The sequence below is a fragment of the Pararhizobium sp. genome (assembly GCF_035497515.1).
In the GTDB taxonomy this organism is placed as follows: Bacteria; Pseudomonadota; Alphaproteobacteria; order Rhizobiales; family Rhizobiaceae; genus Pararhizobium.
Genome location: NZ_DATJDJ010000042.1, coordinates 1 through 40,511 on the forward strand (window position 1 = coordinate 1; position 40,511 = coordinate 40,511).

Consider the following 40,511-nt stretch of genomic DNA (forward strand, 5'->3'; position numbering starts at 1 on the left):
TGACGCTGATGCCCAATGTGTGGACGTCTGCCGCCGCCCTGTTCCTGCTTGGCGGCTTCGTCGGCGCCATGGATGTGGCGATGAACGCCAATGCGGTCGAGGTGGAAAAATCCATGCGGCGGGCGATCATGTCGTCCTGCCACGCCTATTGGAGCCTTGGCGGGCTTTTGGGTTCGGCCGCGGGCGGCCTGCTCATGGCGAATTTCGGCGTGTTGCCGCATGCGATCTTCGCCACCATCGTCTGCTTCTCGCTGGTTGCCATCGCCTGGCCGATGATGCTGCACGATCAGCCACACCCCGATACGGCAAAGCAGAAGCTGCGCCTGCCGCTGACGCCGCTGCCGTGGCTGATCGGTCTCGTCGCCCTGTTCTCGATGGTGCCGGAAGGCTCAGTGCTGGATTGGGGCGCGCTTTACCTGCGCAACGAGCTCGGCGCCTCCGTCGCGCTGTCCGGCTTCGGCTTTGCCGCCTTCTCGGCGACCATGGCGATCATGCGCTTCGCCGGCGATCACGTCCGCGATCGGTTCGGGGCCGTCAAGACGTTGCGCGTCTGCACCGTGACGGCGCTGGTCGGCCTCGTTCTCTCGGGGCTGGCGCCGAATGCGCCCCTGGCGATCCTCGGCTTCGCGCTTGCCGGTATCGGCATTTCCAACATGGTGCCGATCGCTTTTTCGGCGGCCGGCAACATGCCGGGGCTGGCGCCTGGCATCGGCCTCTCGATCGCAACCTTCATGGGCTATTCCGGCATGCTGTTTGCCCCGTCACTGATCGGCTTCATCGGCGAGCATACCGGCTTTGCGATCATCTTCGCCTGCATTCCGATCCTGTTCATCGTCGTGCTGATCCTCTCGCATCATGCCGTCCATGCCGACCATAGGGGCGGCCATTGATCGCAGGCCGGGCCGACCTGACGGTCGCGGGCCATCAATTCGCCGTCAAGAAATGATCTTGCCGTTGACATCTCCGCTTTCGTCATCCACCTGAAAGCGAGTTGCCGCACCATCTCCAAGAGGCGTCCATGTCTTCGTCCTTCGATTACGAACCGCAGCCGCGCCGGGCGTCCGTCGCCGTCGATGTCGGCGGTGTGATCGTCGGCGGCTCGGCGCCGGTCGTCGTTCAGTCGATGACCAATACGGATACGGCCGATATCGACGCGACCGTGGCACAGGTTGCCGCGCTTCATAGGGCCGGTTCCGAACTGGTGCGCATCACCGTCGATCGCGACGAAAGCGCCGCCGCCGTGCCGAAGATCCGCGAGCGCCTCGAGCGGCTCGGTCTCGACGTGCCGTTGATTGGCGATTTCCACTATATCGGCCACAAGCTGCTGGCCGATCATCCGGCCTGCGCCGAGGCACTGGCGAAATACCGCATCAATCCCGGCAATGTCGGCTTCAAGGCCAAGAAGGACAAGCAGTTCGCCGAGATCATCGAGAAGGCGATCGAGTTCGACAAGCCGGTGCGCATCGGCGTCAACTGGGGTTCGCTTGACCAGGAACTGTTGACCAGGCTGATGGACGACAACCAGGCCAAGGGTTTTCCGCTGACGGCCAGCCAGGTGATGCGCGAAACCATCGTCCAGTCGGCGCTGATCTCGGCGGAACTCGCCGAAGAAATCGGCCTGCCGCGCAATCGCATCATCCTGTCGGCCAAGGTGTCGAACGTGCAGGATCTGATCGCCTGTTATTCGATGCTGTCGGCGCGCTCCAACCATGCGCTGCATCTGGGGCTCACAGAAGCCGGCATGGGCTCGAAGGGTATCGTCTCCTCCGCCGCTTCGCTCGGCATCCTGATGCAACAGGGCATCGGCGACACGATCCGCATTTCGCTCACCCCGGAGCCCGGCGGCGACCGCACCCGGGAGGTGCAGGTGGCGCAGGAACTGCTGCAGGTCATGGGTTTCCGCCAGTTCATTCCGGTCGTCGCCGCCTGCCCGGGCTGCGGCCGCACCACCTCGACGGTGTTCCAGGAACTGGCGCAGAAGATCGAGGGCGATATCCGCCGCAACATGCCTGTCTGGCGGCAGAAATATCCGGGCGTCGAGGGCCTGAAGGTCGCCGTCATGGGCTGCATCGTCAATGGCCCCGGCGAAAGCAAGCATGCCGATATCGGTATTTCGCTGCCCGGCACCGGCGAACTGCCGGCCGCACCCGTCTATATCGACGGCAAGAAGGCGCTGACGATCCGCGGCACCAATATTGCCGGCGATTTCGAGGCGTTGGTCGGCGACTATATCGAGAAGCGCTTCGGCCAGGGACAGGCCGCCGCCGAATAATCTACAGCTTTGCCGTCAGAAGCTTGAAGCCGGCAAGCGCGAAGAAGCCGGCCATCGCGGTCTCGATGCCGCGCCGCGCTTTTTTATAGCCGCGATGAACCGGCTCGATCGAGAACAGCAGCGCAAACCCCATGAAGATGATGAAGCCGAGCAGCATGCAGCCGCCAATCAGCACCGGCATGACATGCGGTGCATCCTGCGGCGTGCCAAGCGAAACCAGCGTCAGCCAGGAAAAGATGGCCTTCGGGTTCGTGAGGTGGATGCCGAGGCCTTTGAGATAGAGGCGACGAAGCGACGGCGGCTGCCTATCGAGCGATAAAACGCTTTCCGCCTCCTTGCGCAGCGCCGCCTTCAAAGCCTTGAAGGCGAGCCAGAGCAGATAGAGCCCGCCGGCGATCTTCAGGACGAAGAGCGCATTGCCATAGCTGCGGATCAGCGCCGAAAGCCCGGCGGCGGCCAGCATGGCCCAGGTGTAGGAACCCGTCAGCACACCCGCCGCCAGCGCCAGTCCGCCAGCCCGGCCACGGCTGATCGAAGTGGATATGATCGCGACGATCGCCGGCCCGGGCGAGACCGTGGCGATGATATACGCACCCCAGGCAACCACCAGCTGCGGCAGGTAGGGCAGAAGGTTGGACATTCAGCTTCTCCGAGGCGCGACAGCCGGCATCTTGCCCGAAGCGTCGGCAAAGAGAATGTGCAATCTTGTTGTGGTGACAATTCCGGCGTCCATATTTGCCCAACTTGGATGGTGAAGATCAAGGACGGTCGGCCGTGTCAGGCCCTATTCAATGACTACGATCGGCCACGAAACGCGCCGTTTCGGTGAGCACATCTGCACGCTCCCCAAACGGCTCCAGCAGCGCCGCGGCATCCGCCACCAGTGCTGCCAGACGGGTTTCCGCCCATTCCTGCCCGCGCAGAGAGACCAGCGTGCCCTTGCCGCGGGCGGCGTCCTTGCCGGTCGCCTTGCCCATGGTTTCCGCATCCGCCGTCAGGTCGAGCAGGTCGTCGGCAAGCTGGAAGGCGAGACCGACGGTTTCGCCATACTTTCGCATCAGGCGACGCTCGTCGGCGCTGCCAGCGGCGATGATGGCTCCGGCCTCGCAGGCAAAGCGGATGAGCGCACCGGTCTTCATCGCCTGGAGAGTGGTGATGCCGGCCTCGTCCAGCACGCAGCCTTCCGCCGCCAGATCCAGGGCCTGGCCGCCGGCCATGCCGCCGATACCTGCGGCGCGGGCCAGCGCCAGCACCAGGTCGGTCTTTTGCCGGTCGGGCAGGTTGGTTTCCGGCGCGGCTATGATATCGAAGGCGAGTGTCAGCAGGCTGTCGCCGGCAAGGATCGCATTCGCCTCGCCATGGGCGATGTGCACGGTCGGCTGGCCGCGTCGCAGATCGTCGTCGTCCATGGCCGGCAGGTCGTCATGCACCAGCGAATAGCTGTGAACGCATTCGAGCGCCGCGGCGATCCGCAAGGCCGCTTCCGGGTCACCGCCCAGGAGCGCCGTGCTTTCCATCACCAGGAACGGCCGCAGTCGCTTTCCGCCGTTGAGCAGGCCGTGGCGCATGGCTGCGAGCAGGGGGGCGGGGCGGGCGATCTCGTCTTGCTGCGTGGCCTCGCCGAGAATGCCGGCAAGACAGGCTTCCACGGCGGTAGCACGGGTCTTCAGGCGGGCTTCGAAGGATGCGGAATGGTCGCTCATGCGGCGCTCTTTGGCACGACTGCGCGCGCTCTGGCAATTGGATTTTGCCGATCGGGCGGCGCTCGGCAACCTTCCAGGCCTGGACCGGGCACAATTTGCGAAAAGACGTTCAATTCCGGCCGCTCTTGCTCTAAGAGAAATCTGGGATCATTCAGGCGGGCGCTTCAAAGATTGGACATCGTACCGGAAACGCGTGAGGAGGACGACGTGCCAGTGACAGGCTCGCGTGGTCGCCGTTTGCAAGGGTGGATGCAGACGCTCCAGCGGCGCTGGCACAAGCTGCTCCTGCTGCTGGTCGGCCTGGTCCTCCTGCCCTATCTGTTGATCGTCCTCTACATGCCGAGCGCCATCCACCCGATTTCGACGCTGATGCTGCGCGATCTCGTGCTGTTGCACGGTTATGACAGACAATGGGTGTCCTTCGACCAGATCTCGCCCAATCTGGTGCAGTCGGTGATGATGTCGGAAGACGGCCAGTTCTGCATTCATGACGGGGTCGACTGGGTGCAGATGCGCGGGGTCGTCAACGATGCGCTTGAAGGGGAATCGACGCGCGGTGCCTCGACCATCCCGATGCAGACGGCCAAGAATCTGTTTCTCTGGAACGGCCGCTCCTTCCTGCGCAAGGCGATGGAACTGCCGCTGGCACTTGCCGCGGACTTCGTCTGGAGCAAGCGGCGGATGATGGAACTCTATCTCAACGTCGCCGAATGGGGGCCGGGCATCTATGGCGCGGAAGCGGCCGCCCAGCATCATTTCGGCGTCTCGGCCGCCAAGCTGACGCGAAGGCAGGCTGCCCTTCTGGCGGTCTCCCTGCCCAATCCGTTCGAGCGCAACGCAGGCAAGCCGGGTCGTGGCCTGAAGCGGCTGGCATCGCTGATCGAGCGCCGCGCCGGCCGGTCCGGTGAATATATCAAATGCCTTTATGATTGAGATCAGGTCTTTTCATTGGCGGTGAAAGGCCGGTGCCATCTATACCATGGCCTCGTTTCGTGAAGAATGGGGAAGACCGATGACAAAACTCACGCTCTATGTCGGCAACAAGAACTATTCGTCCTGGTCGCTACGGCCCTGGATGGCTCTGGAAGCCTGCGGCATCCCGTTCGAGGACGTCGTCATTCCCTTCGATTTCGAAAACGGCAATCCGAAATTCAGGGACATCGCGCCGACCGGCCGCGTTCCCGTCCTGCATCATGGCGATGTTCGTGTCTGGGAATCGCTGGCCATCATCGAATATGTCGCCGAACTCTTCCCTGAGGCAGGTCTGTGGCCGCGGGATTCGGCGGAACGGGCCGTGGCGCGCAGCTATGCCATGGAAATGCTGTCCGGCTTCCGGGCGTTGCGCGGCGCCTGCCCGATGAACATTCGCCGCGAAAAGCGGGCGATCGACCTTCCGGAAGGCGTCATGGACGATGTCGAGCGGATCGAGACGATCTGGCGCGAGGCGGTCGCCCGCTCCGGCGGGCCGTTCCTGTTCGGCCGCTTTACAGCCGCCGACGCCATGTTCGCGCCGGTGGTCAATCGGTTCGAGGTCTATGACCTCACGCGCAATCCGGTCTCGCTGGAATATATGGATGCGGTCAAGACCCATCCGGCCTTCCAGAAATGGCAGGAAGCGGCGCTGAAGGAGACCTGGATCGTGGCGGAGGACGAGGCGTGAACCGCGCGTTCGGGAGCGGGCACGAAAAAATGCCGGTAGGGACTGGTCAAACGCCTGTGGGGCATGTATAAGCCCGGCAAATTCCGAGATTGACATCTGTTTGTCCCGGCCAACGGTCTGGCCGCGAAACAGAGTTTTGCCCGATAAGTGGAGTATGAAATGGCTGTACCGAAAAGAAAAACAAGCCCGTCCAAGCGTGGCATGCGCCGCTCCGCCGATGCGCTGAAGACCCCGACCTACATCGAAGACAAGAACTCCGGTGAACTGCGTCGTCCGCACCACATCGACCTGAAGACCGGCATGTATCGCGGTCGCCAGGTTCTGACCCCGAAGGCTTCCGCTTAATCAGCGTTGCCGTCAGGCATGAATTTTAAAGGGCTGGCTTTTGCCGGCCCTTTTCTGTTGTCTGTCGGTGGCTGGTCAATAAGGGCCGCCATCGGGCATTTTCCGATCGTCTTGCGCCAACGCTGCCCTATCTCGATCCGATGGTCATTTTCTTGACCGGAACCATGCTGTAAGCAAAGATCGATCGATGTCCGGCCAAGGCCGGAACGCCAACCGGGAGCCCTTGCCGATGATCGCCGCCACACCATTGCTGATCCTGCCGTTCATTCTCTACAATCTGGGAATGATCGGCATTCTCGGAAGCGGCGGGGTCGCGGTTTTCGAAGACGTCATCCTGTCGATGACCATGCTGTCCGGTGCCGTCTGGACGATGAGCGTCGGCGACCTGGTGATCGTCATCGCGCTTCTTCTGCTGTTCGTTGAGATTCTCAAAGCCACCCGCGTCAGTTCCAAGGCGCTATTGGATCATCTCCTGTCGATGGTGCTGTTTATCGTCTTCCTGATGGAGTTTCTGCTGGTCGCCAACGCCGCGAACCACGTCTTCTTCATCCTGATGACGATCTGCTTCATCGACGTCATTGCCGGTTTCTCGGTGTCGATGCGCACCGCCGGCCGGGATGTATCGATCGGGCTTTGATGCAGTTGAGCTGCCGCGCGCCATTCAAATAGCCGCGCGGCACTAAGCTCTTAGCCGAGGTTTTCCAGTTTCGTCTGCAGCGCGCGCAGCTGTTCCTTCAACTCGTCGATGTCCTTGGCTTCCGCCTTGCGCGGTTCCTTGGCGGCCGGGGTGGCGGCCATGAAGGGGGAGAACATCTGCATGGCCTGGTGGAACAGGTCGGTGTTGCGCTTGACCTGCTCTTCCACCAGTTGCAGCGGTACGGAGAGGTTCTTGCCGAGCGGCGTGTCGCCGAACGCCTTGTTGATCTGCTCGCGCATCGTCACCTGCTGGTCGGTGAAGGCCTGCATCGAATGTTCGAGATAGCTCGGCACGACCATCTGCATCTGGTCGCCATAAAACGAGATCAGCTGGCGCAGGAAGGGGATCGGCAGCAGTGTGTTGCCGGTCTTGGATTCCTGTTCGAAAATGATCTGCGTCAAGACCTGGTGGGTGATGTCGTCTCCTGATTTCGCGTCCTGAACGGTGAATTCCTCTCCCTTTTTCACCATGACCGCGAGATCGTCGAGCGTGACGTACGTGCTTGTTCCGGTATTGTAGAGCCGTCGGTTGGCGTATTTTTTGATTACGATCTGACCGTCGTGTTTAGCCATCTGGGTCTCCTCCCCATGCTCCCGTCTTTATTGTGTTTTTCAGAGTATCCGCAAAAAATCGGTTCTGACAATCTCTTTGTGCAATGCGGCGACGCAGGTGCGAAATTTCACCCTCGTCCGGATCGTGACAGCCAAGCGGTGCGAACCGTCACATTATCGCGTTTGACTTGCGCGATGACCTTTGCCAGTCTTTAGCAATTGCGAAAGAAAGAACGAGGAAATATCGGATGAGCACCCCCTCCATTGTCATCGCCAGCGCGGGCCGTACCGCGGTTGGTTCGTTCAACGGTTCGTTTGCCAACACACCCGCGCATGAACTCGGCGCCGCCGTCATCAAGGGTGTGCTGGAGCGTGCCGGCGTCGAGGCCGGCGAAGTCGATGAGGTCATTCTCGGGCAGGTTCTCTCCGCCGGCGAAGGGCAGAATCCGGCCCGCCAGGCCGCGATGAAGGCTGGTATCCCGCAGGAGGCAACCGCCTGGGGCATGAACCAGCTCTGCGGTTCTGGCCTGCGCGCCGTCGCGCTCGGCATGCAGCAGATTGCAACCGGTGATGCAAAGATCATCGTGGCCGGCGGCATGGAATCCATGTCGATGGCGCCGCATTGTGCGCATCTGCGTGGTGGCGTGAAAATGGGCGACTTCAAGATGGTCGACACCATGATCAAGGACGGCCTGACGGACGCGTTCTATGGCTACCACATGGGAACGACGGCGGAGAACGTCGCCAAGAAATGGCAACTGACCCGCGAGGACCAGGACGTGTTTGCGCTCGGTTCGCAGAACAAGGCCGAAGCCGCCCAGAAGGCCGGCCGCTTTGCCGACGAAATCATTCCCTTCATCGTCAAGGGCCGCAAGGGCGACGTCACCGTCGATCAGGACGAATATATCCGCCACGGCGCCACGCTGGAATCGATGACCAAGCTGCGCCCGGCGTTCGACAAGGAAGGCACCGTCACTGCCGCCAACGCGTCTGGCCTCAATGACGGCGCGGCCGCGGCGCTTTTGATGAGCGAGGCCGAGGCCAGCCGTCGTGGCATCCAGCCGCTTGCCCGCATCGTCTCCTGGGCCACCGCCGGCGTCGATCCGCAGATCATGGGCACCGGCCCGATCCCGGCATCGCGCAAGGCGCTGGAAAAGGCCGGCTGGTCGGTTGCCGATGTCCAGCTCGTCGAGGCCAACGAAGCCTTCGCGGCGCAGGCCTGTGCGGTCAACAAGGATCTCGGCTGGGATACGTCGATCGTCAACGTCAATGGCGGCGCCATTGCCATCGGCCATCCGATCGGTGCGTCCGGCGCACGCGTGCTGAATACGTTGCTGTTCGAAATGAAGCGCCGTGGCGTGTCCAAGGGCCTGGCGACGCTGTGTATCGGCGGCGGCATGGGCGTTGCCATGTGCGTCGAGCGCGTGTGATTTCAGTCATCAATTGGGATCGCCCGGTGCGTTAGCGTCGGGCGAGCTTCACGGTAACACCCGGAAGAACAGGGTTTGCGCTCCCGTTGGGCGCAGATATCGTCAGCAATCAGCAACGAAACGGGGGAAGAGACGATGAGCAGGGTAGCATTGGTCACCGGCGGGTCGCGCGGTATCGGCGCGGCAATTTCCATTGCCTTGAAAGCCGCAGGATACAAGGTCGCGGCAAACTATGCGGGCAATGACGAGAAAGCGCAGGCCTTCACGCAGGAAACCGGCATTGCGACCTACAAGTGGGATGTATCGGATTACAAGGCCTGCGCCGACGGCATCGCCAAGGTCGAAGCCGATCTCGGTCCGGTCGAAGTGCTGGTCAACAATGCCGGCATCACGCGCGACGCCATGTTCCACAAGATGACACCGGAACAGTGGAATTCGGTCATCGACACCAACCTCACCGGCCTGTTCAACATGACGCATCCGGTCTGGACCGGCATGCGCGACCGCAATTTCGGCCGCGTCATCAACATTTCCTCGATCAACGGCCAGAAGGGCCAGATGGGCCAGTCCAATTATTCCGCATCGAAGGCCGGCGATCTTGGCTTCACCAAGGCCTTGGCACAGGAAGGCGCGGCCAAGGGCATTACCGTCAACGCGATTTGCCCGGGCTATATCGGCACGGAGATGGTCCGGGCGATCCCGGAGAAGGTTCTGACGGAGCGCATCATTCCGCAGATCCCGGTCGGCCGTCTTGGCGAGCCGGAAGAGATCGCCCGATGCGTCGTCTTCCTAGCCTCCGACGATGCCGGCTTCATCACAGGCTCGACGATCTCGGCCAATGGCGGCCAGTTCTTTGTCTGATCGTCTTTATGTGCTTTCTGCCGGCGGCGCCTTTACGCGCGCCGTTTTGCGGTCCGGCAAAGGTTAATGCCGGCGACGGCTGTTGCGCGCAGAGGGAAGTTTATCCACTGTTTCCTATGGTTAACAACTTGTTTCTACACAATATATCGCGGTGAACAAACCGGGAAACGGCTTGTGTCGATGATTCGTCGCCTGTTCGTTCTTGTTTTGATTGAAAGGTTAATGGAGGCGGAAAAAACTGCATTTCTGCCGCGTGTTTTTCGGAGCTTTGCGGCCGAGTTGCCGCCTCGGAATGCGATCGGAACCTCGCGAAAGACGGTCCGATGCCCGGGCGCGTAAGGATAGGGCATATCCTGTAGGGCAGAGGATCTGCGGCGAGGCAATTGCCGTCTCGCGGGTCAGTCCTTCTGTCTCGAGCCATCGTGCGCACTGCCAACAATGTTGTGAACCCGCTGGTTAAATTTTCCTGATTTTTCAAATATTTGGATTCTGAATCTCACCCACAACCAAGAGTTCTCGGATCAGGATTTCTCGGTGCAAGCGCGATTCAGCATGTGGTGCGAATCCGGCTTTGGAAATCAACATCTAGCCGTGAACAAATCCTGAATCCGGCGGAGTCAGCGATTCGTCGCTGATTCGTTCCTCTGCTGTTCCGAATCTTGTCGTGTGCGGCTGGAAATGCGCGGTCCCGGTGCCATTTCTATCGTTTCACCGCCACCTGCCCTTGCGTTTGTGTCCTCGCATGGGCATGTGTGGCTCTGCCGGTAGAGCGGCGTCCCCGCCGTGAAGGCCTTCGCAGACTGAAAGTGCGCAGGATCGAGACAGTGCCTGACCAACCCATGATCTTGAGCGGCCGCGGCGTGATCGCGGTGCTCGGCCCCACCAATACCGGCAAGACGCATTACGCGATCGAACGCATGGTTGCGCACGAATCCGGCGTGATCGGCCTGCCGCTGCGGCTTTTGGCGCGTGAGGTCTATACGCGGGTGGTCGAAAAGGTCGGCGCCCACAATGTCGCGCTGATCACCGGGGAAGAAAAGATCACGCCGCATATGGCGCGGTTCTCGGTCTGCACCGTCGAGGCCATGCCGCGCGAGACCAAGGCCGCTTTCGTCGCGATCGACGAGGTGCAACTGGCTGGAGACCTGGAGCGCGGCCATATCTTCACCGACCGGCTGATGCACCTGCGCGGCCGGGTCGAGACGCTGCTCCTCGGCGCATCGACCATGCGGCCGATCCTCGAACAACTTTTGCCCGGCATTACCGTCGTCGAGCGTCCCCGCCTGTCGCAGCTCCTCTATGCCGGCTCCAAGAAGATTACCCGCCTGCCGCAGCGCTCGGTCATCGTCGCCTTCTCGGCCGAGGAGGTCTATGCGATCGCCGAACTGATCCGCCGCCAACGTGGGGGCGCTGCCGTGGTGCTTGGGGCCTTGTCGCCGCGCACACGAAATGCGCAGGTCGCGCTCTACCAGGCAGGCGATGTCGAATATCTGGTGGCCACGGACGCCATCGGCATGGGGCTGAACCTCGATGTCGACCATGTCGCCTTCGCCCAGGACCGCAAATACGACGGTTACCAGTTCCGCAACCTGAACCCGGGCGAACTGGCGCAGATTGCCGGCCGTGCCGGCCGTCACCTGCGCGACGGAACCTTCGGCGTCACCTCGCGGGTCGAGCCTTTCGACAACGAACTCGTCCACCGGATCGAATCACACCAGTTCGATCCGGTTCGCGTCCTGCAGTGGCGCTCGAAGGCGCTGAACTTTGCGTCCATCGCTGCATTGAAGAAAAGTCTTGATGCAGCGCCGACCGTCCACGGGTTGACGCGAGCCTTGCCGGCGGTTGATCAGCAGGCGCTGGACTACCTTTCGCGCTATCCGGAAGTGAGCAGTGTGGCGACCACACCGGAGCGTGTAGAAAAACTCTGGGAGGCCTGTGCTCTTCCCGACTATCGGCGTATAACGCCGGCGCAACATGCCGATCTGATTTCGACCATCTATGCCGATCTCGTCCGCCGTGGCACAGTGAACGAAGATTTCATGGCCGAGCAGGTTCGTCGTGCAGATCATACGGACGGTGAAATCGACACATTGTCCGCGAGAATTGCCCAAATCAGGACATGGACCTATGTGTCCAACCGTCCGGGATGGCTTGCCGATCCGACACACTGGCAAGAAAAGACGCGGGAAATCGAAGATCGATTGTCTGACGCGTTACATGAAAGGTTGACGAAACGCTTTGTTGATCGCAGGACATCTGTGCTCATGAAGCGCCTGAGAGAGAATGCGATGTTGGAAGCTGAAATCAGTGTAAATGGCGATGTCTTCGTTGAAGGTCATCATGTGGGACAATTGGCGGGGTTTCGGTTCACGCTGGCGGCTGTGGCCGACGGTCTCGACGCGCGTGCGGCGCAGGGTGCCGCGCAAAAGGCGCTGGCGCTTGAATTCGAAGCGCGCGCAGCCCGGCTTCATGCCGCCGGCAATGCCGATCTCGCTTTGGCGTCGGACGGGCTTGTGCGCTGGCTCGGCGATCCCGTGGCCCGTCTCGCAGCCAGCGATCATGTCATGCGTCCGCGCGTGCTGTTGCTTGCCGACGAACAGTTGCAGGGCAATGCCCGCGAGCATGTGCTGGCCCGCATCGAGCGCTTCGTCAATCATCACATCTCCACGGTGCTGAAGCCGCTCGACGATCTCTCTCGCGCTGAAGATCTCGAAGGCCTTGCCAAGGGGCTGGCCTTCCAGCTCGTGGAAAATCTCGGCGTCATGTTCCGCCGCGACGTGGCCGATGACGTGAAATCGCTGGATCAGGAGGCACGCGCCTCGATCCGTCGCCACGGCATCCGCTTCGGCGCCTATCACATCTTCATGCCGGCCCTTTTGAAGCCGGCGCCGGCCGAACTCATCACCCTGCTCTGGGCGCTGAAGAATGACGGCCTCGACAAGCCCGGCTACGGCGACCTCATCCCGGTTCTGGCTGCCGGTCGCACCTCGGTGGTCACCGATCCGTCCTTCGAGCGGACCTTCTACAAGCTCGGCGGCTTCCGGTTCCTCGGCAAGCGCGCCGTGCGCATCGATATCCTCGAGCGCCTGGCCGACCTCATTCGCCCGCTGCTGCAGTGGAAGCCCGGCACGACAAGCCGTCCGGACGGCGCCTATGACGGCCGCCGCTTCACGGCGACGACGGCGATGCTGTCGATCCTGGGTGCCACGCCGGATGACATGGAAGAAATCCTCAAGGGTCTCGGCTATCGCGCTGACAGCGTGACCGCCGAGGAAGCCACCAGGTTTCTTGCCACTCAGGCTGGCCCTGCCAAACCGGCGTCGGACAGCCCGGCAGCCGGCGCGGCGTCTGCGCAGGCATCCGACGGCATTGCCGAGCCGGAGAGTGTCGAGACTGTAGAGACGGAAGCTGCTGCCAGCGAGCCGGCAACCGTGGAACCGTCAGCCATGGAATCGGCACCGGGCGAGCCATCGTCCGAAGCGGTCTCCGCTCCGGAGGCCGATGCCGCACCGGCAACCGCCGCTGTCGAACAGTCGACCGATGCTCCGGTGATGCCGCAGGTTGAAGCCGAAGCGTCCGGCGAGACGGCAGCGGATGTGCAACCGATCGAGCCCGCCGAGGCCAAGCCGGTTCTCCTGTGGCGTCCGGGCAGCCGCAACGACAACCAGCGTCAGGGTGGACGTCCGCAGGGCGATCGCCGTGGTGGTCAGAATCGTGCGCCGCAAGGCGAAGCGCGTCGCGAAGGCGGCGAGCAGCGCCGTGACGGCGAAGGCCGCCGGGAAGCGCGTGGCGACGACAACCGCAAGAGCGGTGCCGGCCGGCCGGATCGCAATCGGGGTCGTGATGGTGGCAAGCCGCAGGGCGGCCCGCGGCACGAGAAGGGCGACCGTCAGGATCGGCCGGATCGCAACGACCGCGGCGGAAAGCCGCAGGCTGCCAAGTTCGAAGCCCGCCCGCCGCGCAAGGAAAAGCCACTGGATCCGGATTCACCGTTCGCCAAGCTCGCTGCGCTCAAGGAGCAGATGAAGAAGTAATGCCATGGCCGAAAAGCAGCCTCAGTCCCTGCCGGTTTTCCGCCAGCGTCTCGACAAATGGCTGTTTTTCACGCGGCTGACAAAGTCCCGCTCGATCGCCCAGAAGGCGATCGAGGCTGGCGATATCCGGGTCAATGAGGCCCGCGTTACCCAACCCTCCCATATGCTGAAATCTGGCGACGTCGTGGTGCTCGCGTCCGACCGGCGCGACACGACCGTTCGTATGCTGGCGCCCGGCAGCCGTCGCGGCCCCTATGAGGAAGCCCGTCTTCTCTACGAGGACCTGACGCCACCCGTTGTGCCGGGAGAAAAACTCACCGCCTTCGAGCAGGCCATGCGGGAGCGCGGCAGCGGCCGCCCCACGAAGAAGGAGCGTCGCGAGGTGGACAGGCTTCGGCCGGGTTGGCAAGAGGACTAGAAACAGGGATTAGAAAACTGTCCCTCCAGCGACCGATTTGACGCATGGATTATTCTTGCAAAGGCGGGGCAAAGCCTTTACCTCACGGGTCAAAGAGCAGCCCTGCTGCGCCGCAAAAGGTGTCCTCAGGCTGAAATCTTGACGAATGCGGACAAGCGGGCTTCAGTTTTGGTTGCTGTCTGCTGTCAGACGTGAGAATCGCTGGAGTACCTCATGACGTATGTCGTGACCGACAATTGCATACGCTGCAAATATACCGATTGCGTTGAAGTGTGTCCGGTGGATTGCTTCTATGAGGGAGAGAATTTCCTGGCGATCCATCCGGACGAGTGCATCGACTGCGGTGTCTGCGAGCCGGAATGCCCCGCAGGTGCCATCAAGCCCGATACCGAGCCGGGTCTCGACATGTGGCTGAAAGTCAACGCCGAATTCGCCACGCAATGGCCCAACATCACCGTCAAGCGTGACGAGATGCCGGAAGCCAAGGAAATGGATGGCGTCGAAGGCAAGTACGAGAAGTATTTTTCGCCAAAACCTGGCCAGGGCGACTGACGCGGCAGGGTTTCGAGGCGGCCGGTTGCGGGTTGATTCTCCCGGCTGCAAAAAATGGCGAAATTGGGGGAATCATGGCTTAACCATGTCCGTGACGGGCTGGTTGGGGTTCTTCCCCGTTGTAAAGCAAATTATTGATTTCCGCAGATTTTTATGATAGGGTCTGAATACTGATCCACATCGCGGCACTGCGCGTGCTCGAAAAACCATCACGAAAGCAAAAGAGTCCCACGGCGCGGTTGACCCCAAATACGCAACCTCTGTTGCATGTGTGTGATCGTCCCGCAGAAGATCGATTTGACGACCGTTGGAACGGATCAGCATGGAGTCACCCGACGGTGCCCCCGTCCATTCCGGGCCTGACTGACCCGGCTTCCGGCGACCCCGCCGGGAGCGTAACAGGGAGTTTTTGAAACGAATGACGACCCAGCAGAAAAAATCTTCGACACGCCATGGATTCAAGATCGGTGAATCGATCGTTTATCCGGCCCATGGTGTCGGACAAATCGTTGCAATCGAAGAGCAGGTGGTTGCGGGCATGTCGCTCGAACTTTTTGTGATCGATTTCGAGAAGGACAAGATGCGCCTCAAGGTGCCGGTTGCCAAGGCCGTTTCCATTGGCATGCGCAAGCTGTCCGAAACCGATTTCGTCGAGCGTGCATTGAAGGTCGTCCAGGGCAGGGCTCGCGTCAAGCGGACCATGTGGTCCCGCCGTGCGCAGGAATATGATGCCAAGATCAATTCCGGTGACCTGATCTCGATCGCTGAAGTCGTCCGCGACCTCTACCGCGCTGAAAACCAGCCGGAACAGTCCTACTCCGAACGCCAGCTTTACGAAGCTGCCCTTGATCGCATGGCGCGCGAAATCGCAGCCGTGAACAAGATGTCGGAAACGGAAGCTGTCCGTCTCGTCGAGGTCAACCTGAATAAGGGTCCGAAGCGCGGCAAGGCCGTCGAAGAAGACGATGCGCAGGAAGAAGCCGCATAAGCACCGGCTTCGGTGCCAGACTTCAAAAGCCCTGTCAGCGATGACGGGGCTTTTTCGTTTCACCGCTGAAGTCGTCGCGCTGGCCGGAAAGGCCGCACGACCCGCGCTGACTGCACCATCATTCGGCAAGTATTGGGGCAAGCATCCTTGCCACGGACATACCCCGTCGGAAATCCAATCCCGTCGAGATCGGTAATCGCAGGACTATCGACAGCGCTGGACTTCCTGCGGGCGAGGCGGTCCACGATGGCAGGAAGACTCTTCCCGCCATCGTGCTATGCTGTCGGCGAGGCGTCCTGCCGTGATCTGCCGGCACGGGGGGCGATGCGATAACCGGCAAGGGAGGAGATAATGGCAGGAACTGTTTCTCTACATCCGTTGCTGGACCGAGGCATCCGGAAGGCTTCCGGAAGCTTCACAGGCGGCGTCCTGGTTTGCGAATGCGCCGACAGGCCCGTGCGTGTCAAGGTCGACGGCGACGTGGCGCATAACCATGCCTGTGGCTGCACCAAATGCTGGAAACCGGCCGGCGCGACGTTTTCTGTCGTCGCCGTTGCCCCGCATGACAAGATCACCGTGTTGGAGAATGGCGACAAGCTCTATGTGGTCGACAAGGCGGCGCTGATCCAGCGCCATGCCTGCAAGGGCTGCGGTGTCCATATGTACGGTCCGGTGGAACGGGAACACCCCTTCCAGGGGCTGGATTTCATTCATCCGGAACGTTTCGAGCAGGATGGCTGGTCGCCGCCCGGTTTTGCCGCCTTCGTTTCCTCGATCATCGAATCCGGCACCGACCCGGCCGACATGCCGGCGATCCGGGCGCGTCTGACGGAACTGGGGCTCACCCCGTCCGATTGCCTGAACAACGCCCTGATGGACTATATCGCCACCTGGACGGCGCAGAAGAGCGGCGTGCTGAAATCCTGATACACCCGCAAAACGAAAAAGGGCGCAGCGACCGGTGTCGCTGCGCCCTTTGATTTTCAGCTCAAGGCTATTGCTTATGCAGCGCCGCGCGACTTTTCGAAACGCTTGCGGTCGTTCGAGTCGAGGTACATCTTGCGCAGGCGGATGTTTTTCGGCGTCACTTCGACCAGTTCGTCGTCCTGGATCCAGGAGAGCGCGCGGTCGAGCGTCATGCGGATCGGCGGGGTCAGCTTGACGGCTTCGTCCTTGCCCGAGGCGCGCATGTTGGTGAGCTTCTTGCCCTTCAGGACATTGACTTCGAGGTCGTTGTCGCGCGTGTGAATGCCGATGATCATGCCGGCATAGACCTTCTCGCCGACGTCGATGATCATCGGGCCGCGATCTTCCAGGTTGAACATGGCATAGGCAACGGATTCGCCGGCGTCGTTGGAGAGCAGGACGCCCTGAACGCGACCGCCGATATCGCCCTTGTAGGGCTGATATTCGTGGAACAGGCGGTTCATGATCGCCGTGCCGCGCGTGTCGGTCAGGAGTTCCGACTGGTAGCCAATCAGGCCGCGGGTCGGCGCGAAGAATTTCAGGCGAACGCGGTTGCCGCCGGAGGGGCGAAGCTCGGCCATCTCGGCCTTGCGCTCGGACATCTTCTGGACGACGACGCCGGAATATTCCTCGTCGACGTCGACAACGACTTCTTCGATCGGCTCCAGCATCTGGCCGGTGGCTTCGTCCTTGTGCATGACGACGCGCGGACGCGATACGGCAAGCTCGAAGCCTTCGCGGCGCATGGTCTCGATGAGAACGGCGAGCTGCAATTCGCCGCGACCGGACACGTAGAACGAATCCTTGCCCTCGGCTTCTTCGATCTTCAGCGCGACGTTGCCTTCAGCTTCCTTGAACAGGCGATCGCGGATGACGCGGCTCGTGACCTTGTCGCCTTCGGTGCCGGCCAGCGGGCTGTCGTTGACGATGAAGGACATGGTGACGGTCGGTGGGTCGATCGGCTGGGCGTGCAGCGCCTCGGTGACCGAGGGATCGCAGAACGTGTCGGCGACCGTGCCCTTGGACAGGCCGGCGATGGCGACGATGTCGCCTGCATGCGCTTCGTCGATCGGCGTACGCTCGATGCCGCGGAAGGCGAGGATCTTCGAGATACGGCCGGTTTCAATGAGCTTGCCGTCCTGGCCGAGAACCTTGACCGACTGGTTCGGCTTGATCGAGCCGGAATGGATGCGACCGGTGATGATACGGCCGAGGAAGGGGTTGGCTTCCAGGATCGTGCCGATCATGCGGAAGGCGCCGTCCTCGTCGCCGACGCTCGGCTCCGGAACGTGCTTCAGGACGAGGTCGAGAAGCGGTGCCAGACCTTCTTCCTTCGGACCTTCCGGATTGACGTTCATCCAGCCGTTACGGCCCGAACCGTAGAGGATCGGGAAGTCGAGTTGTTCGTCGGTGGCGTCGAGATTGGCGAAGAGGTCGAAGACTTCGTTGATGACTTCCTCGTGGCGGCCGTCCGGGCGGTCGATCTTGTTGATCGCGACGATCGGGCGAAGGCCGACCTTCAGCGCCTTGGAGACGACGAACTTGGTCTGCGGCATCGGGCCTTCAGACGAGTCGACCAGAACGATCGCGCCGTCCACCATCGACAGGATACGCTCGACTTCACCGCCGAAGTCGGCGTGGCCGGGGGTGTCGACGATGTTGATGCGGACGCCCTTCCAGTCGATCGAGGTGGCCTTAGCCAGGATGGTGATGCCGCGCTCTCTTTCGAGATCGTTGCTGTCCATCATGCGCTCGGCCGTGCGCTGGTTGTCGCGGAAGGACCCCGACTGCTTCAGGAGTTCGTCGACGAGGGTGGTTTTCCCATGGTCAACGTGTGCGATGATCGCGATGTTGCGCATTTTCATGTTGTGAATCTCGGAGGTTTCGGGCGTATCCGGGGCACGCCGCATCTTCAATGGCCGCGCTAATACAGGTTTTTTTGCATTTGCGAAAGGGGGCAGGCCGGAAAGTCTTGAGAGACGGTAAATCCATAGGCGGTTTCAGACCGAATTTCCGGCCGGATCGAGGGTGATCTGCCAGAGTTCACGGTCGTCCCGGTCCATCAGCCTGACGGTCATCTGCTCCGTCTGGCCGTTGATGTCGACGAGACCGAAGAATTGCAGTCCGGCGGAGGGCGGCAGATTCTGGTCGATGCCGGTGCCTGACGCCTTGATGAAGCGCACATCCGGGCCGAAGGTCATGTCCAGTTCCTTCGGGCCATAGGTGCCCGAATGCAGAGGGCCGGACACGAATTCCCAGAAGGGCAGGAAGTCCTTGAAGGCGGCGCGGGCGGGATCGTAGTGATGAGCGGCTGTGTAATGCACATCGGCCGTCAGCCAGACGATGTTTTCGATGGCATTGTCCCGGATGAAACGCAGGATGTCGGCGAATTCCCTTTCGCGGCCCTGCGGCTGACCATTGTCGCCATTGGCAATGGCGTCGGATCCCCGACGATGGCTGAAATCATCCCAGACGACGAGGCCGATCGGCATGTCGCAGGCAATCACCTTCCATGTGGCCTTCGAGGCGGCGAGTTCGCGCTTCAGCCAGTCCGCCTGCCGCCAGCCGAACAGATCGCCGTCGCCGCCCTGGTTGGCGTCGCGATAGGAGCGCAAATCGACGAAGAACACGTCGAGCAACCGGCCATAGGGGATCTTGCGGAAGATTCGGCCGGGCTGCGCGGCGATCGTGCGGATCGGCGTCATTTCCTGGAAGGCCCGCATGGCGCGGTTGGTGTAGACGGAGACATCCTTTTCCGGATAACGGGGATCGTCCCTCAGATCCGTCGAGGCTGACCAGTTGTTCAGCACCTCATGATCGTCCCACTGGTAGAAGGTCGGGCAGACGGCATTCAGGGCGCGGACGTGGTCGTCGAGCAGGTTGTATTTCCACTGGCCGCGATATTCGTCGAGCGTGCGGGCCACTTCGCGCTTTTCCGGCGTGACGATCCGGTTCTTCCAGATGCCGCCGTCCCGGAGCGTGATCTCGTCTGGAATCGGATTGTCGGCATAGATCGTATCGCCGGAATGGATAAAGAAATCCGGCTCGTGCAATTGCATCGTCGAATAGGTCTTCATGCCGACATCGTCGATGCCCCAGCCCTGGCCTGCGGTGTCGCCCGACCAGGCGAAGCGGATCGAGTGGCGGCGCAGCGGCGCCGTACGGAACCTTCCGGTGATCGGCTCGGACACGCTGTTGCTGTCGTAGAGATCGGTCGCGGTGAAGCGGTAGAAAATGTCCTGATCCGGCAGAAGGTCGTCGAGCAACATTTTCACGGCGAAATCACTGCCGGGCAGGGCATCGACGGATGGCAGCAGGGTGGGCGCGGAAAAGCTTTCGGTCGTCGAACATTCGACGGCGATGCGAGACGGGCGGTCGGCCCGGGTCCAGATCATTCCGGACTTGGTGTCGACGTCGCCGGACTGGACGCCATGGGTGAAGACCGGCCTCCCGAAATTGCGCGCATAAAAGGGTGTTGCCAGCACCGATGTCGCCGCAAAGCCCGCAGCACCTGCCGAGAGCAGAAACGAGCGGCGGGTCACTGTGTCCTGGAAACTGGCCAAATCTGCCTCCGGTTCGATCTTGGGAATCAGGAGAATCCCAAGCCGGACCTTTAGCGAAGCCGGTGTCAGTTCGTTTACAGTTGAGTGAATCTATTCCAACGGTTTGATGACCGATTGGTGACTGCTGGCCGCCTACGCGTCCGAACCCGCCAGTTCCTCCGTGATCGCAAGGCCCTTCTTGGCCAGCATCGCGTCCGGGCTTGGCAGCTTGCCACGGAAGGCCTTGTAGGCGTCTTCCGGGTCGATGGAGCCGCCGACGGAATAGATGTTGTCCTTGAGCTTCCTTGCCATTTGCGGGCTGAAGGCGTCGCCGGTTTCCTCGAAGGCAGCGAAGGCGTCGGCATCCAGCACTTCCGACCACATGTAGGAATAGTAGCCGGCCGAATAGCCGCCGGCGAAGATATGCTGGAAATGCGGAGAGGCGTGACGCATCACGAGTGATTTCGGAATGTCGAGTTCGGCCAGAATCTCGGCCTGAACCGCCATCGGATCGTCGATGGGGCCACGGGTGTGGAACGCCATGTCGACGATTGCCGACGAGGTGAACTCCACCGTGTTGAAGCCGGCATTGAACGTGCGGGCGGCCAGAACCTTGTCGAGCAGGGCTTGCGGGATCGGCTCGCCGGTCTGGAAATGCACGGCATATTGCTTGAGAATCGCCGGGACCGTCAGCCAGTGCTCGTAGAGCTGCGAGGGAAGCTCGACGAAATCGCGGGAGACGGACGTGCCGGAGACCGACGGATAGGTCACATCCGACAGCATGCCGTGCAGCGCGTGGCCGAATTCGTGGAACAGCGTGCGGGCGTCGTCCAGCGACAGCAGTGCCGGTTTTCCCTCGGCGGGTTTGGCGAAGTTGCAGACATTGTAGATGATCGGCAGTTCACCGGTCCTGCCGTTCTTGAGCGGCAGCTTGTGTTGCGACTGGAAGGCGCTCATCCAGGCCCCGGACCGCTTCGATTCGCGGGCGAAATAATCGCCCATGAACAGCGCAATCAATGTGTCGTCGGCATCGCGGATCTCATAGACCCGCACGTCGGGATGATAGGCGACGATGCCTTTCTTCTCGACGGCCTTGAGGCCGAACAGCCGGTTGGCGACGTCGAAGCAGGCTTCGATGATCTTTTCGAGCTGCAGGTAGGGTTTCAGCTCGGCTTCGGAGAAATTGAATTTCTGCGAACGAATGCGTTCTGCGTAGAAGCGCCAGTCCCAGGGCATGACATCGTGGTTCTTGCCGTCGTCGGCAATGAGTTTGGCGATATCGGCCTCTTCCTCGCGAGCGCGCGTCACGGCTTTCTTCCAGACCGCATGCAGCAGTTCGTTCACGGCGGCCGGCGTCTTCGCCATCGTGTTGTCGAGTTTCAACTCGGCGTAATTGCCATAGCCGAGCAGGCCGGCCATCTCGCTGCGCAACGCCAGCGTTTCGCGGATGACGCCGCGATTGTCGGTCTCGCCGGCATTCTCGCCACGGGCAACCCAGGCCTTGAATGCCTGTTCGCGCAGGTCGCGGCTTTCGGAGAAGGTCAGGAATGGTTCGATGATCGAGCGAGACAGGGTCACGGCATACTTGCCGTCCTGACCACGGTCGCGCGCGGCCGAGGCCATGGCATCGCGGAGAAAGTCAGGAAGCCCGACAAGCTCCTGTTCGTCGGACAGGATCAACGACCAGCCTTTTTCATCGGCCAGAACGTTCTGTCCGAACCGGGTGCTGAGGCCTGCCAGTTTCTCATTGATCCCTGCCAGCGTCTCCTGCTCGGCCTTCGGCAGCTTGGCGCCGGACTTGACGAAGCCCTTCCAGTGGCGTTCCAGCACGCGGGTCTGTTCGAGTGTCAGCCCGAGCTTTTCGCGGCCTTCCCACAGTGCATCGATCCGGGCGAACAGGGCGGCATTCATGCCGATCTTCGAATAGTGGCGCGACATCCTCGGCGAAATATCCCGTTCCAGCGACTGGATCGTGTCGTTGGTATGCGCGCCGGCGCGGTTCCAGAACAACGACGACACCCGCGACAGTGCATCGCCGGCAATCTCCAGTGCGACGATGGTGTTGTCGAAGGTCGGCGCATCCGGATTGCCGGCAATCGCGTCGATCTCTCCCTCATGCTCGGCAAGGGCCACCTCGAAGGATGCAGCGAAATCGCCGTCATTGACCGCCTCGAAGCGGGGCAGGCCGTCCGGGCCGTTCCAGTCGGTGACGGCGGGATTCAGCGCTGGGCTCGAAGTCATGGGGCAATCCTTTCGCATATCGTCTCTGGCCGCCAAAATGGCGGATGCTGCCGATGTTGTCGGCAGCGATTGTGGAATTATCAAGATGGGCAGATGGGCCTGTTCGCTCCCGTGATCAAGGCTTCCGCATGCCGAATAGGCCCGGTGCCGCATGCCAGATCGCCTGGACAGCAAAGCCCATGAACAGCAGGCCGGACAGCCGCACGATGGCCAGTTCATGCCTGCGGTAGAAGCGCCGGACGACGGAGGCGCCGATGATGCCGATGAGGATCACGTCGGCGGCGAGGAAGCCGAGAAAGGAGACGCCAAGCAGCGCCGGCAGCGCGTCGAAATCGAGTGCATTGGAGGAGCCCGCGAGCAGCGCTGTAAAGGTGGCGAGCGCCACCGGATAGCCTTTCGGGTTGGTCAGCCCGAAGATCAGCCCGCGGCGATATGGGCGCTCGACCGTCATCAGCGGCTGATTTTCACCGCGCGGCTTGGCGCGCAGCGCCGACCAGCCGATCCAGGCGAGATAGAAGCCGCAGAGCAGGCCTAGCACGTCGAATACCGTGCTGCCGATGGTCTTGGCGCCGACGATCGCGACCAGCGCCAGCGTCGACCAGAGCAGGTCGCCCGCCAGATGCCCGCCCATGAACAGGGCGCCTGCCTTGCGGCCCTGTCCGGCGCCGATGCCGAGCAAAGCAAGGAAGGCCGGACCCGGGATGAGCACATAGAGAAGGGCAGCCAGAAAAGCGCCGAAAAGCAGGGTCTGCGTCATGGAATCTCCTCGCGATGATCAGCCATTCGATCCTGCGCAGATGATTCCGTCAAGATGCGGCAGGACCGGTGAGATCCCGCCGCACGGCGCGCGTGGCCTACTTCGCTTCGGTCGCCTTCATGGCATTGTCGAGATGCATGGAGCAGTCGTCCATCTTGCCGTCCTTCATCGCCATCCTGGCGCTGTCGACTTCCTGCATGGCCATCATCATCGCGTCCTTCTTCATCGGATCGGTCATGCCCTTGGCCATGTCCTCGGTCTTCATGATCGAGGCATCGTCGCAGGCGGTCATGCCAGCGGCAAAAGCCGGGGCCGACAGGATGGTGATCAGGGCGGTGGCGGCCAGAACAGTCTTGAACATGATATCTCTCCCAGTGGGCGGGGCATGATTGCCTCCGGGGTGAACTCTGCGCGCCCGGCGCCAACACGGTCCATTCACGCGTCCGCGATGCACAGCGTTGTCATCCGCCGTGTGCCGGCGTGATATTTTCGTGATTGGTTTATTAGGTCATTTGATTTTTTGGCCCGACGTGTTGCTCCGACAGTCGGATGATAAACACTCCGGCTTTGAACCTGGCGAATGGATGCTCGGGTCAAGCCCGAGCATGACGGAGTGTTGGCGAATCAAAAAAGCCTGCTTCCGTCAAAGAAGCAGGCTCCAGTCATTCCGTGGAATCCGCCGCTTACTTGTCGCGGTTACGGGCCGCCAGCGTGCGCAGGCGCAGGGCGTTGAGCTTGATGAAGCCGGCGGCGTCCTTCTGGTCGTAGGCGCCCTGGTCGTCTTCGAAGGTGACCAGCTTGTCGGAATAGAGCGACTTCGGGCTCTCGCGGCCGATGGTCATGACATTGCCCTTGTAGAGCTTCAGCGCCACTTCGCCTTCGACATGCTCCTGGCTCTTGTCGATCAGCGCCTGCAACATTTCGCGCTCCGGCGAGAACCAGAAGCCGTAATAGATCAGCTCCGCATAGCGCGGCATGATCTCGTCCTTGAGATGGGCCGCACCCCGGTCCAGCGTGATCGATTCGATGGCGCGGTGGGCGGCAAGCAGGATCGTGCCACCGGGCGTTTCGTAGACGCCGCGCGACTTCATGCCGACGAAGCGGTTCTCGACGAGGTCGAGGCGGCCGATGCCGTTGTCGCGGCCGAGCGCATTGAGTGCGGTCAGGATCGAGGCCGGGCTCATCTCCTTGCCGTCGATCGAGACGGCGTCACCCTTGCGGAAGCCGATCCTGACGGTGGTCGCCACATCCGGCGCTTCTTCCGGGGAAATGGTGCGCATATAGACATAGTTCGGTGCTTCCACGGCCGGGTCCTCGAGAACCTTGCCTTCGGAGGACGAGTGCAGGAGGTTCGCATCGACGGAGAACGGCGCTTCGCCCTTCTTGTCCTTGGCGACCGGAATCTGGTGCTCTTCGGCGAAGTTCAGGAGATCGGTGCGGCTCTTGAACGACCAGTCGCGCCAGGGGGCGATGATCTTGATATCGGGGTTCAGCGCATAGGCCGACAGTTCGAAACGAACCTGGTCGTTGCCCTTGCCGGTGGCGCCATGGGCAATGGCGTCGGCGCCGGTTTCGCGGGCGATGTCGATCAGGTGCTTGGAGATCAGCGGCCGGGCGATCGAGGTGCCGAGCAGATAGACGCCCTCATAGAGGGCATTGGCGCGGAACATCGGGAAGACGAAATCCTTCACGAACTCCTCGCGGACGTCCTTGATATAGATTTCCTTGATGCCCATCATCTCGGCCTTCTTGCGGGCCGGCTCGAGTTCTTCGCCCTGGCCGAGATCGGCGGTAAAGGTCACCACTTCGGCGCCGAGTTCCGTCTGCAGCCATTTCAGGATGATCGAGGTGTCGAGACCGCCGGAATAGGCGAGAACGACCTTTTTCACTTGCTTTGCCATGTTAATCTGCCCGTCTTGTCGCGAAAGGCGCGGGGTCGCGCCCGGGGGGAAATTCTGCGGCACTTTTAGCCAGAAAGTTTCGCGACACAAGCGCAAGAACAACGAGAAAAGGCCAAATTTGCTGGCAAATGACGGGCAACAGGAGTATCAGCCTCCCAATCCTCCAGCCGCGAGCCCCCAATGGATTTCCTGCCCAGCCTGCCGACGCTTCTTGCCTTTACCGCAGCGACCCTGCTTCTGGCGGCGACGCCGGGGCCGGACATGACCCTGTCGATCAGCCGCGCGCTTTCGCAGGGCAAGGCCGCCGCCTTCTTTATCGTTGTCGGCACCAGCCTCGGCTGTGTCGTCCATACGCTGCTGGTCGCCTTCGGCATCTCGGCGCTGATCACCGCCTCGCCCACGGCCTTCATGATCCTGAAGACCGGCGGTGCGGCCTATCTGTTCTGGCTGGCGGTTCAGGCGATCCGCTTCGGCTCGACGCTCACGGTGAAGAAGGTCGACGATAGCGGCGCCTCGGCGCTGGCAAACATCTCGACGGGGCTGTGGGTCAACCTGCTCAATCCGAAGGTCATCATCTTCTTCATGACCTTCCTGCCGCAATTCGTTACCGCCCATGATCCGGCGGTGACGCAGAAGCTGCTGTTTCTCGGCTTCTTCTTCATCGTCGCGGCCATGCCGGTCAATATATTGGTGATCCTGACCGCCGACGGACTGTCCTCATGGCTGCAGCGCAAGAAAAGCGTCATGCGCGCCATCGACTATACATTCGCCGGCGTCTTCTCGGTCTTCGCGGTGAAAATCCTGTTCACGCAGACGCGCTGATCGGCGATCACCCGATCAGCAGCGCATCGTCGTCCAGCGTCTGGCCGCGAATCTTGCGGAACATGGCGATGAGGTCTTCGACCTGCAGCGTCTTGCGGCTGTCTCCGGAGACGTCGAGCACCACTTCGCCGGCATGCAGCATGATGGTGCGGTGACCGAAATCCAGTGCTTGGCGCATCGAATGGGTGACCATCAGCGCCGTCAGCTTGCGCTCGGAAACGATCTTCTGGGTGAGAGTCATGATGAATTCGGCCATGCCGGGGTCAAGGGCTGCGGTATGCTCGTCGAGCAGCAGCACTTCCGAGCCGGCAAGTGTCGCCATGACCAGCGAGACCGCCTGGCGCTGGCCGCCGGACAACAGGTCCATCCGGTCCTTCATGCGGTTTTCGAGCCCGAGATTGAGCTCGGCGATGCGGTCGCGGAAATGTTCACGGCGCTTGGAGCCGAGTGCGGGCGTCAGGCCACGGCGCTCGCCGCGCCGCGCCGCAAGCGCCAGGTTCTCCTCGATCGACAGCGCGCCGCAGCTTCCTGCCAAGGGATCCTGGAAGACGCGGGCGACGAGGCCGGCGCGGGCGGCGGTGTCCTTGCGGGTGACATCGGTGCTGCCGATCGTCACTTGCCCCGCTGTCGGGATGACGTCGCCGGCCAGCACGCCGAGCACGGTTGATTTGCCGGCGCCGTTGGAGCCGATGACGGTGACGAAGGTGCCTTCCTCGATCGTCAGGCTGACGCCGTTCAGCGCCTGTTTCTGCAGCGGGGTTCCCTTGCCGAAGATGACCTGGATATTGTCGAGCTTGATCATGCGGCACCTCCGCGGCGCAGTCGGGGAAGAACGAGGGCGACCGTGACCAGCGCGGCGGTGACCAGGTTGAGATCGGACGCCTGCAGGCCGAGCATGTCGGTCGACAGCGCCAGCTGGATGGCGATGCGGTAGAGGATCGAGCCGAGCACGCAGCCGAGAAGTGCGATCAGGATGCCGCGGCTGCCGAGCAGCGTCTCGCCGATGATGACGGCGGCGAGGCCGACGACGATGGTGCCGACGCCGGAGGTTACGTCGGCAAAACCGTTGGTCTGGGCAAACAGAGCGCCGCCCAGCGCCACGAGCGCGTTCGAGATCGCCATGCCGAGATAGATCTGCCGGCTGGTATCGACACCCTGCGCGCGGGCCATGCGGGCATTGGCGCCGGTTGCGCGCATGGCAAGGCCGGCATCGCTTTCGAGAAAGCGCCAGACGGCGACAACCGCGATCATTACCAGGATCGCGACGAACAGGGGCCGGACGTAGAAGTCGCGCAGGCCAAGGCCGTAGAAGGGCGACAGCATCGTGTCGGCATTGATGAGCGCCACGTTCGGCTTGCCCATGACCCGCAGGTTGACGGAAAACAGCGCGATCATCGTCAGGATCGAGGCGAGCAGGTTGAGGATGCGGAAGCGCACATTGAGGACCGCGGTGACGATGCCGGCAGCGGCGCCGGCGACCATCGCCACGCCCGAGGCGAGCCAGGGATTGACACCGGCCACGATCAGCACGGCGGTAACGGCGGCGCCCAGCGGAAACGAGCCATCGACCGTCAGGTCGGGGAAATCGAGCACGCGGAAGGCAAGGAAGACGCCGATGGCCACGAAGGCATAGACGAGCCCCAGTTCCACCGCTCCCCAGAAGGCAATTTGGCTCACCGCTGTGGTCCTTTCGTTCAGTCATCGCCCCGGCATGGGGCGCTGTTCATCAGATAACACGAAAGCGCCCCCATCTTCGACAGGGGGCGCTTGTTGGATTGCATATATCAGAAGGCCGCTCCCCACCCCTTTGTGGGGAGGGGTGGGGAGGGGTTCTTGTATCCTTACTCGATCACCCGCGTTGCGCGGCCAAGAACGCTTTCCGGGAAGGTCACGCCCATCTTGGCGGCTGCGGCCTTGTTGATGACGAGGTCGGTGCCGGCCGCGACCTTGACGGCGATGTCGCCGGGGTTTTCACCCTTCAGGATGCGAACGACGATGTCGCCGGTCTGCTTGCCGACATCAAGATAGTTGAAGCCGAGGGCGGCAAGCGCACCGCGGGTCACGGAATCCGTATCGGCGGTGAACAGCGGCAGCTTGGCTTCCTCGGCAACGCCGACGGCGGATTCGAGCGCGGAGATGATCGTGTTGTCGGTCGGGATGTAGATGACGTCAGCACGGCCGACGAGGGCACGGGCCGCACCCTGCACTTCGGCCGACTTGGTGGCGGCGGATTCGACGATCGTCAGCCCGGCCTTCTCGGCTTCGGCCTTCAGCACGGCAAGCAGAGAAACGGAGTTTGCCTCGCCGGAATTGTAGAGATAGCCGATCGACTTCACGTTCGGCAGGATTTCCTTGATCAAGGCAACGTGTTCGGCAACCGGCGACAGGTCGGAAAGGCCGGTGACGTTGCCACCCGGCTTGTCCATGTCCTTGACCAGCTGCGCGCCGAGCGGATCGGACACGGCGGTGAAGACCACCGGGATATCGCGGGTCGAGGAGACCACCGCCTGCGCTGAAGGCGTGGAGATCGGGACGATGACGCTGGGTGCTTCACCGGCGAACTGGCGGGCGATCTGGGCTGCCGTCGCCGGGTTGCCCTGTGCCGATTCGTAGAGGAAGGTCAGGTTTTCGCCTTCCTTGTAGCCGGCAGCGGCGAGCGCTTCCTTGACGCCGTCACGCACGGCATCAAGTGCGGGATGTTCGACGATGGCGGTCACCGCAACGGTAACATCATCGGCGCGGGCCGGCAGGGTAAGAGCGACGGTTGCCGCAAGAGCGAGCAGGATTGAGCGCATGGTGTCCTCCAAAGACTGATTTTTAGGCAGTTTTAGGAAACCGGGACACTTAAATCAATCGAATTGCAGGCGAGGACCCATCAAAATTGCGGATTAATCCTCGCCGTGATTGGCGATCATCATCGCTTCGAAGGCCATGCGATCGACCTTGCGCATGCGTTCGGAATCGGACTTCAGCTGGCCGCAGGCGGCGAGGATGTCGCGGCCGCGCGGCGTGCGGATCGGTGAGGCATAACCGGCCGCATTGATGAAGTCGGCGAATTTCTCGATCTGTTCCCACTTCGAACACTGGTAGTTCGTGCCGGGCCAGGGGTTGAAGGGGATCAGGTTGATCTTCGCCGGAATGCCCCTCAAGAGGCGCACCAGTTCCTTGGCGTCCTCCAGCGTGTCGTTGACGCCTTCGAGCATGACATATTCGAAGGTGATGCGGCGGGCGTTCGACAGGCCGGGATAGTTGCGGCAGGCGTCGAGCAGTTCCTTCAGCGGGTATTTCTTGTTGATCGGCACCAGCATGTCGCGCAGGTCGTCCTTCACGGCATGCAGCGAAATCGCCAGCATGACGCCGATTTCCTCGCCGGTGCGGAAGATTTCCGGAACGATGCCGGAGGTCGACAGCGTGACGCGGCGCTTGGAGAGCGACAGGCCGTCACCATCGGTGGCGATCAGCAGCGCGGTCTTGACGTTGTCGAAATTGTAGAGCGGCTCGCCCATGCCCATCATCACCATGTTGGTGACCTTGCGGCCTTCATTGGGAACGATCGCACCGGCCGGCGTATCGCGGTCGGGAAAATCGCCCAGCTGGTCGCGCGCCAGAAGCAGCTGCGAAAGGATTTCTTCGGCCGTCAGGTTGCGCACCAGCTTCTGCGTGCCGGTATGGCAGAAGGAACAGGTGAGGGTGCAGCCGACCTGGCTGGAGACGCAAAGCGTGCCGCGGCCTTCCTCGGGAATGTAGACGGTCTCGATCTCGACGGGACGGCCGGCGCCACGCGGTGGGAAGCGCAGCAGCCATTTGCGGGTGCCGTCGGCCGAGATCTGTTCTTCGACGATTTCAGGCCGTGCGATGGTGAAATGCACCTTCAAAAGCTCGCGCATCTCCTTCGACACATTGGTCATGTGATCGAAATCGGAAACACCGCGCACGTACAGCCAATGCCAGAGCTGGCTCACCCGCATCTTGACCTGCTTGGCCGGCACGCCGATCTCGGCCAGCGCCTTGCCCATGTCCTCGCGCGAAAGGCCGATCAGCGATGGCTTTTCAGCGGCGATGCCGGGGCGGACGGGTGCCTTGACCGGGCGGTCCAGATTGAGTGTTTCAGTCGCGGCCATTCTCGCCATTTCCCATGTTCGAGATACGCAAGGTTCCGTTCAAGCGCTTGTGCCTGCCGCCGATTGCGTAAAATGCTGAGATCAGAGTTCGTTTGCCGCGCATCGGGATCGCCATCGATCCCGGGATCGGTGAACGATCCGCGCGGTCATCGTTGTGGCGGCCTTTAGCATGGTTTTCGGCCTGCGTCACCCTCCGCAGGGTCAGGGCAGGATTGCAAAAAGGCAAAGCGTTAACGCCGAAAGGCCGGACGAGCCGGCCTTTCGAAATCATTGACCAGGCAGAGAGAGCTTACTTGCAGGTCTCGATCTGCTTCAGCGCCGCAGAAATGCCCGACAGCGAATAGGAATAGGCCGTCGGCGTACCCTTGCGCGACTTGGCGGCGACCGACATCGCCTTGCCGTTCTTCATTGCCGCGACCAGCGCCGGTTCTTCAGCGGCGTTTTCCACCCAGGCGGAGTTCCCCTTGGTGAACATCACGAAGTCCTTGGCGTCGATGGTAACGGTGACCTTGGAATTTTCCTGCAGCGCATAGCCCATCATCGCCTGCGGTTCGTAGGAAATGTTCTGGCCGGGGCGCTGCGAAACGAGGAAGAAGATATCGCCATGATCGACATTGGCCGGGCTCTTTTCCTTCGGAACCGAGAGGACGTAGCAGACCTTGCTGGCGCCGGACTGGTAGGAATAGGCCCCCCAGGCGTTGAACTGCTGAATGCGGGTCGGAGATTGCGCGGAAGCGACACCGGCAGTTGCGAGCATGAGTGCGATTGCGATGGTGATTTTTCTGAACTGCATCTTGTCCTGCCGGTTTCTTGAGCGCCAAAGCCCGTGGCATGTGCCGGGCAACGCATGGTCACGATTTGATTCATTTTGACTTAATTCAGGTTACCAAACCGTCAACATTCCTGAATTTGACTGAGCACCGCTTTAATACGGAACACATTGCGACGCAAACAATGCTCTGATTTCAGACTTGCGAGCAAGAACCTGAAGGTGAGCATGTTCGATCTCGAAAACTGAACGAAAACCCGAACGGTCCCGAGAGAGACCGCTGCATACCTACCGAACTGCCGCCCCGATGAGCGTTTGCCCAATTCATCAAAGCGTGCTCGGTATTTGTTTATGTCACAAAGAATCAGGCAAGAGTTTGACCTTTGACAAAAGCGCTGTACCTGTTGTGCAATCGTGCGGAATTGGGACTGGGAGGCCATCAAGAGCGGAATGGATGTGGAGGCGAGACAGCATTTCGCAGACCTCGCCGTGGCCGTCGCAAGGAATCGTGACAAGGCAGCCTTCGCTGAACTCTTTGATTTCTTTGCCCCCCGGCTGAAATCCTTTCTGATGCGCCAGAATGCCAGTGTGACGGAGGCCGAGGAACTGGTCCAGGAGGTCATGGTCGTTCTCTGGCAGAAGGCCGATCTCTATGATCCTGAAAAATCCTCGCTGTCGACCTGGCTTTTCCGCATTGCCCGCAATCGGCGTATCGACGCTTCGCGCCGCCGGCGCAGTGACGAGCTTGACGCCAACGAGCCGCTTCTGCTGCCATCGGCCCCGCCGGCGCCCGATGATGTGCTTGAAAACCAGGATCGCGAGCAGATCGTCCGCGCCGCCCTGGCGACCCTGCCGGCCGAACAGGTCACCCTGATCCGGATGGCGTTCTTCTTCGGCCAGTCGCATTCGGAAATCTCGGCCGCCACCGGTCTGCCGCTCGGAACGGTCAAGTCGCGCATCCGGCTCGCCTTTGCCAAGCTGCGGACATTGCTGGAACAGAACGGCGTGGAAAGCGCCGGTTAGCTCTGGCTGGCGTTGTCGGGAATCTCGTTGCTCAGCGTCTCATCGGCACGGACATAGTGCTTTTCCTTGATCTGGCCGCTGATCGCCGCAAAGGCTGCGGTCAGCACGGCGATATCGTCGGAAAAACCGACCATGGCCAGGACGTCAGGGATGAAATCGAACGGCATGACGAAATAGGCGAGCGCCCCGAGCAGGATGCCGCGCGTGCGCATCGGCGTCGTCGGATCCATGGCGCAATAATAGGCGGCGACAACATCGCGGCTGAAGGGCACCTGGCGCATGGCGCGTTTCAGGGTCGGCCAGAAGCGGCGCTGCACCTTGCGGGCCTTCGCCTCCTGCTCGCTTTCCTCGCCCGGCAGCAGAATCTCGCCGATCTTGATGTCATCCATCTCGTTCGTTCCATCTCTCATGGAAAATCATATGGGGAGCGGTTTGCCCAATTCAAAGAAGATTACTTCAGATGATCCGGCATCCGTCCTGCCGCCGCGTGATCCATCTTCGCCGCAAGCTTGAAGTCCAGTTCCGTCAGTCCCCTGGAATCATGCGTGGTCAGCGTCACGTCGACCTTGTTGTAGACGTTGAACCATTCGGGATGATGGTTGAGCTTCTCGGCCGAGATCGCGCATTCGGTCATGAAGCCGAAAGCCTCGATGAAATTCTTGAAGCGAAAGGCCTTCCAGATCGACTGGCCGTCATCGGAGAGCACCCAGCCTTCCATCTTGTGAAGGTTCTCCGCCACGGTTTCCGGGCTCAGCTTTTCCTGCTTCATGGTGTTTCCCTCACATCTTGGCGGCCACAAACGTCATCGCGATTTCACAACGCGGCAGCGACGGATAGGTTCGGGTCTCGCCCGAACCATCAGGATAGCACGAAACCTGTCAGGATTCTCTTCGGCTGTCTCGGCAATATCTGCCGCTCGCCGCTTGCGGCTGGCATATCGACGATCCGACCGATCGGCAATCGCTCGTGGTGGCAAACACCACGCCGTCGCGAAGTTCATGCTGACAATGTCGAGGGTTCCGATCCGATCCAGGCCATGGATCGAAGCAATCTTGCCAATCTCAGGGCCCTTGCGCCGCCGGATTAGCCGGCATCTGTTGCTCGACTTCGTGCTCAGGCCGGACCGGAAGGTTCGAAACTGCCTACCACCGATTGTCGGAAGGGTGCTCGTCGCTCATCGGCAGGCCCGAGCGGCTTTCGTAAAGCGGGAAGACCTCTTCGGTGATATAGGGGCCGCCGCCGACGGAATCGCGTGATGACAAAAGCACGAAGCGCGAGACGGTGAAGGGGCTGGTGTAGAAGCCGCCCCGACCCGAGAGGTAGCCGACGACATCCTCGACGCGCGAGGACCGCAGCCGGCCGAGCGTCACATGCGGAGTGAACTTGCGCGGGTCGGCGGGCAGGCCCAGTCGCTGGCAGATGCGCTCGATTTCGGCCTGGAGGGCATAGAGTTCAGGCGGATTGCTGACGCCGGCCCAGACGGAATGGGGCTTCTTCGATCCGAAGGCGCCGGTGCCGGTCAGTTGCAGCTGGAATTCCGGACGTTCGATCCGGTCCAGCCGATCGACGATCTCGTCGGCGGTGCGGTTGTCAACGTCACCAATGAAGCGGAGTGTGATGTGGTAATTCTCCACATCGATCCAACGGGCGCCGGGCAGACCACCACGCAACAATGAAAGGCTCATCGCGGCATTACGCGGTATCTCGAGGGCGGTGAAAAGTCTCGGCATGTCGAGCTCCCCGAATCTCTTGGCAGATGCCTCAGCGAATCATGACCGGCGTCTGCACGCAATTATAATTTCGCACCTGCAATATTTATCCAATGCCATTAACGGTGTCTGAACAAGCTTTTTTTCTTGGGCGATCAGCCTCCCGTCGAAAGTGAGCCGATGAACCGTTCGGCAACCGGCAGGAAACGATCGACCATGACGCCGACGCCCTTGCCGTTCGGATGCATGCCGTCCTCCAGTTGGGTTCCCGAAGCGCCGACCACGCCGTCGAGGAAGAAGGGGTAAAGCTCGGTACCGTAGGTCTTGGCCAGTTCGGGGTAGATCGGGTTGAAGCGGCCGGCATAATCGTCGCCCATGTTCGGCGGCGCCATGATGCCGACCAGAAGAACGGCGATGCCGCGCGACTTCAGCTTTTCGATCATCGCCACGAGGTTCTTGCGGCTTTCCTCCGGCGCAATCCCGCGCAGCGCGTCGTTGGCGCCGAGTTCGAGGATCACACCCTTGGTGCCGTCCGGAACGGACCAGTCAATGCGCGCCAGGCCGCCCGACGTCGTGTCTCCGGAAACGCCGGCATTGCTGATCGTCACGTCGTGGCCCTTTTCGCGCAGCGCCTTTTCGAGGCGGGCGGGGAAGGCGTCTTCCGGCGGCAGCTGGTATCCGGCCATCAGGCTGTCGCCAAAGCCGACGATATTCAGCGTCGCGCAGGCGCCGGCAGTTGCCGTCATCACAATTGCCGTGATCGCCAACAAAAATGGATAGAAACCTTTTATTCGCATAGCCGCGCCCTTAAATCGGTAGCAATCAGCCGTTCCGGCCATTTCGATATTTTACATATAGGGCAATTTCCTTTGGCAAAAACCATGATCGACCTGAAAAATGCGGACCTGACCCTTGGGCAGGCCGCCGCATCCGTTCATGTGCTGAAGGGCATGGATCTGACCATCGACGCCGGGGAATCGGTCGGTATCGTCGGACCTTCCGGCTCCGGCAAGTCGACATTGCTGATGGTGCTCGCCGGTCTTGAGCGGCTGGACAGCGGTGAAATCGTCATCGATGGCACGCCGCTGCATGGTTTGAGCGAGGATCGGGTCGCCGAATTTCGCGGCCGCAATATCGGCATCGTCTTCCAGTCCTTCCATCTCATCCCCAACATGACGGCGCTCGAAAATGTCGCCGTGCCGCTCGAGCTTGCCAATGTCCGCGATGCCTTCGATATCGCCCGTCAGGAACTTGTGTCCGTGGGGCTCGGCGAGCGCCTGTCGCATTATCCGGGCCAGCTGTCCGGCGGCGAGCAGCAGCGCGTCGCGATTGCCCGTGCGCTTGCGCCCTCGCCGAAGCTCCTGATTGCCGACGAACCGACCGGCAATCTCGATGCGGAAACCGGCCGGCAGGTTGCCGATCTCATCTTCTCCAAGCAGGCGGAGCGCGACATGACGCTCATCCTGGTGACGCATGATGCTTCGCTCGCCGCGCGTTGCTCTCGGCAGGTTAGCGTCCGCTCCGGGGAAATTGTCTCCATAGGCGAGACCCAATCCTCGTCGCGCTCGCAGGCGGTCTCCGCATGAGTATCGCCGCTGCCCGCGGCTTTCGCCTCACCCTTGCCCTTCGCCTGGCGCTGCGCGAAATGCGCGGCGGGTTGAAGGGTTTCTATATCTTCCTCGCCTGCGTGGCGCTGGGAACGGCGGCGATCGCCGGCGTCAATTCGCTGTCGCAATCGATCACCGGCTCGATCGCCAGCCAGGGTCGCGAACTGCTCGCCGCCGATATCCGTTTCGAGCTTAACAATCGCGTCGCCACGGATGAGGAAAAGGCTTTCATCGACAGTATGGGCACGGTTGCCGTGTCGTCCGGCCTGCGCTCGATGGCGCGCCTGCCGGATGGTTCCAACCAGGCGCTGGTCGAACTCAAGGCCGTCGATGGCATCTATCCGCTCTACGGCACGTTCGAAAGCGAACCGGCGGTGCCGCTTGCCGACATGATCTCGAAGCAGGGTGATGTCTATAATGCGCTGGCAGCGCCGCTGCTTCTGGAACGTCTCGGCATCACGGCCGGTGATGAAATCCTGCTCGGAAAGGCCCGAATCCGGGTGGCCGGCCTGATCAAGAGTGAGCCTGACGCCCTGTCCGAGGGGTTCGGCTTCGCGCCGAGGCTTCTGGTGTCGGACGAGGCGCTGACTGCGTCGGGGCTTGTCCAGACCGGCAGTCTCGTCGAGCATGTCTACAAGGTGAAGGTAGCGGACCCGACCAGTGTTCCGGCCCTGCGCAAACAGGCGGAGGAAAAATTCCCGCTGGCTGGCTGGTCGATCCGCACCAGCCAGAATGCTGCCCCGGCGCTGACGGCCAACATTACCCGCTTCTCGCAGTTCCTGACCCTTGTCGGCCTCACCGCACTGATCGTCGGCGGGGTCGGCGTCGCCAATGCGGTGCGCTCCTATCTCGATTCCAAGCGCGGCGTCATCGCCACGTTCAAATGCGTCGGCGCGCCTGCGTCGATGGTGACGACGATCTATCTCCTGCAGATCCTGCTGATCGCGCTGATCGGCATCATCATCGGGCTGGTGCTGGGCGCGCTCATTCCGTTCGTCGCCGCGCAGTTCCTCTCCGGCGTGCTGCCGGTCTCGACCGCGTTCCAGCTCTATCCCGGCGCTCTCGGACTTGCCGCCCTGTTCGGTATCCTGACCGCGCTTGCCTTCGCCCTCCTGCCGCTCGGCCGTGCTCGCGAAGTCCCGGCGACGGCGCTGTTCCGCGAGCAGGGGTTCGAGCGCGCCCGCCTGCCATCCTGGCCCTATCTGCTGGCCGCCACCCTCTGCCTCGGCGCGCTTGCAGGGCTTGCCATCTTCACGGCCTATGACCGGACGATTTCGCTCACCTTCCTCGGCGCCATCGCCTTTTCCTTCGTCGTCCTGCGCGGCGTCGCCATCCTGGTCGCTATGCTGGCCCGCCGCGCGCCGCATGTTCGCTCGCCCGCACTCAGGCTTGCCATCGGCAATATCCACCGGCCCGGCGCGTTGACGCCATCGGTCGTCCTGTCGCTTGGCCTCGGTCTTGCCCTTCTCGTCACGCTCGCCCTGATCGACGGCAACCTGCGGCGCGAACTCACCGGTAATCTTCCGGAACGCGCTCCGAATTTCTTCTTCGTCGATATCCAGGGCGCGGAGGTCGAAGGATTTCGCGCGCTCTTGAACAAGAATTTTCCCGACGGCAAGGTCATCGAAGTGCCGATGCTGCGTGGTCGCATCCTTGCCTTCAACGGCCAGGATGTGACGAAGATGACGGTTCCACCGGCCGGCCAGTGGGTGCTGCGCGGCGATCGTGGCATTACCTATGCCAAGAATCGGCCGGAAAATTCGTCGCTGACGGAAGGCGAATGGTGGGCTCCGGATTATGCCGGCGAGCCGCTGGTCTCGTTCTCGGCCGAGGAGGCCGGCGAACTCGGGCTGAAGATCGGCGATACCGTCACGGTCAATGTGCTCGGCCGCAACATCACCGCCCGGATTTCCAATTTCCGCAAGGTCGAATGGGAATCCCTGTCGATCAATTTCGTCATGGTCTTTTCGCCGAACACCTTTGCCGGCGCGCCGCATGCCTGGCTTGCCACCGTCATCGATCCGAAGGCGACGGCGGAACAGGAAGCCGCTGCCCTCAAGGCCGTGACCAACACCTACCCGACGATCACCAGCGTGCGCGTCAAGGATGCGCTCGATATCATCAATGTGCTGGTCGGGCAGTTGGCAACGGCCATCCGCGCCGCCGCCGCCGTGGCGCTGATCGCCTCCGTTCTGGTGCTTGCCGGCGCGCTTGCGGCCGGCAACCGGGCGCGAACCCATGATGCCGTGGTGTTGAAGACGCTCGGGGCTACCCGTGCCACGCTGATCCGTGCCTTCTGCTACGAATATGCCATTCTCGGTGCATCGACGGCGATCTTTGCGCTGTTTGCTGGCGGCGTCGCGGCCTGGTTCGTGGTCAACAGGATCATGACGCTCCCCTCGTCCTTCCTGCCGGACGTGGCCTTTGGCACCATGGCCGTCGCCCTTGTCGTCACCGTCGGCTTCGGCCTGGCGGGCACCTGGCGAGTGCTCGGGCAGAAGGCCGCGCCCGTCCTGCGGGAGCTCTGACCGCTGCAGTTAACCGTTAACGTTGAGCCCTAAAACCCTTTTGCAGCGGGTTTTCGTGCGATTCGCCGGCGTCGCGGTCTTGTGCAAGTCATATTTCGACATCATATTCGTTTCAGGCATGCTGGAGTCCCGCAGCGGCGCCTGGGTCAAGTGGCCGGCACCTTTCACAGGATGCGCCCTTGCAGCCCGACACCGTAAACGTAACCGGGGCTTATATAGAGGAAACAATGGCTGATCTTAGAAACTACCAAACCCGAGTGTCGCCTGCCGGCGCACAGGCGGGGGCCGTAATCGATGAAGGTCTGCGCACCTATATGCTCAAGGTGTACAACCTGATGGCCCTTGGTCTGGCGATCACCGGTATCGCCGCCTTCGCCGCCTTCCAGTTCGCATTTGCCGACGGAGAACTGACGGCGTTCGGCCAAGCGATCTACGTGAGCCCGCTGAAGTGGGTCATCATGCTCGCTCCGCTGGCGCTGGTATTCTACATGAGCTTCCGCATCAACTCGATGAGCGTATCGGCCGCGCAGACCACATTCTGGGTCTATGCAGGCCTGATGGGTCTCTCGCTGTCGTCGATCTTCCTGATCTACACCGGCCAGAGCATCACTCAGACGTTCTTCGTAACGGCTGCGGCGTTCGGCGCCCTGTCACTCTACGGCTACACCACCAAGCGTAGCCTGTCCGGGATGGGTTCGTTCCTGATGATGGGTCTGTTCGGCCTGATCATCGCCTCGATCGTCAACATCTTCCTCGCCTCGTCGGCGCTTGATTTTGCGATCTCGGCCATTGGCGTTCTGATCTTCGCAGGCCTCACCGCCTACGACACGCAGAAGATCAAGGAAATGTACTACGAAGCAGACAGTGCCGAAGCCGCCGGCCGCAAGGCCATCATGGGCGCGCTGACGCTCTATCTCGACTTCATCAACCTGTTCCTGTTCATGCTGCGCTTTCTCGGCAACCGCGAATAGCAGCGTCCAGCAGACTTCGGAAAAGGCGGCTTCGGCCGCCTTTTTCATGCGCGCGATCCGAGAATAGTATTTGTCAGGCCGCGACTTGGGATTATGAGATAGGCCAAGCCCGCCCGTTCGAACCAGGTTTCCCCGATGTCGTTCACCCTGCGCAATGCCTCCCTTTCCGACCTTTCCGCCATCACCGCGATCTATAGCGAATCCGTCACCAACGGCGTCGCCACCTATGAACTGACGCCGCCCGACGAGGCCGAGATGGCGACGCGGTTTTCAATGATCATCGGCAATGGCTATCCCTATATCGCCGCGGTCGATGCCGATGGCATGCTTCTCGGCTATGCCTATGCCTCGGCCTTCCGCACCCGCGCGGCCTACCGGTTCCTTGTCGAGGATTCGATCTATCTGGCGCCCGAGGCGCGGGGCAAGGGCGTGGGCAGGGCGCTGCTGGCCGAACTGATCAGCCGCTGCACCGAGCTTGGCTTCCGGCAGATGACCGCCGTCATCGGCGGCGCGCATCCGGCCTCCGTGGCGCTTCACCGCTCTGCCGGTTTCGAGCATTCGGGACTGATGAAGGGCACCGGCTTCAAGCATGGCCGCTGGCTCGATACGATCCTCATGCAGCTGCCGCTCGGGCAGGGACTGGACACCGATCCGGCACCCGGCGTCTATCCCGATACGCTCTATCGCGACTGACGGCTGCGCTAGAACGAGGCTCTAGGTCTTGATCAGCTTCAGCATCTTGTCGAAGATCTTGAGGACCTGTTGCAGGTCATGGCCGCGCTTCAGGATCGTGCCATGGGTATTGACGACGCTGTAGGCGCCCTGCTTGGCGGCCAGCTTCGGGTTCTTCTCGATCCGGAAAAGCGGAGCCTCGCCTGAGCGCTTGAACACCGAAAAGACCGCCCGGTCGCGCAGGTGGTCCATGGCATAGTCGCGCCATTCGCCGTCGCCGACCATGCGGCCATAGACCCGGAGGATCAGGTCCAGTTCACGGCGGTGGAAGGTGATGGGAAGCTGATCCTGGTCCTTGCCGCGATATTCGTGCAGATGGACGACGACGCTGGACGCTTGCTGCCGTTCGGAACGGGCCTCGCCTTGCGGCAAATCCGGCTGATCAGTCATATCGTATTCCGGCCTTGTATTGTGACAGGACCAAAACAGTTTGCCTGACCTTCGTTGAAAAGCAAGCCGCAAGCCAAGGCTTCGCCCGCAGACTTTTTTCCGCCTGCCGCATTTCAGTCAAACCGGCGCCCCATTTCGACAGGACACTCGCCGCCGCCGGCACCGCTTCTTGTTCTCGCGTGTCGGCTCCGCGCTTCCAAATCCCGACAAAGGGCCAGCGGGGCGCGGCCTGGAGTGTCAGCAAGCCCGTCCGGGCACGGCCGCTCCAGATGCCATGTCGGCAATGCCAGTTGCCGGGACATGGCCGGTTCGGTCCGGCATCTTCGAACCCTCAGCCCCAGCCCCTCGATGCTGCCGGGCCGAACCAGATCCGAAAATGGCCTCAATCGGCCGCCGTGCCGGTGACCACCGCCGCGGCGCCAAGGATCGCGCCGGGGGTTTCGGCGTCCTTCATGGTTTGCAACAGGACCGCGCAGCCGCCGTTCTTGCCCTGGTCGAGGATCGAGGCCGGCAACACGAAGCTGGCCGGCTTGCCGTCCCACATGCCGATCGTCTGGACATCGCGCACCGCATGCCAATAGGCGATCTTCCGGCCGCCATTTTCGCCCTGCTTGACGTCAACCATTTGCTCGCGGTCGAAATAGACGACAATGACATTGGCCTTACCCTTGCCGGCCCCGACCTTGATGTCGATCTCGTCGCCGCCGACGCGGGCCTCGACCGGGACGTCAAGTCCCTCGCCGCCATCGGCCATGGCCAGGAGCCGGCTGTTGATACCGGCAAGATCGGCGCCGTTGACATGGCTGCGGCCGTTGAGCACGGCCTGGGGCGTATAGACGCCGTTGCGGCCGAGCATACGCGCATAGGCATATTGCCGGGCGGTATTGTCCTTGGAGGCGAGCGTGTCGGCCCAGCCGAGAT

At 61.7% G+C, this 40,511-nt stretch carries 40 protein-coding genes; 19 read left to right on the forward strand and 21 right to left on the reverse strand.

Going from position 1 to position 40,511, the window contains the following annotated elements; genetic code table 11:
- Positions 1-890, forward strand: an 890-nt coding sequence (locus VL202_RS04445) for an MFS transporter (RefSeq protein ID WP_325462963.1), incomplete at its 5' end; no start/stop codon positions are given.
- Positions 891-1,018: 128 nt separating this feature from the next.
- Positions 1,019-2,272 carry a flavodoxin-dependent (E)-4-hydroxy-3-methylbut-2-enyl-diphosphate synthase gene (gene ispG, locus VL202_RS04450; protein WP_325462964.1) on the forward strand — a complete coding sequence of 418 codons (1,254 nt, stop codon included), beginning with the start codon at positions 1,019-1,021 and terminating at the stop codon, positions 2,270-2,272.
- 1 nt (position 2,273) lies between these two features.
- On the opposite strand, the gene VL202_RS04455 is transcribed toward ispG, so the two are convergent.
- Together VL202_RS04455 and VL202_RS04460 are read right to left on the reverse strand one after the other, a co-directional pair.
- A complete protein-coding gene (locus tag VL202_RS04455; protein ID WP_325462965.1) occupies positions 2,274-2,912 on the reverse strand; it encodes a LysE family translocator in 639 nt (212 codons plus the stop codon).
- 148 nt (positions 2,913-3,060) lie between these two features.
- On the reverse strand, positions 3,061-3,975 hold the full coding sequence (locus VL202_RS04460) for a farnesyl diphosphate synthase (RefSeq protein ID WP_325462966.1): 915 nt from the start codon (positions 3,973-3,975) through the stop codon (positions 3,061-3,063).
- Positions 3,976-4,224: 249 nt separating this feature from the next.
- Here VL202_RS04460 and mtgA point away from each other — a divergent pair, with 249 nt between their 5' ends.
- The 4 genes from mtgA to VL202_RS04480 all read left to right on the forward strand — a co-directional run bounded on the left by mtgA (position 4,225) and on the right by VL202_RS04480 (position 6,617).
- Complete coding sequence (gene mtgA / locus VL202_RS04465) at positions 4,225-4,908, forward strand: monofunctional biosynthetic peptidoglycan transglycosylase (protein WP_414692802.1); 684 nt, start codon at positions 4,225-4,227, stop codon at positions 4,906-4,908.
- Positions 4,909-4,987: 79 nt separating this feature from the next.
- Positions 4,988-5,635: a glutathione S-transferase family protein gene (locus tag VL202_RS04470; protein WP_325462968.1), complete on the forward strand. Its 648-nt coding sequence runs from the start codon at positions 4,988-4,990 to the stop codon at positions 5,633-5,635.
- A gap of 159 nt (positions 5,636-5,794) precedes the next feature.
- Positions 5,795-5,980 (forward strand): 50S ribosomal protein L32, encoded by a 186-nt coding sequence (gene rpmF / locus VL202_RS04475; protein ID WP_037097119.1) that lies wholly within the window; start codon positions 5,795-5,797, stop codon positions 5,978-5,980.
- Positions 5,981-6,209: 229 nt separating this feature from the next.
- A complete protein-coding gene (locus VL202_RS04480) occupies positions 6,210-6,617 on the forward strand; it encodes a hypothetical protein (protein ID WP_325462969.1) in 408 nt (135 codons plus the stop codon).
- 50 nt (positions 6,618-6,667) lie between these two features.
- Here the strand turns inward: VL202_RS04480 and phaR are convergent, their stop codons facing one another.
- Positions 6,668-7,249: a polyhydroxyalkanoate synthesis repressor PhaR gene (gene phaR / locus VL202_RS04485; RefSeq protein ID WP_325462970.1), complete on the reverse strand. Its 582-nt coding sequence runs from the start codon at positions 7,247-7,249 to the stop codon at positions 6,668-6,670.
- Positions 7,250-7,476: 227 nt separating this feature from the next.
- Between phaR and VL202_RS04490 the strand changes: the two genes are divergently transcribed.
- The 7 genes from VL202_RS04490 to gfa all read left to right on the forward strand — a co-directional run bounded on the left by VL202_RS04490 (position 7,477) and on the right by gfa (position 16,438).
- Positions 7,477-8,658, forward strand: a complete 1,182-nt coding sequence (locus tag VL202_RS04490) for an acetyl-CoA C-acetyltransferase (RefSeq protein ID WP_325462971.1) — start codon at positions 7,477-7,479, stop codon at positions 8,656-8,658.
- Between the two features lie 135 nt (positions 8,659-8,793).
- Positions 8,794-9,519, forward strand: coding sequence for a beta-ketoacyl-ACP reductase (locus VL202_RS04495; RefSeq protein WP_325462972.1), 726 nt, complete (start codon positions 8,794-8,796; stop codon positions 9,517-9,519).
- Positions 9,520-10,358: 839 nt separating this feature from the next.
- A complete protein-coding gene (locus VL202_RS04500) occupies positions 10,359-13,553 on the forward strand; it encodes a helicase-related protein (RefSeq protein WP_325463000.1) in 3,195 nt (1,064 codons plus the stop codon).
- 4 nt (positions 13,554-13,557) lie between these two features.
- Positions 13,558-13,971: an RNA-binding S4 domain-containing protein gene (locus VL202_RS04505; protein ID WP_325462973.1), complete on the forward strand. Its 414-nt coding sequence runs from the start codon at positions 13,558-13,560 to the stop codon at positions 13,969-13,971.
- A gap of 213 nt (positions 13,972-14,184) precedes the next feature.
- Positions 14,185-14,523 (forward strand): ferredoxin FdxA, encoded by a 339-nt coding sequence (fdxA, locus tag VL202_RS04510; protein WP_325462974.1) that lies wholly within the window; start codon positions 14,185-14,187, stop codon positions 14,521-14,523.
- 418 nt (positions 14,524-14,941) lie between these two features.
- A complete protein-coding gene (locus VL202_RS04515; protein ID WP_325462975.1) occupies positions 14,942-15,511 on the forward strand; it encodes a CarD family transcriptional regulator in 570 nt (189 codons plus the stop codon).
- A 351-nt stretch (positions 15,512-15,862) separates the two neighbouring features.
- Positions 15,863-16,438: an S-(hydroxymethyl)glutathione synthase gene (gfa, locus tag VL202_RS04525; protein WP_325462976.1), complete on the forward strand. Its 576-nt coding sequence runs from the start codon at positions 15,863-15,865 to the stop codon at positions 16,436-16,438.
- A 74-nt stretch (positions 16,439-16,512) separates the two neighbouring features.
- On the opposite strand, the gene typA is transcribed toward gfa, so the two are convergent.
- The 6 genes from typA to VL202_RS04555 all read right to left on the reverse strand — a co-directional run bounded on the left by typA (position 16,513) and on the right by VL202_RS04555 (position 24,918).
- Positions 16,513-18,342, reverse strand: coding sequence for a translational GTPase TypA (typA, locus tag VL202_RS04530; RefSeq protein WP_325462977.1), 1,830 nt, complete (start codon positions 18,340-18,342; stop codon positions 16,513-16,515).
- A 135-nt stretch (positions 18,343-18,477) separates the two neighbouring features.
- Positions 18,478-20,040, reverse strand: coding sequence for an alkaline phosphatase D family protein (locus VL202_RS04535; RefSeq protein WP_325462978.1), 1,563 nt, complete (start codon positions 20,038-20,040; stop codon positions 18,478-18,480).
- 132 nt (positions 20,041-20,172) lie between these two features.
- On the reverse strand, positions 20,173-22,260 hold the full coding sequence (locus VL202_RS04540; RefSeq protein WP_325462979.1) for a M3 family metallopeptidase: 2,088 nt from the start codon (positions 22,258-22,260) through the stop codon (positions 20,173-20,175).
- A 115-nt stretch (positions 22,261-22,375) separates the two neighbouring features.
- Positions 22,376-23,017, reverse strand: coding sequence for a LysE family translocator (locus VL202_RS04545; RefSeq protein ID WP_325462980.1), 642 nt, complete (start codon positions 23,015-23,017; stop codon positions 22,376-22,378).
- A 97-nt stretch (positions 23,018-23,114) separates the two neighbouring features.
- The gene (locus VL202_RS04550) at positions 23,115-23,378 is read right to left on the reverse strand and encodes a hypothetical protein (protein WP_325462981.1); all 264 of its coding nucleotides are present in this window, start codon (positions 23,376-23,378) and stop codon (positions 23,115-23,117) included.
- Between the two features lie 322 nt (positions 23,379-23,700).
- The gene (locus tag VL202_RS04555) at positions 23,701-24,918 is read right to left on the reverse strand and encodes an argininosuccinate synthase (RefSeq protein WP_325462982.1); all 1,218 of its coding nucleotides are present in this window, start codon (positions 24,916-24,918) and stop codon (positions 23,701-23,703) included.
- Positions 24,919-25,098: 180 nt separating this feature from the next.
- Between VL202_RS04555 and VL202_RS04560 the strand changes: the two genes are divergently transcribed.
- Positions 25,099-25,740, forward strand: a complete 642-nt coding sequence (locus VL202_RS04560; protein WP_325462983.1) for a LysE family translocator — start codon at positions 25,099-25,101, stop codon at positions 25,738-25,740.
- Between the two features lie 7 nt (positions 25,741-25,747).
- Here VL202_RS04560 and VL202_RS04565 read toward each other — a convergent pair whose 3' ends face one another.
- The 6 genes from VL202_RS04565 to VL202_RS04590 all read right to left on the reverse strand — a co-directional run bounded on the left by VL202_RS04565 (position 25,748) and on the right by VL202_RS04590 (position 30,654).
- Positions 25,748-26,542 carry an ABC transporter ATP-binding protein gene (locus VL202_RS04565; protein ID WP_325462984.1) on the reverse strand — a complete coding sequence of 265 codons (795 nt, stop codon included), beginning with the start codon at positions 26,540-26,542 and terminating at the stop codon, positions 25,748-25,750.
- Positions 26,539-27,417, reverse strand: a complete 879-nt coding sequence (locus tag VL202_RS04570) for an ABC transporter permease (RefSeq protein WP_325462985.1) — start codon at positions 27,415-27,417, stop codon at positions 26,539-26,541. Before VL202_RS04570 ends, VL202_RS04565 begins: the two co-directional genes overlap by 4 nt.
- 164 nt (positions 27,418-27,581) lie before the next feature.
- Positions 27,582-28,535 carry an ABC transporter substrate-binding protein gene (locus VL202_RS04575; protein WP_325462986.1) on the reverse strand — a complete coding sequence of 318 codons (954 nt, stop codon included), beginning with the start codon at positions 28,533-28,535 and terminating at the stop codon, positions 27,582-27,584.
- 93 nt (positions 28,536-28,628) lie between these two features.
- Positions 28,629-29,861 (reverse strand): 23S rRNA (adenine(2503)-C(2))-methyltransferase RlmN, encoded by a 1,233-nt coding sequence (gene rlmN / locus VL202_RS04580; RefSeq protein ID WP_325462987.1) that lies wholly within the window; start codon positions 29,859-29,861, stop codon positions 28,629-28,631.
- Complete coding sequence (locus VL202_RS04585; RefSeq protein ID WP_325462988.1) at positions 29,848-30,132, reverse strand: hypothetical protein; 285 nt, start codon at positions 30,130-30,132, stop codon at positions 29,848-29,850. The genes rlmN and VL202_RS04585 overlap by 14 nt, the downstream gene beginning before the upstream one ends.
- A gap of 18 nt (positions 30,133-30,150) precedes the next feature.
- Complete coding sequence (locus VL202_RS04590; protein WP_325462989.1) at positions 30,151-30,654, reverse strand: invasion associated locus B family protein; 504 nt, start codon at positions 30,652-30,654, stop codon at positions 30,151-30,153.
- Positions 30,655-31,080: 426 nt separating this feature from the next.
- Between VL202_RS04590 and VL202_RS04595 the strand changes: the two genes are divergently transcribed.
- Positions 31,081-31,653, forward strand: a complete 573-nt coding sequence (locus VL202_RS04595) for a sigma-70 family RNA polymerase sigma factor (protein WP_325462990.1) — start codon at positions 31,081-31,083, stop codon at positions 31,651-31,653.
- Here the strand turns inward: VL202_RS04595 and VL202_RS04600 are convergent.
- The 4 genes from VL202_RS04600 to VL202_RS04615 all read right to left on the reverse strand — a co-directional run bounded on the left by VL202_RS04600 (position 31,650) and on the right by VL202_RS04615 (position 34,159).
- Positions 31,650-32,042 carry a YkvA family protein gene (locus VL202_RS04600; RefSeq protein WP_325462991.1) on the reverse strand — a complete coding sequence of 131 codons (393 nt, stop codon included), beginning with the start codon at positions 32,040-32,042 and terminating at the stop codon, positions 31,650-31,652. The two genes, VL202_RS04595 and VL202_RS04600, sit on opposite strands and share 4 nt — an antisense overlap.
- 62 nt (positions 32,043-32,104) lie before the next feature.
- On the reverse strand, positions 32,105-32,422 hold the full coding sequence (locus VL202_RS04605) for a 4a-hydroxytetrahydrobiopterin dehydratase (RefSeq protein WP_325462992.1): 318 nt from the start codon (positions 32,420-32,422) through the stop codon (positions 32,105-32,107).
- Positions 32,423-32,795: 373 nt separating this feature from the next.
- Positions 32,796-33,383 carry an RNA 2',3'-cyclic phosphodiesterase gene (thpR, locus tag VL202_RS04610; RefSeq protein WP_325462993.1) on the reverse strand — a complete coding sequence of 196 codons (588 nt, stop codon included), beginning with the start codon at positions 33,381-33,383 and terminating at the stop codon, positions 32,796-32,798.
- Positions 33,384-33,517: 134 nt separating this feature from the next.
- Positions 33,518-34,159 carry an arylesterase gene (locus VL202_RS04615; RefSeq protein WP_325462994.1) on the reverse strand — a complete coding sequence of 214 codons (642 nt, stop codon included), beginning with the start codon at positions 34,157-34,159 and terminating at the stop codon, positions 33,518-33,520.
- 72 nt (positions 34,160-34,231) lie between these two features.
- Here VL202_RS04615 and VL202_RS04620 point away from each other — a divergent pair, with 72 nt between their 5' ends.
- The 4 genes from VL202_RS04620 to VL202_RS04635 all read left to right on the forward strand — a co-directional run bounded on the left by VL202_RS04620 (position 34,232) and on the right by VL202_RS04635 (position 39,161).
- Positions 34,232-34,948, forward strand: coding sequence for an ABC transporter ATP-binding protein (locus VL202_RS04620; RefSeq protein ID WP_325462995.1), 717 nt, complete (start codon positions 34,232-34,234; stop codon positions 34,946-34,948).
- The gene (locus VL202_RS04625) at positions 34,945-37,497 is read left to right on the forward strand and encodes an ABC transporter permease (protein WP_325462996.1); all 2,553 of its coding nucleotides are present in this window, start codon (positions 34,945-34,947) and stop codon (positions 37,495-37,497) included. The genes VL202_RS04620 and VL202_RS04625 overlap by 4 nt, the downstream gene beginning before the upstream one ends.
- 227 nt (positions 37,498-37,724) lie before the next feature.
- Entirely contained in the window at positions 37,725-38,468 is a 744-nt protein-coding gene (locus VL202_RS04630) for a Bax inhibitor-1/YccA family protein (protein WP_325462997.1), read from the forward strand.
- A 135-nt stretch (positions 38,469-38,603) separates the two neighbouring features.
- Entirely contained in the window at positions 38,604-39,161 is a 558-nt protein-coding gene (locus VL202_RS04635) for a GNAT family N-acetyltransferase (RefSeq protein WP_325462998.1), read from the forward strand.
- A 21-nt stretch (positions 39,162-39,182) separates the two neighbouring features.
- Here VL202_RS04635 and VL202_RS04640 read toward each other — a convergent pair whose 3' ends face one another.
- Positions 39,183-39,590 carry a DUF2794 domain-containing protein gene (locus VL202_RS04640; RefSeq protein WP_056331554.1) on the reverse strand — a complete coding sequence of 136 codons (408 nt, stop codon included), beginning with the start codon at positions 39,588-39,590 and terminating at the stop codon, positions 39,183-39,185.
- A 382-nt stretch (positions 39,591-39,972) separates the two neighbouring features.
- The coding region (locus tag VL202_RS04645; protein WP_325462999.1) for a DUF1223 domain-containing protein at positions 39,973-40,511 on the reverse strand (539 nt) is incomplete at its 5' end.

What these genes read in the sequence shown, in the direction of transcription:
- ispG (WP_325462964.1), top strand. Translation starts at nt 1,019, where the DNA reads ATGTCTTCGTCCTTCGATTACGAACCGCAGCCGCGCCGGGCGTCCGTC.
- VL202_RS04455 (WP_325462965.1), bottom strand. Translation starts at nt 2,912, where the DNA reads ATGTCCAACCTTCTGCCCTACCTGCCGCAGCTGGTGGTTGCCTGGGGT.
- VL202_RS04460 (WP_325462966.1), bottom strand. Translation starts at nt 3,975, where the DNA reads ATGAGCGACCATTCCGCATCCTTCGAAGCCCGCCTGAAGACCCGTGCT.
- mtgA (WP_414692802.1), top strand. Translation starts at nt 4,225, where the DNA reads ATGCAGACGCTCCAGCGGCGCTGGCACAAGCTGCTCCTGCTGCTGGTC.
- VL202_RS04470 (WP_325462968.1), top strand. Translation starts at nt 4,988, where the DNA reads ATGACAAAACTCACGCTCTATGTCGGCAACAAGAACTATTCGTCCTGG.
- rpmF (WP_037097119.1), top strand. Translation starts at nt 5,795, where the DNA reads ATGGCTGTACCGAAAAGAAAAACAAGCCCGTCCAAGCGTGGCATGCGC.
- VL202_RS04480 (WP_325462969.1), top strand. Translation starts at nt 6,210, where the DNA reads ATGATCGCCGCCACACCATTGCTGATCCTGCCGTTCATTCTCTACAAT.
- phaR (WP_325462970.1), bottom strand. Translation starts at nt 7,249, where the DNA reads ATGGCTAAACACGACGGTCAGATCGTAATCAAAAAATACGCCAACCGA.
- VL202_RS04490 (WP_325462971.1), top strand. Translation starts at nt 7,477, where the DNA reads ATGAGCACCCCCTCCATTGTCATCGCCAGCGCGGGCCGTACCGCGGTT.
- VL202_RS04495 (WP_325462972.1), top strand. Translation starts at nt 8,794, where the DNA reads ATGAGCAGGGTAGCATTGGTCACCGGCGGGTCGCGCGGTATCGGCGCG.
- VL202_RS04500 (WP_325463000.1), top strand. Translation starts at nt 10,359, where the DNA reads ATGATCTTGAGCGGCCGCGGCGTGATCGCGGTGCTCGGCCCCACCAAT.
- VL202_RS04505 (WP_325462973.1), top strand. Translation starts at nt 13,558, where the DNA reads ATGGCCGAAAAGCAGCCTCAGTCCCTGCCGGTTTTCCGCCAGCGTCTC.
- fdxA (WP_325462974.1), top strand. Translation starts at nt 14,185, where the DNA reads ATGACGTATGTCGTGACCGACAATTGCATACGCTGCAAATATACCGAT.
- VL202_RS04515 (WP_325462975.1), top strand. Translation starts at nt 14,942, where the DNA reads ATGACGACCCAGCAGAAAAAATCTTCGACACGCCATGGATTCAAGATC.
- gfa (WP_325462976.1), top strand. Translation starts at nt 15,863, where the DNA reads ATGGCAGGAACTGTTTCTCTACATCCGTTGCTGGACCGAGGCATCCGG.
- typA (WP_325462977.1), bottom strand. Translation starts at nt 18,342, where the DNA reads ATGAAAATGCGCAACATCGCGATCATCGCACACGTTGACCATGGGAAA.
- VL202_RS04540 (WP_325462979.1), bottom strand. Translation starts at nt 22,260, where the DNA reads ATGACTTCGAGCCCAGCGCTGAATCCCGCCGTCACCGACTGGAACGGC.
- VL202_RS04545 (WP_325462980.1), bottom strand. Translation starts at nt 23,017, where the DNA reads ATGACGCAGACCCTGCTTTTCGGCGCTTTTCTGGCTGCCCTTCTCTAT.
- VL202_RS04550 (WP_325462981.1), bottom strand. Translation starts at nt 23,378, where the DNA reads ATGTTCAAGACTGTTCTGGCCGCCACCGCCCTGATCACCATCCTGTCG.
- VL202_RS04555 (WP_325462982.1), bottom strand. Translation starts at nt 24,918, where the DNA reads ATGGCAAAGCAAGTGAAAAAGGTCGTTCTCGCCTATTCCGGCGGTCTC.
- VL202_RS04560 (WP_325462983.1), top strand. Translation starts at nt 25,099, where the DNA reads ATGGATTTCCTGCCCAGCCTGCCGACGCTTCTTGCCTTTACCGCAGCG.
- VL202_RS04565 (WP_325462984.1), bottom strand. Translation starts at nt 26,542, where the DNA reads ATGATCAAGCTCGACAATATCCAGGTCATCTTCGGCAAGGGAACCCCG.
- VL202_RS04575 (WP_325462986.1), bottom strand. Translation starts at nt 28,535, where the DNA reads ATGCGCTCAATCCTGCTCGCTCTTGCGGCAACCGTCGCTCTTACCCTG.
- rlmN (WP_325462987.1), bottom strand. Translation starts at nt 29,861, where the DNA reads ATGGCCGCGACTGAAACACTCAATCTGGACCGCCCGGTCAAGGCACCC.
- VL202_RS04585 (WP_325462988.1), bottom strand. Translation starts at nt 30,132, where the DNA reads ATGATTTCGAAAGGCCGGCTCGTCCGGCCTTTCGGCGTTAACGCTTTG.
- VL202_RS04590 (WP_325462989.1), bottom strand. Translation starts at nt 30,654, where the DNA reads ATGCAGTTCAGAAAAATCACCATCGCAATCGCACTCATGCTCGCAACT.
- VL202_RS04595 (WP_325462990.1), top strand. Translation starts at nt 31,081, where the DNA reads ATGGATGTGGAGGCGAGACAGCATTTCGCAGACCTCGCCGTGGCCGTC.
- VL202_RS04600 (WP_325462991.1), bottom strand. Translation starts at nt 32,042, where the DNA reads ATGGATGACATCAAGATCGGCGAGATTCTGCTGCCGGGCGAGGAAAGC.
- VL202_RS04605 (WP_325462992.1), bottom strand. Translation starts at nt 32,422, where the DNA reads ATGAAGCAGGAAAAGCTGAGCCCGGAAACCGTGGCGGAGAACCTTCAC.
- thpR (WP_325462993.1), bottom strand. Translation starts at nt 33,383, where the DNA reads ATGCCGAGACTTTTCACCGCCCTCGAGATACCGCGTAATGCCGCGATG.
- VL202_RS04615 (WP_325462994.1), bottom strand. Translation starts at nt 34,159, where the DNA reads ATGCGAATAAAAGGTTTCTATCCATTTTTGTTGGCGATCACGGCAATT.
- VL202_RS04625 (WP_325462996.1), top strand. Translation starts at nt 34,945, where the DNA reads ATGAGTATCGCCGCTGCCCGCGGCTTTCGCCTCACCCTTGCCCTTCGC.
- VL202_RS04630 (WP_325462997.1), top strand. Translation starts at nt 37,725, where the DNA reads ATGGCTGATCTTAGAAACTACCAAACCCGAGTGTCGCCTGCCGGCGCA.
- VL202_RS04635 (WP_325462998.1), top strand. Translation starts at nt 38,604, where the DNA reads ATGTCGTTCACCCTGCGCAATGCCTCCCTTTCCGACCTTTCCGCCATC.
- VL202_RS04640 (WP_056331554.1), bottom strand. Translation starts at nt 39,590, where the DNA reads ATGACTGATCAGCCGGATTTGCCGCAAGGCGAGGCCCGTTCCGAACGG.